Source organism: Knoellia subterranea KCTC 19937 (assembly GCF_000768685.1).
Taxonomy (GTDB): domain Bacteria; phylum Actinomycetota; class Actinomycetes; order Actinomycetales; family Dermatophilaceae; genus Knoellia; species Knoellia subterranea.
Map to the genome: position 1 here is coordinate 1 of NZ_AVPK01000013.1, position 55,488 is coordinate 55,488.

A 55,488-nucleotide genomic window follows, 5' to 3' on the forward strand; every position below is an offset into this window, starting at 1 on the left:
CCGGCTTCGTCCGCTGGGACGAGAAGGACCGCTCCGGTGGTTCGGCTGGTTCGGGTGGAGCCGCGAAGCTCGTCGCCATTCCCGAGGGCAAGTTCGGCAAGGGTTCGGCTGACCCGGCCGAGGATGGTTCGGGCCCCGATGGCTGGACCATCAAGGGCAACGAGGACTCGAACCTCTACCACACCGAAGAGAGCCCCTACTACGGCCGGACCAAGGCGGAGATCTGGTTCGACACCGAGGAGTCCGCTCGCGGTGCCGGCTTCGTTCGTTGGGACGAGAAGGACCGCTCCGGTGGTTCGGCTGCCTCCGGTGGCGGAGCCGCGAAGCTCGTCGCCATTCCCGAGGGCAAGTTCGGCAAGGGTTCGGCTGACCCGGCCGAGGATGGTTCGGGCCCCGATGGCTGGACCATCAAGGGCAACGAGGACTCGAACCTCTACCACACCGAAGAGAGCCCCTACTACGGCCGGACCAAGGCGGAGATCTGGTTCGACACCGAGGAGTCGGCGCGTGGTGCCGGGTTCGTCCGCTGGGACGAGCGCGATCGGTCGGGCGGCTCCGGCGGTCCGGCGAAGCTCGTCGAGATTCCGGACGGCCGCTTCGGCAAGGGGTCGGCGGACCCCGGTGAGGATGGCTCGGGCCCCGACGGCTGGGCGATCAAGGGCAACGAGAACTCGATGCTCTTCCACACGGAGGACAGCCCGGCCTATGAGCGCACGAAGGCCGAGGTCTGGTTCCAGGACGAGGAGACCGCGCGCAAGGCGGGCTTCACGAAGTGGAACGAGCGCAACCGCTGACCCGAGAAGTCAGTACCTGACAGTGCCCGCGCCCCGTGAGGGACGCGGGCACTGTCACATGTGGGCGGAGCCAGCTTGACCCGACATGGGGGCGCTCGACCCGACTTGCCAGGTCGGGTCGAGCGGGCCTGTATCGGGTGACCCGATAATGGGGCGGCGGGTCAGAGGACGGTGATCTGGGGGGCGAACATCTCCATCGCACCCAGGGCCCGTTCGTGGGCCTCGGGGCTCGAGCCCGCACAGGCCTCCGCGACCACGCGTATGTTCGCACCCGCGTCACCGGCCGGCAGCGCCGTCGCGATGACGCAACAGTCGGTCGCGACACCGGCCAACGCCAGACGCGGCTGGTCGCCGATGACCGAACGCAGTTGCTGGCCCCACTTGCCGAAGGTCGGTTCGGTGACCATGTGGTCGGCGAGGTGGGCGAGTTCCGGCACCACGGCATACAGGGGGTCCTCGTCGGGGACGAGCGCGAAGCCCCATTCGTCGTAATAGCTGGCCCACGAACCACCGAGTCCCGGGTCCGCGACGAAGCGCGTCACGACAACCCGACCCGGGTATGCCGTTGCGAGACGTGCGATGCGCGGCACCGTCTCTGCCCACATCGGTGACCCCCACTGGCTCGTCGTGGGGTCGGCGAAGATCGCCTGCGGGTCGATGATGACGAGCCACTCGTCGTCGAGCGGCTCCACCGCCGAGACGTCGAGGCGGCTCACGCCCCGGCCTCCTGCCGGGCCACCTTGCCCCGTCGGCCGAAGTAGGTGACGACGAATGACAGGAGGAGAGCGAGCAACACACCGAGGTTGGCGTAGGCGAAGGTCCCCTCCCAGTAGGAGCCCGCCGGGTCCTTGACGAACGTGCCCAGGCCGAGCGGGTCGAGGAGGAAGCCCTGCCAGTTGTTCCACGCCGCGTCGTCGGCGTAGCTGTTGACGACGAGGCCCCACCCGAGGACCGACGTGACGACCATCGTGCCGATTGAGAGCCAGTCGAAGGCTCCGTAGCGGCCGGAGGCATCGAAGAGGGCGTCCTCGTCGTAGTCGCGCTTGCGCAGCGCGATGTCGGCGATCATGATGCCCGCCCACGAGGCGAGCGGCACGCCGAGCGTGATGAGGAACGACTGGAACGGCCCCAGGAAGTCCTCGGCGACGAAGACCACGAAGAACGTGCCGAGGGTGAGGATGACGCCGTCGACGAGGGCGGCAACTGGTCGGGGGAGGCGCACGCCCAGCGACAGCAGCGTGAGACCGGAGGAGTAGATACCGAGGACGGCGCCGGAGACGAGCGACAGGATCGCGGCGATGAGGAACGGCACGAGCACCCACGTCGGCAGCAGACCGGCGAGGGTGCCGATCGGGTCCCCACCGATGCCATCGAGGACGTCCTTGTCGGACCCGGCGAGGGCCAGGCCGTAGCAGACGAGCAGCGCCGGGGCGAGGGCCCCGCCGAAGGTGTTCCAGCCGACGATGGCGGCTCCGCTGGCATCGCGACGCTGATAGCGGGACCAGTCGGCGGCGATGTTGATCCAGCCGAGCCCGAAGCCGGTCATGACCATGACGAGCGCGCCGATGGTGGCGCCGATGCCACCGGACGGGAGGGACGAGATCGCCGACCAGTCGAGGTGGGTGAACGTCATGATGATGTAGAGGATCGTGATGGCGCCGGTGATCCAGGTGAGGACCGACTGCATCCGCATGATGATGTGGTAGCCGGCGACGGCCGCGAGCACGATCATGGCCGCGACGACGATGGCTGCCACGATCTTGGTGCCGGTGCCTCCGCCCCACCCGAGGCGCTCGAAGATCGTCGAGGTCGCGAGGACGGCGAGGATCGCCAGGGCCGTCTCCCAGCCGATGGACACGAGCCACGAGATGACGCCCGGGACCTTCTGGCCCTTGACGCCGAACGCGGCACGCGACAGCACCATCGTGGGTGCCGAACCGCGCTTGCCCGCAATGGCGATGACACCGCAGAGAGCGAAGGACACGACCACGCCGATGACGGTCACGACGACGGCCTGCCAGAAGGAGATGCCGAAGCCGAGGACGAACGCGGCATACGAGATGCCGAAGACGGACACGTTGGCGGCGAACCACGGCCAGAACAGGTCGCGCGGGGCCGCAGTTCGGTCCGCCTCGTCGATGATCTCGATACCGGTGGTCTCGACGCCGAGTCGCTTGGCAGCGTCGGCTGTGCGCACGTCAGTCATGCTCGTGAGCATGTCAGATCACGGGCGGCATACGGTGCATGCCGCACGAGGAACGTCAGTGTGGATCAGGCGTCAACGACGCCCGGAGGCCCACTTGTCATAGTCGTCATCCTCGTCGCCGTAGTCGGAGGAGCTCCGAGTCTGCGTTGACGTGGGTGAACTTCCGTGGAGTTCTCGCTCAAGCGCGCTCAAGTCGGTGTCGGGGCTGAAGTACTTCAGCTCGCGTGCCACCTTGGTCTGCTTGGCTTTTGCCCGGCCGCGCCCCATGGCGTGACCCCCTCGTGCGTCAGCGGGACGGCATACCGGAAGGGACGGCCCCGAAGGGGTCATCCCAAGTCAGCTGCGGTCCCGGGAATCGTGTGTATGTCGTGGGGTCAACGCTACATCAGGCCGAGGTGTTTCCGCTCCACCGGTCGGACTTCTGGACGCTCCGTCGCAGAAACAACGAGGCAGGATGCAACCGTGGAGGGAGGCTGGGCGTAGATGCTCCGACAGCAGGGCACGACGCGACTGGAGGGGGAGACATGCAGGCAGGAGACTTCGATCGGCTGTATCACGCGGCTGCACCACGGCTGATCAGTCAGGTCTACGCCATGTGCGGCAACCGGGCCGAGGCGGAGGACGTTGTCCAGGAGGCCTTCGAACGGGCCTGGCAACACCGCGAACGGATCGATGCCGACCGGCACCCGGAGGCCTGGGTGCGCACGACGGCGATGCGGCTCGCGGTGAGTCGCTGGCGCCGGCGGCTCAGCGCGAAGCCATCGTCCTGCACCACCTCGCCGATCTGTCGGTCGCCCAGATCGCGGCGGAACTCGGCGTTCCGGACGGGACCATCAAGGCACGTCTCTCCCGCGGTCGCACCGCTCTCGCCTCTCTTCTCGCACCCACCTCGGAGGGCTCCCATGTCTGACCACTTCACCAACCCGCAGGGCGGCGAGGACCCGATCGCCGATCGACTCCGTGCCTTCGGTGCCGGGGCCTCTCGGACGACCGTCCTTCCGCCGATCGAGGAGATCCACCGCGGCGGCGACCGGCGTCGGCGGACCCAGCGCGTGGCCGTCGGGGCTGCGACCCTCGCGGTGGGCGCGCTCATCGGCGGGGCTGTCTTCGCCAGCCAGTTGGGCCAGCGGGGCGACGAGACGCTGCTTCCCGGGACGCACACGCCCACCCCGACGGCCACGAGTCCCGAGGTGACGCCGACGGTGACGTCGTCCACTTCGCCGACGGTCACCACGACACCCACGGCGTCCGCAACCACCACCGGTGGGTCCACGCCGAGCTCGACCCCGTCGGGCACACCCAGCCGCGGCTCGAGTCCGTCCACGCCGTCGTCGAACGGGTCACCGGCTCCCCACGAGGGCACGGAGACCGCAGTCATTCCCGAGAGCACGTACGTCGTGGTGCCAGCGGCCTGGAAGTCCTCCGCCCGCGACACCAACCTCGAATACATGGGCCACCCGGAAGCGACGGTTCACCGGTTGTGCCTGACCGACACCTCACCCAACCCCGCGGACTTCGCCTGCGACCTCCAGATCGACGTCGGGTCGGTCCTCCCCGGCGCCGAGGGCAACAAGGTGTGGCAGCCGGGCCAAGTGGCTGGCTGGTCGGACAGGAGCGGGGTCACCCTCTGCCCCGGCGCCTCGGCCTCGGACGAGAACTACGTCGACACGAGAGCGGTTCCGAGCAAGTCGTTCACGCCGATCGGGGTCAAGACGGCGGAGAAGTACACCTATCGGCTCACCTGCACGTCGGGCACGAAGTTCACGGTGGTGCAGTACTGGCTGCCCAACTCCCACATTCGGGTGACGGACTACACCGCGAGTTCTCGAGTGGACGACATCCTGGGTTCGTTCTTCTACCTGGGTTCCTGACACTTCACAGGACGCGTATGCCGGCCGCTCACCTCGCGAGGTGAGCGGCCGGCATACGTTGTGCTGATCGAAAGGCGAGGGTCAGCGCGTGGGGAGCCAGATCGTCGGCGAGCCAGCGGCCATGCGCTGCTCGGCGATGTGGTCCGCGGCGGCGGCAGGGCTCGTGCCGTGCTCATCGGCCGTGCGCAGCACCTCGAGGGTGTGCTCGAAGATCGCCGTCGCGCCCGTCTTGGCGCGGTCGAAGTCGAAGCCGAGAAGCTCGTCGCTCACCTGGATGACGCCGCCGGCGTTGACGAGGAAGTCGGGGCAGTAGGTGATGCCGCGCGCGACGAGACGGTCGGCGGTGCCGCCATCGCCTTCGACGACGAGCTGGTTGTTCGCGCCGCCGCAGACGATGCGGGCGGTGAGGGCCTCGACGGTGTCGTTGTCGAGCGCGCCACCGAGAGCGCAGGGGGCGTAGACGTCGATGTCGCCGCGGACGAGCGCCGCGACGTCGGAGACGACCTCGATCTCGGGGTGCGTCTCGCGCAGTGCCTCGACCGCGGCTGCGTTGACGTCGGTGACGACGACGGTTGCACCGTCCTCGATGAGGTGGCCGGTGAGGATGCGCCCGACCTTGCCGACGCCGGCGATGCCGACCTTGCGGCCGCGCAGGGTGGGCTCACCCCAGACGTGCTGGGCTGCGGCGCGCATGCCCTGGAAGACACCGAAGGCGGTGAGGACGGAGGAGTCGCCGGCGCCACCGTTCTCGGGGGAGCGGCCCGTCGCGAACCGGGTCGTCTCGGCGACGACGTCCATGTCCTGCACGTAGGTGCCCACGTCGCACGCCGTGACGTAGCGGCCGCCGAGGCTCTCGACGAAGCGACCGAAGGCGCGGAGCAGCTCGGGAGACTTGATGGAGTTCGGGTCGCCGATGATCACGGCCTTGCCGCCACCGTGGGGGATGCCGGCCACGGCGTTCTTGTAGGACATGCCCCGCGAGAGGCGCAGGACGTCGGCGAGGGCGTCGTCGTGCGTCTCGTACGGGTAGAAGCGCGTGCCGCCGAGCGCCGGGCCGAGGGCCGTGTTGTGCAGGGCGATGATGGCGCGCAGGCCGGACTTCGGGTCGGAGCAGAAGACGACCTGCTCGTGGCCGGAGGTGTCGGTGCGGTCGAGCGGGGCTGCCGGCTCGATCGAGGTGGTCGGCTGGGCCGGCGTGGTGACGGGCGACGCGGTCACGGTGGTGACTCCTTTGTCAGGGTGGGGCGCGCGGTGGCGCGACAACAGGCCGTGGGTCTCACGCTCCCCTCAGGCTAGACCCGCGCGCTCACCATCCCGAAAAGCCGCACGCGGCAGTCATGGGAGAGGATGGCGGCATGCGCATCGGCTACAAGGCTTCGGCCGAACAGTTCGCCCCCGCCGAGCTCGCGGGCTACGCGGTCCTCGCCGAGGAGCTGGGGCTGGACTCGGTGACGATCTCGGACCACTTCCAGCCGTGGCGGCTCGAGGGCGGCCACGCGCCGAACTCCATCGCCTGGCTGTCGTGGGTCGCGGCGCGGACCGAGCGGGTGCTGCTCGGAACGTCGGTCATGACGCCGACGTTCCGCTACAACCCGGCGGTCGTGGCGCAGACGTTCGCGACCCTGGGCTGCCTCGCGCCGGGGCGCATCATGCTCGGCGTCGGGTCCGGCGAGGCGCTCAACGAGGTGGCCGTGGGCTCAGTCCCCGAGAGCGGCTGGCCCGAGTTCAAGGAGCGCTTCGGTCGCCTGCGCGAGTCGGTGCGGCTCATGCGCGAGCTGTGGACCAAAGACTCGGTCACGTTCGAGGGCGAGTACTACCGCACCGAGGACGCGAAGATCTTCGATCGTCCGGACGTGCCGATTCCCGTGTACGTCGCCGCCGGTGGTCCGCTCGTCGCCCGGTATGCCGGCCGGTCCGGTGACGGTTTCATCTGCACTTCCGGCAAGGGTCGCGAGCTCTATGCCGACCAGCTGATCCCGGCCGTGGCCGAGGGACGCGCGAAGGCTGGCCGGACCGAGGCCGATCCGTTTGACCGCATGATCGAGATCAAGGTGTCGTGGGACCCCGATGCCGACGCCGCTCTCGAGAACACCCGCTTCTGGGCGCCTCTCTCGCTCACGGCCGAGCAGAAGCACTCGATCCACAGCCCGGCCGAGATGGAGAAGGCCGCCGACGAGCTGCCCATCGAGCAGGTCGCCAAGCGCTGGATCGTCGCGTCTCGCCCGGAGGAGGTCGTGGAGTCCGTGCGCGAGTACACCGACCTCGGCTTCGACCACCTCGTCTTCCACGGGCCCGGGCACGACCAGGAGCGCTTCCTCCGTACCTTCACCGAACAGGTCGTCCCCGGCCTGCGCGAACTCACCCCCGCCTCCCTCCCGACCGCACCCTCACCCACGCCCTCGAAGGACTCCGCCTGATGGATGCCACTGCGATCAGCTCGACCGAGCTCGACATCGCCTCCCTCGTCCTGCGCCTCGCTCTCGGGCCGATGCTCATCGCGCACGGACTCAACAAGGTGCGCGGCGGTCTGTCCGGCACGGCGGGGTGGTTCGAGTCGCTCGGCCTCAAGCCGGGGTGGCTGCACGCGCGGGTGGCCGCTGCGACCGAGATCGGAGCCGGGGTCCTCGTGACGCTCGGCCTGCTCAACGGTCTGGGCGCGATGGCGTTCGTCGGACTCATGACCGTGGCTGCGCTCACCGACCACAGGGGCAAGGGCTACTTCATCTTCAAGGGCGGGAACGAATACGTCATCCTCGTCGCGATCGTCGCCGTCGCGCTGGCCGTTGTCGGGCCGGGCCGGTGGTCGCTCGACGAGGCGTTCGGGCTGGACCTTGCCGGAGTCGGCTGGGGCGTCATCGCCCTCGTCGGCGGTGTCCTCGCGGCCGCCGGCCTGCTCGTGACGTCCTACCGCCCCGAGAAGAAGGAGGCCGCAGCATGAGCGAGACCACCGCCTCTGTCGTCGTCACCCGTGACGGTGCAGTCGGCCGCGTCCACCTCAATGCGCCTGACCGGCTCAACGCCTTGGACGCTGCCATGGGTGAAGCCGTCGTCCGTGCCATGACCGAGTTCGCTGCAGATCCATCGATCCGGGTGGTCGTGCTCAGTGGTGAAGGGCGCGCCTTCTCCGCCGGGGCAGACCTCGCGGGCTACGAAAAGGTCGGTGACCTCGACGACCTCCTCGCCGGGGCCGGACCGCTCATCCGGTCGATCTCCGGTTCGCGCACGCCCGTCCTGTCCCTCGTCACCGGGGTCGCCGCCGGAGTCGGGCTCTCCATGGCACTGGCCGCCCACTACTCCCTCGTGGCCGACGACGCGAAGCTCACCCTCGCCTTCGGTGGGATCGGGCTCATGCCCGACGGTGGGGCGACCGCTCTCGTCGCGGCCTCGATCGGCCGGGCACGCGCCATGCGAATGGCTCTCACCGGGGAACGCGTCTCCGGCGCCCAGGCCGCGGACTGGGGTCTCGTGTCCGAATCCGTTGCGGCAGAGGACTTCTCGGCCCGGGCCGATGCTGTCGCGGCACAGCTGGCGGCCCTCGCTCCCGAGGCGGTGGCCCGCACCACCGCAGCCATCACGGCTGCCAGCCTCGACCTCGACCGGGCCCTCGACCGCGAGGAGTCGGGGCAGCACGCACTCCTGCGCACCGCCGACTTCGCCGAGGGCGTGAGTGCCTTCCGGGAGAAGCGCCCGCCGACGTTCGGGGCGTGACCACGGGCATGGGCGAGGTGACAGCGGCGGGTGACGGGCCGGCATACCGGGCCTCTGACTGGACGCTCGAGGCGCTCCTCAGCGCCAAGGGTGACCAGCGGATCTCCATCGTCATCCCTGCCAAGAACGAGGAAGCCACCGTCGGCGAGGTTGCCGCACGCATCATTGCGGACCTGGGCGGGCTCGTCGACGAGGTCGTCGTCATCGACTCCGACTCGACCGACGCAACGGCGGAGGTCGCCCGGTCCGCGGGCGCAAAGGTGTTCTCCGCCAGGGAGATTCGCGCCGACCTAGGTTCGGTGCCGGGCAAGGGCGAGGCGCTGTGGAAGTCGCAGTTCGTCACGACGGGCGACGTCTTGGTCTTCGTCGATGCGGACCTCATCGACTGGGGGACGCACTTCGTCACTGGGCTCCTCGGACCGCTCCTCACGCGCGATGAGGTGCGACTGGTCAAAGCCATCTATGACCGGCCGATGATCGACGCGACCGGGCGTGAGGAGGAGTCGGGCGGTCGGGTCACCGAGCTCGTTGCCCGCCCGTGGCTCGCGCTGCACCGGCCCGAGCTTGCAGGTCTCGTCCAGCCGCTCTCGGGTGAGTGGGCGATCCGCCGTTCGACGTTCGCGAGCTTCGAGGTGCCGGTGGGCTACGGGGTGGAGATTGCAGCCGTGCTCGACACCGCTGACCGGTTCGGGGTCGACGCCATCGCGCAGGTCGACCTGGGGCTGCGCACCCACCGTCACCACCGGCATGACACGCTCGGCCTCATGGCAGTCCAGGTCCTTGCCGCGGCTGAGCGCCGTCGAGCCGCGGCGCCCGGGGGCGGTTCGCAGGACGCCTCGGTCACGTTGCGGCAGTATGCGCGCGGGCCGGAGGGCTTCGAGCCCCGGGTGAGCGAGGTCGGCGTGGGGGAGCGGCCTGCGGGCGTGACGGTCGGTATGCCGGCCCACGCAGAGCGTGGGACCCGCGCGGAGTCCCGATGAGCGACCTCACCTTCCGCCTCGGCTCGCGCTCGTTCGATGCGCGCTCCCGACTCGTCATGGCCATCGTCAACCGAACCCCGGACTCGTTCTACGACAAGGGCGCGACGTGGCGTGAGGACGCCGCGTTCGAGCGAGTGCGCACCGTCGTCGCTCAGGGCGCGGACATCGTCGACATCGGTGGGATCAAGGCGGCGCCCGGAGTCGAGATCGGGCCGGAGGAGGAGAAGGAACGCGTCGTCGACTTCGTCGCCGCCGTGCGTGCCGAGCACCCCGAGCTGTTGATCTCCGTCGACACCTGGCGCGCGTCGGTGGGGCGGGCCGTGCTCGAGGCCGGGGCGGACATCCTCAACGACGCCTGGGGTGGGGCGGATCCGGAGCTCGTCGAGGTGGCTGCCGAGTTCGATGCCGCCGTCGTCTGCACCCACACCGGCGGTGTGACGCCCCGGACGCGTCCGCACCGGATCGAGTACGACGACGTCGTCGCGTCGGTTGTCGATTCCCTTGTGGCACAGGCGGATCGGGCGGTCTCGGTTGGAGTCGCGCGGGATCGGGTCGTCATCGACCCGGCGCACGACTTCGGCAAGAACTCGTGGCACTCCCTCGAGGTGACGCGGCGGCTGGACGAGCTCACCGCACTGGGGTGGCCGCTGTTGGTGTCCTTGTCGAACAAGGACTTCGTCGGCGAGGCCCTCGACCTGCCGGTGGGGGAGCGCCTCACGGGCACCCTGGCGGCAACGGCGATCTCGGCGTGGCACGGCGCCCACATCTATCGCGTCCACGAGGTCGTCGAGACCCGACAGGTGCTCGACATGGTGTCCGTCATCGCCGGGGACTTGCCTCCTGCTCGAACCGCGAGGGGGCTCGCGTGATCACCGATGTCGTCGTCGTCCCGGGAGCGCTGTTGTTGCTGCCGGAGTATCAGGGGCGTGTCGCCGCTGCTCCGGGGTTGCTCGAGTCGTGTGTTGGTGCGGTGCGCGACGCGGTCGCATCGGCGCACCACGTCGTCGTCGTGCACGGCACCGACCGTGAGCCGCGCAGCGCCCGCCCGGCAGCAGGTCTGCGGGTGGCCGACCACCTGCTCGGAGCCACCCACGAGAACTTCGACGTCGAGCATGTCGGCGTGGCGTGGGACGCGTCCGTTGCCGACTGCATCGCGCTCGGCCGAGCTGTCGCCGACCGTGAGGATGAGCGCTCGGGCAACCGGGCAACGACGCTTCTGGTGGTGGCCGACGGCTCGGCTCGTCGCACGGAGAAGGCGCCGGGGCACTTCGACGAGCGGGCCGCTGCTGTTGATGACTCCATCGTCGGCGCCGTCCGGGACGCGGCCGACGGAGGGCTCGACCGGCTCCTCGACCTCGACCCGACGCTCTGCGCTGACCTGCTCGTGACCGGCCGTGCACCCCTTCAGGTCCTCGCTGCCGCAACCGGCGAAGCACTCGGCGGAGGGCACGAAGGTGAGCGGACGGCATACGAGGTCGTGTCGTGCGAGGTGAGCGACCCGTTCGGGGTGCTCTACGTCGTCGCCCACCTGCGCGCCCGCGCCTGAAACTTTCGCCGCGCGTGTCGAAAGTCGCGACGCGCGGTCGGCGCACAGGGTGACGGACCACCCGACGCACCGACCAAGGAGTCACCATGTCGTTCCAGGCCTACCTCGACGCAGCCGAGAAGAAGACCGGCCGCACCCCGCAGGAACTTGTCGACGCCGCCCACGCCCGCGGCTTCGGCCCCGAGACGAAGGCCGGTGAGATCCTCGCCTGGCTGGCCGACGACCACGGGCTCGGCCGCGGACACGGCATGGCGCTCGTCCACGTCATCAAGAACGGGCCGACCATTCCGGGCACGCACGTCGGGTCGGCCGGACCGCACCGCGACGACTCGACGGTGCTGCGCCTCGACGGGCTCGCCGCCCGCTGACCGGCCCGTCGATTCAGTCCAGGCCGAGTCCTTCCTCGCGCGCACGCACGATGGCGGCGGCACGGTCGCGCACCGCGAGCTTCGTGAGGATGTTGGACACGACGTTGCGCACGGTCTTGGGCGAGAGCGTGAGACGGCGCGCGATGGTGAGGTTGTCGTGCTCGATGACCCGGACTGGCTCGGGCAGCTCAAAGCCTGGTCGCAGGCCCTGCCCAAGCCGCGGGCGGTCGTCATCATCTCCGCCCACTGGGAGAACGCGCCCGTCGCCATCTCCGGCGCGGCTGCGGGGACGCCGCTCGTCTATGACTTCGGTGGCTTCCACCCGCACTACTACACGCTCCAGTACGCGACGCCCGACGCGAGTGACCTCGCCCGGCGCCTCGCCGGAGTCCTCGGTGGCATCACGCCGATCCACCACCACGTCGACCGCGGACTCGACCACGGCGCGTTCATCCCGATGATGGCGATGTATCCCGCCGCCGACGTCCCCGTCGTCCAGCTGAGCATGCCGAGCCTCGACCCCGTCGCACTGCACCGCCTCGGCGTCAAGCTCCGGGCGCTGCGCGACGAGGGCGTCCTCGTCATCGGCTCCGGCTTCATGACCCACTCCTTCGCGGTCATGCGCAACCCCGCGCTCGCCGGTCACACGGAGGCGTTCGACGAGTGGGCGGCGGACGCGCTCGACCGTGGTGACGTGGATGCGCTCACGGACTACGTCGCCAAGGGTCCCGGTGCGGCGGTGTCGCACCCGACGGCCGACCACTTCGTCCCGCTGCTCCTCACCCTGGGTGCCGCGTCCGACGTCGGCCGCCCGCAGGTGAAGCACATCATCGACGACACGAAGTTCCTCAACTCGATCCGCTCGATCCAGGTCGCCTAACAGACCCCGGACGGGGCTGGCAGGGCTGCATACTGCGGGGATGCCGGCGTCGCCACGTACCTTGCCCTCCGCTCGGCTCACCCGGGCTCAAACGGCGGGGTATGCCGCGGGGTCGGTCGGGACGGGCGGCTTCGGCACCCTGCCGGGTCTGGTCCTCGCGTACTACCTCACCGACACTCTCGGGGTTGCTGCCGCGCTCGCGGCCGTCGTCGTCCTCCTGCCGAAGGTCTGGGACGTCGTCATCGACCCGGCGATCGGTGCCCGGAGCGACGCCGAGGTGTCGGCGCACGGCTCGCGGCACCGGCTCATGACTCTCGGCGCGCTGACCCTGCCCGTGGGTTTCATCGCGATGTTCGCGGTGCCCTCAGGAATGGACGGGGCCGCAGCCGCGGTCTGGGTGGCCGTCGCGTTCGTCCTCGCGACGACGTCGTTCAGCCTCTTCCAGGTGCCCTACATCGCCGCACCTGCTGACCTCACCGACGACTACGCCGAACGCACCCGGATGATGGCGTGGCGCGTCGGCGTCCTCGCGCTGGCGATCCTCGCATTCGGGGCGGGGGCACCGGGCATCCGGGACGCCCTCGGGGGAGGTCGCACCGGCTATCTCGTCATGGCGATCGTCAGCGCACTGGCCCTCATCGGCGGCATGCTCGCAACGGCACGCAGCCTGCGCGGCCACGAGAGCCGCCCCAACGCGACGGCCGAATCCCCCTCTCTCCGTGCGGGACTCGCGGCTCTGCGGGAGCTACCGAGGTTCCGCGCACTCCTCATCGTCTTCGTCCTGCAGGCCCTCGCCACAGGCATCGTGCTCGCGGCCGCGCAGTACGTCGCGACCTATCTCCTGGGCTCACAGTCGTGGGTCAGCGTCCTCTTCGCCGCCGTCGTCGCGCCCTCCCTCTTCGTCATGCCGCTGTGGAAGCGGCACGCGGCCGCACGAGGCAAGCGGACGGCATACGCGACGTCTTCCTGGCTCTTCGTTGCCGCCTGCCTGCTGCAGGTTCCGGCGCTCGCCCTCGGCTGGGTGTGGCTGTCGATCCTCGCGCTCGCGCTCGGCGGTGTCGCGTATGCCGGGATGCAGCTCTTCCCGCTCGCGATGCTTCCCGACGTGGTCCAGGAGGCCGGGCGTGAGCGTGGGGGCGCGATGAGTGGGGTGTGGACGGCACTGGAGACCGCCGGGCTGGCGCTCGGGCCCGGCGTCGTCCTGCTCATGCTCGCGGCGGGAGGGTTCGTGTCGAGCGCCGGTGATCCGGTGGCGCAGCCGAGGGCGGCCGAAGTCGCGATCGCGCTGGCGTTCACCATCGTGCCCGCCGTCCTGGCGCTGGTGTCGCTCGTCGGGTTGCGTCGCTACGAGGAGCCGGAGGTTGCCGCTGATGTCCGCTGATGAGGTGCTGGGACGGCTGCGTGCCTATCGCGAGCACGACGCTCCGACGCACGGCGGGCGGGTCCTCTCGTACGTCTACGACCACGGCCTCCCCGAGCTCGATGACGTTGCGGCACAGGCGATTCGGCTCCTCCAGCCGGTCAACGGCCTCGACCCGACGACGTTCCCTTCGGTGGCGCTCATGGAGTCGGACATCGTGGCGTTCGGGCGCGCGATGCTGCACGGACCGGATGCCACGGGGTCGGTCACGTCCGGTGGCACGGAGAGCTGCCTGCTCGCGGTCAAGGCCGCGCGCGACCTGTGGGTGGCACGCGGAGGGGTCGGCCGGCCGCGGCTCGTCCTCTCGACGTCGGCGCACGCAGCGTTCCACAAGGCGGCGCACTACTTCGGGCTCGACGTGACGGTGGTGCCGGTGGACATGGAGACAGGGCGGGCGGACAGCGCCGACGTCGTCGCGGCGCTCGGCCCCGACGTCGCCCTCGTCGTCGTGTCCGCGCCGTCCTATCCGCACGGCGTCATCGACGACGTCGCCGTCATCGCTGGTGCTGCAGCCGATCGCGACATCCCGTGCCACGTCGACGCGTGCGTCGGCGGTTGGGTCCTCCCGTTCTGGGAGGAAGCGGGCGGAGAACCGTTGCCGCAGTGGGACTTTCGCGTACGCGGCGTGAGCAGCATCAGCGCCGACATCCACAAGTACGGCTACGCGCCCAAGGGCTCGTCCCTCCTCCTCTTCGCCGACAGCGAGCTCGACCTCGCCCGCTACTTCGCCATCACGGACTGGCTCGGCTACCCCGTCGTCAACCCGACGATGCTCGGCACCCGGTCGGCCACGTCGCTCGCCGCCGCGTGGGCGGTGGTCCAGACCCTCGGAACCGACGGGTATGCCGGCCTCACCCGTCGCGTCGTCGCCGCCACCTCCGGGGTGGTCACCGCGGTCGAGGGCATCGAAGGGTTGCGGGTGAAGGGGGAGCGGAGTGGTCCCCTGGTGGCCGTCGCGACGGATGACAGTGTCGACGAGTCGCGGAGGGTGGACCCGCTCCTGTGGACGGCGGCCGTCGCCGAGCGGGGCTTCGTCCTCCAGGGACAACCGGCTCTCACTCAGGCGGACGGCACGTGCATCCCGCACACGGCTCACCTCACCATCACGCCGGTGACGGAGGGGCTGCTCGACGAGCTTGTCCCCACGCTGGTCGAGGCTGCCGACGTGGCCCGGGGACACGCCCTGCCGAGCCCAGAAGCGTTGTCCCACACCGGCATACCGGATCCTGTCGCTCTTGCGGATGGTGCCCGAGCGGGCGGCGACCTCGACCTCACGACCGTTCTGTCGCTCATCGAGGCGCTGTCCCGTGAGGACTCCGCCCGACTGCTGTCGGCCTTCCTCCAGCGGTTCACCGCCCCGCGCTGAGCGATCCGCGTCGCTCACCCGGGGTCCGACGGACGGGTGCACCCCGAGAACCGGACGTGGGCACTTCCGGGGGCGGACGGCATACGCCAAGGTGGAAGGACGACTCGCGAAGGGAACGTCCATGCAGAGCGTCATGATCGACCTCATCATCTCCCTCGACGGCTACGCGGCGGCCGATGGTTGGCCGGGGCTGTGGGGGGTGGAGAGCCCTGAATATCTCGATTGGCTGGGGGCGCAGGACACCGACTACACCGTGCTGTTGGGTGCGAAGACCTATCGGCTCATGTCGGACTTCGCGGCACAGATGCCGGACGATCCGGGCTTCGTGCAGATGGCGGAGATGCCCAAGGTCGTCTTCTCGTCGACGCTGGACGAACCCTTGTCGTGGGCGAATTCCGTTCTCGTGAGGGAGGATCCGGTCGCCTGGGTGCGTGAGCAGAAGGAGTCCGGGCCGCGGCCCATGCGGACCCTGGGCAGTCTTTCGGTATGCCGGTCGCTCCTTGTCGCCGGGCTCGTCGACCGTTTCCGTGTGGTCGTCTTTCCCTTCATCACGGGCGCGAGGGGGCAGGAGCGGATCTTCGACGGCTATCCCGACATCGGGCTCGAGCTCGTGGAGAGCAAGACGTTCGACAAGGGGATGCAGCTGCTTGAGTACGTCCCGACGGTGCTCGACGGACCGCCCGCCGGTGGGCTTGGCTCGATGCCGGAGTCGCAGCCCGACGGTGGCCGATGAGGCCGGCTTTTGCTCGGTGGTCCGCGCTGATACCTCGGTCTGTGCGTTGTCGGGGGAGAGGCGTAGCGTGACGCCGGACCGACCGTCGGGGCCGGCCTTGATGCATGTCCGGCGAGGAGACCGCGATGTCGGTGAACGACCAGGTGAGCACGCGCCAAGACGGTGGTGACGCCGCATCGGCGCCGGGGCCCAGTCCGTGGCCAGCGCTGTGGGCGATGGTGCTCGGCTTCTTCATGATCCTCGTCGACACGACGATCGTCTCGGTCGCGACGCCGGCGATCATGGAGGGCCTGGACACCGACGTCAACGGTGTCGTATGGGTGACGAGCGCCTACCTGCTGGCCTATGCCGTGCCGCTGCTCATCACCGGTCGGCTCGGTGACCGGTTCGGTCCCAAGAACCTGTATCTCATCGGGCTCGCCGTCTTCACGGCCGCGTCGCTGTGGTGCGGGCTCACCGACTCCATCGGGGGCCTCATCGCGGCCCGCATCGTTCAGGGTCTCGGCGCCTCGATGCTCACGCCGCAGACGATGGCCGTCATCACACGCACCTTCCCGGCCGCCTCGCGCGGACAGGCGATGGCCCTCTGGGGTGCAACGGCCGGTGTCGCCGTCCTCGTGGGCCCCATCCTCGGTGGCGTCCTCGTGGATGGCCCCGGCTGGGAGTGGATCTTCTTCGTCAACGTGCCCGTCGGCCTCTTCGGAATCGCGCTCGCGGCGCGGCTCGTGCCGAAACTCGAGACGCACGCGCACACCTTCGACTGGCTCGGTGTCGTCCTGTCCGCGGTCGGCATGTTCCTGCTCGTGTTCGGGGTGCAAGAGGGCGAGACCTACGACTGGGGCACGATCAACGGGTTCGTCTCGGTGCCGCTCCTCATCGGCGCCGGGCTCGTCGTCATCGCGGCCTTCCTGTGGTGGCAGCGACGCAACACGAGCGAGCCGCTGTTGCCCCTCGGCCTGTTCGGCGACCGCAACTTCTCCTTGGCCAACGTCGCGATCACGTCGATCGGGTTCTCCATCACCGCGATGGGCTTCCCGCTCATGCTCTTCGCCCAGGTCGTCCTCGGGCTGTCGCCGACGCGAGCGGCGCTCCTGCTCGTCCCGATGGCCGTCGTCTCGATCCTGCTCGCTCCGGTCGTCGGCAAGCTCACCGACCGTATGCACCCGCGCCAGCTCGTCACGTTCGGCATCGCCTGCACCGCTGCGAGCCTGTTCTGGCTGAGCCGCATCATGACGCCGGACGTGCCGACCTGGCAGCTGCTGCTGCCGATGACGCTCATGGGTGTGGGCAGCGCCTCCATGTGGGCGCCGCTCGGCGCGACGGCCACTCGGAACCTGCCCATCCGCCTGGCGGGCGCCGGGGCGGGCGTCTACAACACGACCCGTCAGGTCGGGGCGGTCCTCGGCAGTGCGGCCATCGCCGCCCTCATGGAGAACCGCCTCACGGTGCACCTGCTCGGAATGTCCTCCGACGGTGGCGCGCTCCAGCGGGCCACGGGGGCGATGCCGCCCGAGGTCGCGGACGGCTTCGCGCAGGCGATGGCCCAAGCGCTGGTGCTGCCGGCTGCCGTCCTCGTCGTGGGTGTGATCGCCGCCCTGATGTTCGAGCGCCCCGGCCACCAGGTCTGAGGCCGCGCCTCGCCCCACCGGTACTCGGACCCGTGGCCCTGCGAGGTCCCGGCCTGCGACGGTGCGGACCACCGCCCGGAAACGGCGAAACCGCAGGTGCGCGGACGGCATACCTGCGGTTTCGTGGAGTTTCGAACTCTGGTGGCCAGGGACGGGGTCGAACCGTCGACCTTCCGATTTTCAGTCGGACGCTCGTACCAACTGAGCTACCTGGCCGGGTCACACAACACGTCAGGTCTCCCTGACGCGACGGCAACTATAACTCATGGGGCGGGGCACCCCGAAACCGTCGGGGAACGCACGCGACGCTCGCTCTCACGGCCGGTCCTGCGTGCTGCGAGACCTGTTCCACCGTGCCAGTGCGGCGATCGGCAGGAAGAGCCAGAACCCGGACAGTGGGGTCATGAGGATGCCCCACACGCCGGTGACGGCCATGAGGGCGGCGAACCCGGCAGGCGGGCGACCGGTGCGTCGCTCCTCCGCGAGGACCATGAGGCCGACGAGCCCCAGGAGGAGGCCGGCCGTGACGTACCAGAAGGCGGCGCCGCGCACCGTGGTCAGCGCGGGATCCGCATCGACCGCGAAGAGGATGCCGCTGTCCACGATGCTGCGGACCGAGTCGCCGTAGAAGAGCGTCGTGGCCGCAACGTGGACCACTGCGAGCGCGGTGGTCCACGCCCCCGACGACTGCCATACCTTCATCGCAAACCTCCCCCTCGCCCTCCCCTCAGGAGCGCAGGATCTTCTCCATGGGCCGGCCCTTGGCGAGCTCGTCGACGAGCTTGTCGAGGTCCTTGACGCCACAGACGGACCCGGTGATGAGCTCGGCGTTCGGGTTGAGGTGCGCCGCCGCGAAGAAGTCCGCGAAGGTCGTCTCGTCCTTGAGGTGCTTCTCCAGCGCCTTCTCGTCGAAGCCCGTGAGCCACTCGATGACCTCGTGCAGCTCGTCGGTGGTGCGCCCCTTCTTCTCGACCTTCGTCACGTAGTGCGGATAGACCGACGCGACCGGGATGCGGAAGACCCTGTGGCTCATGCCTGCGAGCGTAGTCCGCCGACATGACAGCCCGTATGCCGTCCGCCCCGGAATGCGACCGCGTCACCGTGGCGTTGTGCCGGGCATGCAAGCCATCACGTACAGCGAGTACGGCACCCCTGACACCCTCACTCTTTCCGAGCTCCCCGACCCCAAGGTGGGCCCCGGCGAGGTGCTCATCCGTGTCCGCAGCGCCTCGGTCAACCCGGTCGACTGGAAGCTCATGGCCGGCTACCTCGACGGCCTCATGCAGGTCGACTTTCCCGTCATCCCGGGCTGGGACGTCGCCGGTGTCGTTGAGGCCGTCGGTCTGGACACCCCGGAGTACGCCGTCGGTGGCGAGGTCATCTCCTACGCCCGCAAGGACTGGGTCCAGCAGGGCACGTTCGCCGAGCTCGTCTCGGCCCCCGTGCGCACGGTCGCACGCAAGCCCAAGAGCCTCGACTGGCACCAGGCCGCAGGTCTTCCGCTCACCGGCCTCACGGCATACCAGCTCCTGAACCGGCTCGGCACGAAGGCGGGCGACACCGTCCTCATCCACGCTGCCGCAGGCGGCGTTGGCATCCTCGGTGTGCAGATCGCGCGCGCACTCGGTGCGCGCGTCATCGGCACCGCGTCCGAGGGCAACCACGAGTTCCTGCGCGAGCTTGGCGTCGAGCCGGTCGTCTATGGCGACGGTCTGGCCGAGCGGGTGCGTGAGCTCGCGCCCGAGGGCGTGGATGTCGTCGCGGACTTCGTCGGTGGCGTCCTCGACGTCACCCAGTCGGTCCTCAAGGAGGGCGGCCGCCACGGTTCGATTGCCGACGGCGCGGTCGAGGGTGCGGGCGGCATCGCGGCGTGGGTGCGTCCCGACGCCGCTGACCTCCAGGCGCTCGCGGACCTCGCCGACGCCGGGAAGCTCACCGTGCCGGTGGCCGAGGTCTTCGACCTTGCTGACGCGGCGGCGGCCTATCGACTGAGCCAGACCGGCCACGTGCGCGGCAAGATCGCGATCCGCGTGAGCGACTAAGTCCCTTGGCAAGACGAGAGCCCCACACCTTGTCGGTGTGGGGCTCTCGTCGCTGTGCGACCCCGACGGGACTCGAACCCGCGACCTCCGCCGTGACAGGGCGGCGCGCTAACCAACTGCGCTACGGGGCCTTGCTGGTGCAAGACCTGTACTGCGTATCCCCAACGGGATTCGAACCCGTGCTACCGCCGTGAAAGGGCGGGGTCCTGGGCCGCTAGACGATGGGGACCCTATCTTTCGATCGAATCCTCCACACGTCGCGCAGCGCGCGGGCGCTCGGATCCGTCGTGGACTCGGAAAGCATAAGGGACGATCGCGCAGGTTCCAAAACGAGGGTTCTCGAGGCGGATCCGCGGCGGATTCATGGGGCCAAACGCGCGCTCTGCCGCGCCCTTGGCCCCATGAGGAAGGACCCTGTATGCCGTCCGCTCACCTCACGCGCGCGCCTCCCGCAGCGCTGCGCGCACGAGGTCGATGGCTGCGGAGTCGGTGAGTCCGGCGCGGGCGGCCGACTGGGCGTAGGTGACGGCGTGCCGGTGCAGGGCGGCGTCGGTGGCATGACCGCCGGGGGCGACGGTGGTGCCGGCGCGACGGCCCGTGGTCACGAGCCCTTCGGCCTCGAGCTCCTTGTAGGCCCGGGCCACGGTGTTGACGGCGATGCCGAGGTCGGCGGCCAGGGCCCGGACGGTGGGGAGACGGTCGCCCTCGGCCAGTGCGCCGCTGCTGATGAGACCGGCGAGCTGCGCCCGCACCTGCTCGTATGGCGGCTCCGCCGCGGAGTCGTCAACGCTGAGGGCGAGTTGGGTCATGACTCGTGAGGATGCTGCGGTGGGCGGACGTGAGTCAAGGACCCGGCTCGCGAGCCGGGTGCCCATTCCCGAGCCTGATCGATCCGGCTCGGGAGAGGGTCGGCGGCTCGCGAGCCGGATCCGAACGGGTCAGCTCGTGGGATCGGCCCAGGCGTGGAGCCGGTCGGCGTCCCACGTCGTGATGATGCGGTCCCACGGCACACCGAGCAGTTCGGCCCGCTCGCATCCGTAGGCCTTCATGTCGAGCTGCCCGGGCGCATGTGCATCCGAGTCGATGGAGAAGACGCACCCGATCTCCAGGGCCAGCTCGATGAGTTCGTCCGGAGGGTCCTGCCGCTCGGGGCGGCTGTTGATCTCGACCGCCGTGTTGCCCTCGAGGCAGGCCTCGAACACGGCGCGCGCGTCAAAGTCCGACTGTGGCCTCGTGCCGCGCGACCCTTCGACCAGACGTCCGGTGCAGTGCCCGAGCACGTTGACGCGCGGGTTGAGGACGGCGTTGACCATGCGCTTCGTCATCGGCGCGGAGTTCATCTTCAGCTTGCTGTGGACCGAGGCGGTCACGAGGTCGAGCTGGCCGAGCATGACGTCGGTCTGGTCGAGTGAGCCGTCGTCGAGGATGTCGACCTCGATTCCCTTGAAGAGCCGAAATGTCTGTCCCACACCGCGATTGATCGCGTCAACGATGGCGATCTGCTTCGTCAGGCGCTCGGCGGTGAGGCCATTGGCGACACGAAGCTGGGGCGAGTGATCGGTCAGCACCATCCACTCATGGCCGAGTTCGATGCCGGTGAGCACCATCTCGTCGATGGGCGACCCGCCGTCACTCCAGTCGGAGTGGAGGTGGCAGTCACCGCGCAACGCGGCATACAGGTCCTCGCCGCCGTCGGCCAGTGGGCCACCGCTGTTGTCCTGCAACGATTCCAGGTATGCCGGCAGCTCACCTCGCGCTGCCTCCTCGACGACCGATGCGGTCGTCTTCCCGATGCCGGGGACCTGTTGGATCGTGCCGGCTTCAACGTGAGCCGCGACCTCGTCGTCGCCGATCTCCTTGAGGGCCTTGACGGCCTTGCGGAACGCCTCGACCCGGTAGGTCCCGGCGCGGTTGCGTTCGAGGAGGAAGGCGATGCGGCGCAGGGCGTCGGTGGGATCGACGGGAGCCTCGAGGGGTGGGAGCAGGGCGACCATGTCCTCCATCTTGCCTGTCGGGGGCGGCGGGCAGGATGGGCGCCATGAGTCTTCCGACGACCTTCCGCTCCCTGCACGACTCCGACTTCTTCGTCCTGCCCAACGCGTTCGACGCCGGGTCGGCGAAGCGGCTTGCGGAGGCCGGCTTCGCGGCCATCGCCACGACCAGCCACGGGCACGCGGCCACCCTCGGCAAGTCCGACCTGGAGGTGACGCGCGACGAGATGGTCGAGCACGTCGCCCTGCTCGCGAGCGTCGTCGACGTCCCGATCAACGTCGACTCGGCCGACTGCTACCCGCACGATGACGGTGGCGTCGCGCGCACGGTAGAGCTGCTCGCCGTGGCCGGTGCGTCAGGTCTGTCGATCGAGGACTACGACCCGCAGGCCAGGGCAATGGTCCCGCTCGACGAAGCCGTTGCCCGCGTGGCTGCCGTGGTCGAGGAGGCTGGACAGCACGGCATCGTCGTGACGGCTCGGTGCGAGAGCGTGCTCTACGGGTTCGATGACGACCCGGTGGCTCGGCTGGCCGCCTACCGCGACGCCGGTGCCGACGTCCTCTACGCGCCCCTCGTCAACGACGAGGAGCGACTCGCAGCCATCGTCGCGCTGGGGCGCCCCGTCAATGTGTTGGCCGCCGGAGACCACCCGGCGCCGGACCGACTGCGCGAGCTCGGCGTTCGTCGCTTCAGCACCGGCGGCGCGTTGACCCAGGTCGCGTACGACGCCGCCGTGTCCTACGCGAAGTCCCTCACCTGACATACCCCCGGCGACTTCTTGCCCTCGTGGGACACATGGAACGCGCCCTTCGGGCGCGCGTCGTGTCCCACGCGGGCAAGAAGTCGTTAGCGTTTGGCCATGACGGAGCAGTCAGCACCCGGACCGGGGCGCGAGCGGCAGAGCACGATCTATCGACGCGGCACGCTGGGGCAGCGGCCCACCGTGCCGACCGACCCCGACGCACTCGAGGCAGCAGCGGTGGACGTCCTGTCGGAACGGGCCCGGGCCTACGTCGTGGGAGGCGCCGGGTCAGGAGCGACGATGCGGGCCAACCGGGAGGCCTTCGACCGGTGGCAGGTCGTGCCACGGATGCTGCACGGGAACACGGCACGCGACCTGAGCACCGAGGTCCTCGGAACGAACCTGACGGCTCCGGTGATGGTGGCCCCCGTGGGTGCCGCCGACCTCGTCGCTCCCGGGTCCGACGTCGCCATCGCCCGCGGCGCGGCGGCAGCAGGAACTCCCTACATCTTCTCGACCCAAGGGTGCTGCCCCATGGAGGAGACGGCCCGGGCGATGGGGGACGTGCCGTGGTGGTACCAGCTCTACTGGTCCGTCGACGAGCCCCTCGTCGACTCCCTCATCGGTCGTGCCGAGGCGGCGGGAGCCAAGGCCCTCGTCGTCACCCTCGACACGACGATGCTCGGGTGGCGAACCCAGGATCTCGACCTCGGATCCCTGCCCTTCACGCAGGGGATGGGCGTCGCCCAATACACCTCGGACCCGCGCTTCATGGAGATCGTGCGGGAGCGCATCTCCGCCGCAGGGGATGAGCCGTCGCCGCTGGCGGGCACGCGCGGCGTCGGGAGGGTCGTTGCCGCGGCATCGGGCGCGCGCACCCTGCTCAGCCAGGCGCGGCGTCACCCGGGAGGGACACGCGACAACCTGCGATCGGCCGAGCCCCAGGCGGCCGTCGAGACCTTCCTCGACATCTACAGCAACCCCGGGCTCTCGTGGGCCCATATCGAGACCCTCCGGGATCGCACGCGAATTCCGCTGCTGCTCAAGGGAATCCTGCATCCTGACGATGCGCAGCGAGCCTTCGACCTCGGAGTGGACGGCATCATCGTGTCCAACCACGGAGGTCGTCAGGTCGACCGGTCCGTCGCGTCACTGGACGCGCTCGTCGCCATCCGCGAGCGGATCGGGCGTGAGCCAACCGTCCTCCTCGACAGCGGGGTGCGGTCGGGTGCAGACGTGTTCGTTGCCCTCGCGCTCGGTGCCGATGCCTGCCTCATCGGCCGGCCGCACATCTACGGCCTGGCCCTCGACGGGTCCAACGGCGTGCGCGACGTCCTCGACAACGTCATCGCCGAACTCGACCTCACGATGGGGCTCGCCGGTGCGGCGACGATCGACGACATCACGCGCGAGGCCTTCCTCATCACCACGCGCTGACGTATCCGGGACGGAACGCGCAAGAAGGCGGCGCTCTGGGATGGAATGCGCAAGAAGTCAGGCAAGCTCGGTGAGCGCCTCGAGCAGCCGGTCGATGTCCGTGTCGTCCGTGTAGGGCGCAAGCCCGACGCGCACGCCCCCATCGTCCCCCAGCCCGAGGTGACGTGACGCCTCGAGTGCATAGAAGTGTCCGGCCGGTGCATTGACGCCCTTCTCGGCGAGGGCGCGCCGCACGTCCTGCGCGGGCATTCCGTCGACCGTGAAGAGGAGGGTCGGGGTGCGCTTGCAGGCGCGCGACCAGAGGGTGACGCGATCCATCGCCCCGAGGCCGGCCTCGAGGCGGGCCAGGAGCCGGTGCTCGTGATCGTCCAAGGCCTCAAAACTCGCCAGCACGCGGTCGCGCCGGGAGCCGGTCGCCGACGGGTCGAGCCCGGCCAGGACCTCGACGGCTGCGGTCGTGCCCGCGAGCAGTTCATAGGGGAGGGTGCCGAGTTCGAAGCGTTCGGGCACAGCGTCGCTCGACGGCAGGAGCTTGTCCATGCGCAGCGTCTCGAGCAGCTCGGGTGAGGCGGCGACCACACCGAGGTGCGGTCCGAGGAACTTGTAGGGCGAGCACGTCCAGAAGTCCACGCCGAGGGTGTCGAGGTCGACCGACGCGTGGGCGGTCGCGTGCACTCCATCGACCCAGTGCAGGGCGCCGACCTCGTGGACGGCGCGGGCGATCTTGCAAACGGGCGGCTTGGTGCCGATGAGATTGGAGGCGGCGCTCGTCGCCACGAGTCGGGTCCGCTCGGTGATCAACGATGTCACCGCGTCCGAATGCAGCTCACCCGTGTCCGGCTCGAAGTCGGCCCACTTCACCACGGCACCGACGGACTCGGCGGCCTGCACCCACGGTCGGATGTTCGAGTCGTGGTCGAGGCGAGTCACGATGACCTCGTCGCCCGGCGCCCACGTGCGCGCCAGGGCGCGGGACAGGTCATAGGTCAGGGCGGTGGCGCTGCGCCCGAACACGACACCGCGCGGATCGGCGCCCAGCAGGTCAGCTATGGCCGAGCGCGCCTGCGCCACAACGGATTCGGCGCGTCGCTCGCTCACGGTCACGTCGCCGCGGTTCGAGATCGCGGACACGAGGGTGTCGTGGACGGCGCGCGCGACAGGTGTCGGGGTCTGTGACCCGCCCGGGCCATCGAAGTGAGCGGCTCCCTCACCCAGCGCAGGGAAGAGGGCTCGAACGGCAACGACGTCATAGGTCACGACCTCAACGTATCCCTCGGTGGTGCGCGGCCTCAGCCGATGGGGCGATCAGGCGCAGGCAGGTGCCTGGGCCACGGCAGCAGCCGCCTTGGCATGGGCCGGGATGCTCTTCTGGGCGTCGCTCACGGCCTTGAGCCAGGTCTGGTGGTACTGCCCACCGTCGGTGTGTGCCTTGTTGGCCATCATCCGCATGTGGGCCGACCACTCGTTCTGCACCTTCGTGCCGGTGGTGCGGACCGCGTCGAGTGCCTTGAGGCGGGCGGTGCACGCCGTGACACCGGCGTCGGCGGGCACGACCTTGGCGGCGTCGCCGCAGGCGGCCCCCGTGGCCGTGAACGCCTTGGTCGTCGCGGCGACGGCCTTCTCGTCGGCGAGGCCGAACGCCTTCGAGTCGGCGTAGATCTTCTTCGTCTGCTCGAGCGTGATGCGACCGCTCGTCTTGGCCAGGTAGGCGTCCGTGTGCTGCTTCCAGTGCGTGGCCGAGCCGGCCACCGCTGTCGCGACGGCCTCGGCGGCGCGAACCTGGGCCGTGCACGAGGCGCGGGCCCGCTCGGCAGCGGCCTCGTCGGCCGAGGGCGAGGCGCTGGCCGGAGCGCTGGGGGAGGCAGTGGTCGAGTCCGACGCGGTCGACGACGCAGTCGGCGTCGTGCTCGACGCAGTGGTGTCGCCCTGCGACGTGCCATCGCCGTCGTCGCCGAGGATCGACCCGGCGGCCCACGCACCGCCGCCAGCAACAAGGATCACTCCCGCGATGACCGCGGCAGTGATGCGACCGGCATGACCTCCAGAATGGCGCCCCACGAGTGGCCATGCTTCCAGCCCGGGCACGCTCTCGTGGCGGATTGGCGGGATTGGCCGGATTGGTTCACGCGAAACACGGCCCAAATGGTTCATTCGGGGGACGGGCACCCCGCCCATGGCCTTGGATGAGGGCATGACCCTCGCCTCTGGCCCGACCGTCGAGGGCGTTTCACCACGCCCCTGGGCCTCGGCCATGCGGCACGTCCAAAGGCGGTGGCACGCCCTCGTCACGATCCTGTGGATGCTCGTGCTCGCGCTGTCGCCGGTGCTGCGGCTGGACGGGGTCGGGCACGATGTCGCGCTGGCCGCTCACCTGCTCGGCATGGTGGTCGGCTTCGGGGCCGTCCTGCTCGTCGACTGGCACGGCCTGGTGTGGCTCTCCGGGCTGCGTACCTTCCGCGACTCACTCCGCGTCGGCGAGGCAGCGCACCCGCTCGTGTGGATGGGCCTGCTCCTCATCCTCGTGTCCGGAGCCTTCCTCGGCCCCGACCTCGGTCAGCCGACGACGTGGATCAAGCAGGTGGCCGTCCTCGCACTCGTCAACAACGGCGTCGCCGTGCGTCGACTGGGCGCCCGCCTCAGCCTGCTGAAGCCGCGAATCCACAGCCTGGCGGAGCTCCCGGAGCGTCACCGCGTCGCGATGATCGTCAGCCTCACGGTGTCCCAGATCGGCTGGTGGACGGCGGCCATCGTCGGTTACCTCGAGACGCTCAGCCGCCGCTGACCCACGCGTAGCGCCGCACGACGTCCCCTTCGAGCACCGTGAGTCCGTCGTCGTCGATGCGCAGCGTGCGCAGTGGGTCGTCTCCGACGACCTGTCCGGTATGCCGTCCGCCCACCTCGAGCGTTGCCCTCCCGTTCCCGAAGGGCCACCACCACGGCTGGGAACGGCGGGCGAGGGTCGTCGTGTCGTGGCTGGCTCCATCCAGCTGGGCGCAGGTGCCGGTCGTGGTGGCGGACGTCGGCGTGTCGAGCGTGGGATAGGTGGTGCGGTGGCACCCCGTACCGCTCGACACGTCGAGGACCAGCGCTCCGTTGCGGCCCACAGAGGCCGTTGCCCTCTCTCGGAGGACGATTCGGCTCGTGGCCGGATCGATGAGCAGGAGACTTCCGTCCTCGGTGGGGAGCGCGCCGACGGTGGGGAGGTCGCCGTTCCCGCCGACGACGGGGGCCGCCGTGCCAGCGCCCGTCGGCTGTGGCGTCGTCCAGGACTGTGCGCCGTTGCCGCCGATCCCGACCAGACGACAGGCGAGGGGCGTGCCCCCGCATGCCTGGACCACTGTCGCCTCCGGGCTGGCCGCGACGAGCGTCAGTCGGTGCGCTGGCGGTCCCTGCCACGTCCAGCGTGAGCGGCCGTCCAGGCCGGCGCCGTCGAGAGTGCCGTCGCGCAGGACGAGCATCCGCCCGCCGCCGATCGCCTTCGTCCCACCCGTCACCGACCCCAGGGTGATGCGGGTGCCGGTGACGAGGTCGATGGCGACGTTGGAGTCGGTCGCGACGAGCGCCCGATCACCGACGACCTCGCCGGCGACGGCCTCGGCCTCCCACTGGCCATCGAGGCCACCGGTCCTCGGGCCCGTCGCCCAGCCGACCACGATGGCGAGCCCGAGCACGAGAGCCGCGAGGACGGCATACGCGATCGTGCGACGGGACCTCATGCGGCAGGTGAACCGGTCACCAGGACTGGTGCAGCGGGCGTCCCTCGGCGAAGCCGGCGGTGCTCTGGATGCCGACGGTCGCGCGCTCGTGGAATTCGGCGAGCGTGCGTGCGCCGGCATAGGTGCAGCTGCTCCGCAGGCCGGCGATGATCTCGTCGATGACGTCCTCGACCGAAGGTCGGGCCGGGTCGACGAACATCCGGGCCGAACTGATGCCTTCCTCGAACATCGCCTTGCGGGCGCGCTCGTAGGAGGAGTCCGCCGCGGTCCGGTTGCGCACGGCCCGCGAGGACGCCATGCCGAAGGACTCCTTGTATTGACGGCCCTTCTCGTCGGTGAAGAGGTCTCCGGGCGACTCGAGCGTGCCGGCGAACCACGAGCCGATCATGACGTTGGACGCGCCGGCCGCGAGGGCAAGCGCCACGTCGCGCGGGTGGCGGACACCACCGTCGGCCCAGACGTGCTTGCCGAGTTCCCTTGCGGCAGTGGCACATTCGAGGACGGCGGAGAACTGCGGGCGACCCACGGCCGTCATCATGCGGGTCGTGCACATGGCGCCGGGCCCGACGCCGACCTTGACGATGTCGGCACCGGCCTCGATGAGGTCGCGCGTGCCTGCGGCGCTGACGACGTTGCCGGCCACGATCGGGACCTGCGGGTCGAGGTCGCGGACGGCCTTGAGCGCCTCGAACATCTTGGCCTGGTGGCCGTGCGCCGTGTCGATGACGAGGACGTCGGCGCCGGCCTCGAGGAGTTGGGCGGCCTTGGCGGCGACGTCGCCGTTGATGCCGACAGCCGCGCCGATGCGCAGGGCACCGTTGGCGTCGACGGCGGGGGAGTAGAGGTTGGCGCGCAGTGCGCCCTGTCGAGTGAGGACACCGACGAGACTGCCGTCGGCGGCGACGACCGGGGCGAGGCGGCGGCGGTTCTCGGAGAGCGTGTCGAACGCGCCGACCACATCGACGTCATCGCGGACGGTGACGAGCTCGCGCGACATGACGTCGTGGACCTGGACGAACCGGTCGACACCGGTGAGGTCCTTCTCGGTGACGACGCCGACCGGCTTGTCGCCCTCGACGACGACGGCCGCGCCGTGGGCGCGCTTGCCGAGCAGGACCTGGGCCTCGCCGACCGTCGTGTGCGGGTCGAGCGTGATCGCCGTGTCGAAGGTGAGGTGGCGCTGCTTGGTCCAGCCGATGACCTCACTGACGACGTCGACCGGGATGTCCTGCGGGATGATCGTCAGCGCGCCACGACGGGCCGTCGTCTCGGCCATGCGGCGCCCGGCGATCGCGGTCATGTTGGCGACGACGAGCGGAATCGTCGTGCCCGTGCCGTCCTCGGTGCTGAGGTCGACGTCGAGGCGACTCGTGACCTCGGAACGGTTCGGCACCATGAAGACGTCGTCGTACGTGAGGTCGAACTGCGGCTGAAGATCGTTGAGGAAATGCACGGCACCACTCTAAGAGGCGCCGTGTAGCAGGATCGTCCCCGTGAGTCTGCTTGCCCCGTCCCCCGCCGATGAGGCCCGCCGGTCCGGTCTGCGCCGGATGCGGGCGGTCGCCCTCGGCCTGCTCGTGCTCGCCGCCATCGTGTATGCCGTGACGTTGCGTCACGAGACCGGCTGGCTCGGCTTCGTCAACGCCGGAGCCGAGGCGGCCATGGTGGGTGCGCTCGCGGACTGGTTCGCCGTGACGGCGCTGTTCCGCCACCCGCTCGGGCTTCCGGTGCCGCACACGGCGATCATCCCGAAGCGCAAGAACGAGATCGGCCGCAACCTCCAGGAGTTCGTCACCGAGAACTTCCTCACCGAGGAGATCGCGCGCGAGCGGCTCGAGGCCGCGCACGTCGGCGAGCGAGTCGGCGTCTGGCTCGGGGAACCGGCGCACCGACAGCGGGTCATGACCGAGGTGGTGCGCGTGACGCGCGCCGGCCTCGGCCGGCTGTCCGACGACGACGTTCGCGAGGTGATCACGGACTTCGTCCTGCCGCGTCTCGCAACCGAACCGATCAGTCCCATCGCCGGGTCACTCCTCGATGGTGTCGTCTCCGAGCGGACCCACCACGGCTTGGTCGACCTCGGGCTCGAGCAGTTGCACGACTGGCTCGTCGAGAACCCCGGGACGTTCTCGTCGGTCGTCGGCGAGCGGGCACCGTGGTGGTCGCCGCCGTGGGTCGACGACAAGGTCATCGGCTGGAGCTATCAGCAGGTGTTGTCGTGGCTGCGCGACATCCGGCAGTCCCCCTTACACCCGGCGCGCGTGGCGCTCGACGACCTGTTGGCGCGGCTCGCGCAGGACCTGCAGCACGATCCCGAGGTCATCGCGCGGGCCGAGTCCCTCAAGGAGCGGCTGCTGTCGCACCCTCAGGTGCCCGAGACCGCCGTGGGCCTGTGGCGGTCCTTCGCCGCAGCCCTCGAGAAGGCGATGGACGACCCGGGGTCGTACTTCCACGTTCGTGGCGAGGAACTCCTTGAGCACCTGGGGGCGCACCTCGTCGAGGACGTCGCGTGGCGCTCGCGGCTCGAGGGGCATCTCGGTGAGGCGGTGTCGTTCTTCGTCAACACGTACGGCTCCGAGCTCGCCGAGGTCATCTCGGTGACGGTCGAGCAGTGGGACGGCAAGGAGGCGGCCGAGCGGATCGAGTTGCACGTCGGCCGTGACCTGCAGTTCATCCGGATCAACGGCACCATCGTCGGTGCCCTGGCCGGAATCACCATCCACGCCCTGAGCGCCCTTCTCTGACTGACGCTCCCCGCCCGACTCCGACGGCCCTGACCCGGCAGTCCCCTGCTGGTCCGGCCTGCAGGTCGCGACGGTCCATGTCGTTCCCGACCGTCCACGCCCCCAGAGCGCCATGGACCGTCGCGAACGCCATGGCCCGAGGGCCTGACCCAGCCCTGGACCGCGCGGCATGCGAAAAAAAGGTCGAGGCCGATGTCGATCGGGGGGTCCGCCGATCGTGGAGGGGGTGCATCGGGCGGTGGCACCAGGCCCCGCCCCACACTCCAGGAGACGATCATGACCACGCACAACAGCGCTCAGACCACAGCCCCGCACACCTGTGACGACGGCTGGACCCCCGCCCACGTCACGCGTTCCTACCTCGGCTGGGGGGTCGTCGCAGGTCCGCTCTACGTCGTCACCTCCATGGTGCAGGGCCTCACCCGGGACGGCTTCGACTTCACCAGGCACCAGTGGAGCCTGCTCGAGAACGGCGACCTCGGTTGGATCCAGGTCACCAACTTCGTTCTCACCGGGCTGGCGCTCATGGCTTTCGCCGTCGGGCTTCACCGGGCACTTGCAGGTGGGCGCGGTCGGCGAGCCGCCTGGCTCGCGGGCACCTTCGGGGCCAGCATGGTCGGCGCCGCGATCTTCCGCGCCGACCCGGCACTCGGTTTCCCCGTGGGTACGCCCGAGGGCGTCGGTGTCATCACGACGAGCGGGATCCTGCACTTCGCCTGCGCCGGAGTCGGGTTCACCGCGATCGCCGTGGCGTGCTTCGTCGTGGCCCGTCGCCTTGCCGACGAGGGCGCGCGCGTCATGGCGTGGTTCTCCCGGATCACTGGCGTCGCCTTCCTCGGCGGGTTCGCGTGCGTCGCCTCCAGCGGCGGCAACGTCATCGCGAACCTCGCCTTCACGGCCGCCGTCATCCTCGTCTTCACGTGGATCGCCGTTGTCGCCGTCAACCGCTACCGGGCTCTCGCCTGACAGCATGTGAATCAATCGCAGAGACAGGAGAATTCGATGCGCTACATCATCATCCTGAAGGGCACCCAGCCTGCCGGACCACCGCCCGAGGGCCTCATGGAGGCGATCATGGGGCTCGGCGCCGAGGCCACGGCATCCGGTTCCATGATCGAGAACGCCGGCCTCGCACCCAGCGCCACCGGTGCGCAGGTGACCGTCGCCGCCGGTGAGCTCTCGGTCATGGACGGTCCGTTCGCGGAGGCCAAGGAGTACATCAGCTACGCGATCTACGACGTCCGCTCCAAGGAGGAGGCCGTCGAATGGGCGTCCCGCTTCATGCAGCTCCACGTCGACCGCTGGCCCGGGTGGGAGGGCACGTCCGACGTGGTCAAGATCTTCGGTCCCGAGGACTTTGCGCCGCCACAGTGACCGACGGTTCGGGTATGCCGGTGGGCTGGCTCGGGCGTGCGCGCCCGGCGTCGTTGACCCTCCTCGAGTGATCGGGGAGGGTCAACTCATGTCGACGACCGACTCAGCACCCGGTGCGCAGCCACGGGTCGATGCTGCAGACACCTCCGGTGCGACCCATCGTGCCGTGGAGGCGATCTGGCGTATCGAGTCCGGGCGACTCATCGCCGGACTGGCGCGGGTGACCGGAGACGTCGGGATCGCGGAGGACATGGCCCAGGAGGCTCTCGTCGCCGCGCTTGAGCAGTGGCCCCGGACCGGAGTGCCGCCCAACCCGGCGGGCTGGCTCATGACGACTGCCAAACGTCGAGCGATCGACGCCCACCGCCGAGAATCGAACTTCGGGCGCAAGGCCGCGGTCCTCGGCGAGGAGGCTGTGAGCGGCGTCGATTCCGATGCGGTCATCGACGCGATGGACGACCACGTCCACGACGATGTCCTGCGCCTGCTGTTGACCGCCTGCCACCCCGTGCTGTCGCTCGAGTCGCGGGTTGCCCTGACGCTCCGCTGCCTTGCGGGGCTGTCGACGGACGAGATCGCCCGGGCGTTCCTCGTCCCCGAGGCGACGGCGGCTCAACGCATCGTGCGGGCGAAGAACACCTTGGCGGACAGAGGTGTTCAGTTCGAGCTCCCGGGGCCGGAGGAGCTGTCGGAGCGCATGTCCTCGGTGCTCGAGGTGGTCTATCTCGTCTTCAATGAGGGCTACTCGGCGACGAGCGGCAGTGACTGGACGCGCCCCGACCTGTGCAACGAGGCGATCCGGCTCGGGCGCCTGCTCGCCGGGCTCGTGCCTGAGGAGCCGGAGGTCCATGGGCTGCTCGCTCTCATGGAGTTCCAGGCGTCGAGGCTGCCCGCGCGTGTCGGGCCCAGCGGAGAGGCCGTGCTTCTGCCCGACCAGGACCGGCGGCTCTGGGACCGGCTGTTGGTGCGCCGGGGGCTCGAGGGACTGACTCGTGCCGAGAGCCTCGGGAAGCCGCTCGGGCCGTATTCGCTCCAGGCAGGTATCGCCGCCTGCCATGCCCGAGCACTGCGTGCCGATGACACGGACTGGGCGCGAATCGTGTCCCTCTACGATGTGCTGGTCCGGGTGTGGCCCTCGCCTGTGGTGGCTCTGAATCGGGCTGTGGCAGTGAGTTTTTTGCAAGGTCCCGAGGCTGGACTGAAGGAGTTGGAGACGGTGGCCGCATCCGGTCGGCTGGACCTCTATCCGCATCTGCACGCTGCTCGAGGCGACCTGCATGCCCGTTCCGGCAGGCTGGAAGAGGCAGCCGAGGCCTTCGCCCGCGCGGCCGAACTCAGCCGCAACGAGGCCGACCGCGCCACCTTCACCCGTCGAGCAACCGAACTCAGGGGCACTCCGGGCTGAGCGTCGGATCAGTGGCGGGGCGGGCGGGGGAGGAACATCGACGTGCGCTGCATGTATTCGGGATAGCCGGGTCGCTTGGCCATCTCGGACTCGAGGAGCCTGGCACCGGTGGCGAAGGCGAGGAAGTACGTCATGACGATCGGCGAGAAGACAGTGAGCACCGCCGGCCACACCTCGGCGCAGATGATCCACAGCCCCCACCAGACGGCCGAGTCGCCGAAGTAGTTCGGGTGCCGCGTCCACGCCCACAACCCGCGGTCCATGATCTTGCCCTTGTTGGCGGGATCGGCCTTGAACCGCGCCAATTGCGCGTCACCGATCGCCTCGAAGCCGACACCGACGACGAAGACGACGACGCCGAGCGCCGCCACCCAGCCCAGCGGCTTCGACCCTGCGGCGGCCGCGACCTGGAGTGGCATCGAGACGATGTATGCCGCGAGGGCCTGGACGGCGAAAACCTTGCGGACGGCATACATGAATCGACGCTCAGGGGGCGCCGCTGACAGGAGTTTCTCGTAGCGCGGATCCTCACCACCCCCGCGCGCACGGCGTTCGATGTGCCATGCGAGCCGTCCTCCCCAGATCGTGACGAGCACGGCGAGCAGCACCGACCGCGAGCTCGGCCCGAGCGCCACACATACCCACGCGATCGCGACGAACACCAAGCCCCACGCCACGTCGACGACGCTCACCCGCCCGACCCGGCGCGCGACGAGTGCCGTGACACCCATCACGAGCAGCGCCACCAGGAGCGAGCACAGCGTGACGACGACGAAGCGGCCCATCACCGCACCGTCTCATGTGCGATGGCCGGACCACCGGGTCGCCGCGCCAGGATCTGGTCCACGCCCATCCGTCCGTCGCGGAAGGCCTGCCGCCCACCGACGAGATAGAGCCGCCACACCCGCGCCATCTCCTCGCCGACGAGGTCGACGACGGCAGCCCAGTTCTTCTCGAACGTCTCGAGCCAGGCATCGACCGTCCACACGTAGTGCTCGCGCATCGCGTGGACGTCCCGCACCTCGAGCCCGCCCGACTCGATGAGTTCGACCGTCCCACCGACGGGCCGCATGTGCATGTCAGGGGCGATGAACGACTCGATGAACGGCCCGCCTCCGGGGTGGCGCCCGCGCCGCGACATCTGCTGCACGAGGACCGCGCCGCCCGGCTTCACCGCTTCGCGGAGAACAGCGACGTATGCCGGGTAGTTGCCTTCGCCGACGTGCTCGCCCATCTCGATCGACGCCACTGCGTCGTAGGGGCCGTCGTCGACCTCTCGGTAATCCTGCAACCGGATCTCGACCCGTCCCTCGAGCCCACGCTCGCGAATCCGCGCGTCGATGAAGGCCTTCTGCTCGGCCGCAATGGTCACTCCGGTGACGTGGGCACCGAAGTGCTCCGCGGCATACAGAGACAACGAACCCCAGCCACAGCCGACGTCGAGGAAGCGCGCTCCCTCGCTCAGGCCGATCTTGCGGCAGACGAGGTCGAGCTTCGCGGCCTGGGCCGACTCGAGCGACTGCCCGGTGCTCGCCGGGTCGCCCGACCACCATGCCGAGGAGTAGGCGAGGCGCGGGTCGAGGAGCAGCTCGTAGAAGGCGTTGGACAGGTCGTAGTGATGGCTGATCGCCGAGCGGTCCCGACCGAGCGAGTGGAGGCGACCGCGCAGGCGGGCCTGGCTGCGCGGCGGGGCAGGGGGAGTGCCGAGGGCGCCGATCTCCCGGGCGAGCGCCACGAGCCGCGGGGCCGTGCGGGCCAGTGCCGCGGGGCGCAGGCCGCTCACGCCGCGCGCCGTCAGGGTCTCGCGGGCGAGGTCGAGTGCCTCACCGACGTCACCCTCGATGTCGAGCTCGCCCGTGACGTAGGCCTGGGAGGCGCCGAGCTCGCCGGGACTCCACAGCAGTCGACGCAAGGCATCGGGGGACCGCAGGACGACGACCGGACCCTCCACCGGTCCCGTCCGAGAGCCGTCCCAGACGCGTAGCCCGACCGGGAGCGGGCCACGCAGGACCGGCCCCAGGGCAGCAGAGATTCGTGGGGCAAGGGGCGCGCGCTCGGTGCTCACGGAGGTCCTTCGGTGCCGCCGCGCCCGCGGATGGGTCAGCGCACCTGTCGGCACGCATCCGCACCCATCCGGACGCCTCCCCGCGCCGAACACCCGGCATGACTGCCACGCGCGACGTCCGCGACCACCGACCGCGCACCGCCGTCGTGGGGTCCGGCGTGTCCGGACTCACGGCCGCCCACGTGCTCTCCCGCCAGCACGCTGTCACCCTCTTCGAGGCCGAGGCACGACTCGGCGGGCACGCCCACACGCACACGGTCGTGCACCCCGAGGGGGGCGAAGTCCGCGTCGACTCGGGATTCATCGTCCACAACGACCGGACCTACCCACATCTGGGCCGCCTCTTCGCCGAGCTCGGGATCGCTGTGCGCGACACCGAGATGTCGATGTCGATCTCGGATGAGGCCACGGGAATCGAGTACGCCGGCGGTCGGGGTCTGAGCGGCTTCCTGGCCCGGCCGAGCCAGCTGGCTTCGCGGGACTACCTCACGATGCTGCGCTCGGTCCGCCGCTTCCACCGTGAGGCAGCAGCCTTCCTTGCGGAGACCGGCGCCGACGACGCGACGACGTATGGGGAGTTCATCGCGTCGCGCGCCTTCCCGACGAGTTTCATCGAGTTGTATGCCGTCCCGCTCGTGTCGTGCGTCTGGTCCAGTGGGCGTGGGGACGCCCTGGAGTACCCGGCGCGCTACCTCTTCGAGTTCCTCGACCACCACGGGATGCTCGGCATCACCGGCTCCCCGCAGTGGCGGACCGTCGTCGGAGGATCGGCGACCTACGTCGAGGCGCTCGCGGCCCGGCTGCCCGACGTGCGGCGGGGCGTGGCCGTCAGGGGCATCGAGCGCGACGCGGGCGGGGTGCACGTCACGTCCGCCAGGGGCACCGAGCGCTTCGACCACGTCGTCGTCGCGACGCACGCGGACGATGCTCTCCACCTCCTCATCGACGCGACGCCCGCCGAGAAGGAGGTCCTCGGGGCGTTCCGCTACTCCCGCAACGAGACCGTGCTCCACCGCGATGCATCGCTGTTGCCCGGGTCGACCCGGGCCCGGGCCTCCTGGAACTACCGCACCCAGGCTGGGGGAGGCCGGCCCGTCGTCACCTATGACATGACACGACTCATGGGGCTGTCGGCCAGCGACCCGCTCTTCGTGACGCTCAACGCGACCCAGCTCATCGACCCGGACTCGGTCATCGCGGTCATGGACTACGCCCACCCGATCCACGACCTCGACGCGGTGCGTGCGCAGCGACGACGCGACGAGATCACCACGGGGACAACGGTTTTCGCCGGCGCCCACTGGGGCTGGGGCTTCCACGAGGACGGCTGCCGTTCCGGCGTCGAGGCGGCGCACGCCCTGGGAGTGTCGTGGACCTGACGGCCGACCGGGTGAGCACCGAGGGCCTGAGGATCGAACTCCCGTCGCTCCCGGCGCTCGTCGTCGGCCGGGTCCACCACACCCGACCCGGTCCGGTCAGGCACTCGTTCACGCACCGCCACTACCAGTGGTTGATCGACCTCGACGAGCCGCTGCACCTGCCGCGATGGCTCAAACCAGTCGCGTCGTTCCGTCCGGAGGACCACCTCGCGGGCGAGGAGAGTCTCCCCGCACTCAAGGCGAACGTCCTGCGCTGTCTCGAGCGCGCCGGCATACCGGCAGATGGGGTGACGCGCGTCGTCGCCCTGACGCACGCCCGCGTCCTCGGTCACGTCTTCGACCCCATGACCGCCTACTGGTGCCTCGACGAAGCTGGATTGCTGCGTGGTGTCGTCATCGAGGTCCACAACACCTACGGCGGACGGCATGCGTATGCCGTGCAGCCGGATCGCGATGGCCTCGCCTCCGTGGACAAGGACTTCTACGTCTCGCCGTTCAACGACACGTCGGGGGAGTACGCGGTGCAGGTCCGACTCACCGAAGAGCGCGTCCGGGTGGGCATCCGCCTGCGCCGTGACGGTGAGCTGCTCATGACGGCCGTCGTCGACGGTGCGGTGGTGCCGGCCACGTCGCGCTCGGTGATCGCAACCGTGCTCCGACATCCGTTCATGCCCCAGCGGGTGAGCGCCCTGATCCGCTTCCACGGCATCCGCCTGTGGGCGCGACGCCTGCCCGTCCAGCCACGACCAGCCCCCTCGAAGGAGAGTGTCCGATGACCTCCGACGTCCTCCAAGGACTCGAACTGCCCACTGTGAGAACAGGATTCACGCGGGGGGTGGTGGCGAGGTCGCTCGTGCGACGCATCGTTGCGGCCATGCCCGTGCAGCTGCGACAACCTGACGGGACAACCTTTGGTGCCGGCTCCGATGGCGACCCCGTCCTCGAGGTCGTCCGCCCCGGTGCTCTGTGGCGACGTCTCGAGCAGCACCCCAAGATCGGCCTCGGCGAGGCCTACATGGCGGGGGACTGGCGGGCGGCGCACGGGACGGACCTCGCCGAGGCCCTTTTGCCGTTCGCGTCCCGCCTCGGCCGACTGCTGCCGCGCCCGATCCTCAGGATGCGCGGGCTCGTGGACCGGGCCCTGCCCACCGGCACCCGCAACACGCTCACCGGCAGCCGGTCGAACATCGAGGCGCACTACGACCTGTCCAATGACCTCTTCGCGGCGTTCCTCGACCCGACCATGTCCTATTCATCGGCGCTGTTCGACCCGTCACGGCCGCGGGCCGGCCAGTCACTCCTCGAGGCCCAGCACCGCAAGATCGACGCCATCCTCGACCGGGCCGGGGTCGGTGCCGGCACGCGGCTGCTCGAGATCGGTTCGGGCTGGGGCGAACTCGCTCTCCGAGCAGCCGCGCGCGGGGCCGACGTCCTCACCATCACCCTGTCGAGCGAGCAGCAGGCGCTCGCTCGCGACCGGATCGCGGCTGCCGGGCTCTCGGACCGCGTCGAGGTGCGCCTCCAGGACTACCGGGAGGTCTCGCGGGAGCTCGACGGGCCCTTCGAAGCCGTCGTGTCGGTGGAGATGATCGAGGCCGTGGGGGAGGAGTTCTGGCCGACCTACTTCTCGGCCATCGACCGGCTCCTCGCTCCCGGTGGTGTCGCTGTCATCCAGGCGATCCTCATGGAACACGACCGGCTCCTGGCGACCCGCACCTCCTACGGCTGGATCCAGAAATACATCTTCCCCGGAGGCCTCATCCCGTCACTGGACGCGATCCGGGAGGTGAGCGGACGGCATACGGGATTGCAGGTCACCCAGGTGCACGCCTTCGGCGCGGACTACGCCGAGACGTTGCGGCGCTGGCGGATGCGATTCCTGGAGGAGTGGCCGCGGCTCGAGGGCGGCGCGTTCGACGAGACATTCCGGCGGATGTGGGAGTTCTACCTGGCCTACTGCGAGGCGGGATTCGCGTCCGGCTATCTCGACGTCGCCCAGGTGGTGCTCAACCGGCCCAGTCGGGATCGGCTGCGGTGAGGCGCGCCGGGTCGACCGTCCCCGGCTCGGGCAGCCGGCGCCCGCTCTCGTCGACGAGGGCGGCCCGCACCGACTCGGCGTAGCGAAGGTGGCCGCCCGGTGGTGGCTCGATGAGGTCATCGATGTCGCTCTCGCGTCGCACAACCTCGTGAATGAGACTGCCCACCAACGGTTTGGCGATGCCCGATGGCACCGGCGTGACAAGGCCGACCCAGTGCGACGCCAGGCCCGGTGTGAGGACCGGGACGGAGCGGATGGGTCGCGACCTCAGCCCGGCGACCCGCGCGAATCCGTGGATCATCTCGCGATACGTGAGGACGTCGGGGCCGCCGATGTCGAAGGTGCGGTTCGGCGTGCCCGGCATCGTCGCGGCACCCACGAGGTAGTGCAGGACATCACGGATGGCGATCGGCTGGATGCGGTTGTCGACCCACTTCGGCGTGAGCATGATGGGCAGTCGGTTCGTGAGGTGGCGGAGCATCTCGAACGATGCGGACCCGGCACCGATGATCACGGCTGCCTGGAGGACCACCGTCGGCACACCGGACGCCATGAGGAGGTCGCCGACCTCGACCCGCGAGGCGAGGTGCGACGAAAGGTGGCCGCCGTCCGGGTGCAGCCCGGAGAGATAGACGATCCGCTGCACCTGCGCCGCCTGCGCCGCGAGCCCGAACAGGCGCGCCAGCTCGCGGTCGCGTTCCTCGAAGTCGGGGGAGCCGTCCATCGAGTGCAGCAGGTAGTAGGCGACGTCGATGCCCTCGAGTGCCCGGTCGAGGTCCTGGCGCACCCCGGCGTCGCCCTCGACGATCTCCACGGCGTCGTGCCAGTGCCGCGCGTCGAGGCGCCCGGCCGACCGCGTGAGCACGCGGACGTCATGGCCGACCGCGAGCAGGGCAGGCACGAGCCGCGACCCGATGTAGCCGGTCGCCCCCGTCACGAGCACGCGAACGCGCTGGTCAGAAGTCATCTGTGGCATCGTCTCATCGTCATGGAGCGCGCACTGGCAGAACTGCGGCGGTTCTTCCGCGCGGCCCTCGTCGTGCCCGTTCCCCGGGACCACACCGAGACCGATGCGGCGTTCCGCCGTCGCCGGATCGTGGCCGTCGCGACGCTGGCCGTCGGGGTCGTCGTCAACGCGTGGGCCCTACGGATTCCGCCCGGGGACCGGCTGTTCTACGTCGGCACGGTGGTGCTGGCCCTCGTGTGGACCGTGGGAGCGTTCCTGTCCGGGCCGTTGCACCTCGGGCGGGCCCACACCCGGGGCGGAGCGGCGCCGAGCCGGGCCGTCGTGCAGTCGCTTGTCCTCGGTCTCATGCTGCTGGCGGTCTTCCTCGTCGGCGCGCTCGTGGTCGCACGAATTCCGTTGCTGCGAGGGCCTGTTGACGGTTTGCTCGATCACGCCCGTTTCGGCTCACTCGCCGTCGTCGCCGTCATCACCGCCCTCAACGGATTGGCGGAAGAGCTCTTCTATCGCGGTGCGCTCTTTGCGGCCGTCGGCCGGCGGCACGCTGTTCTCGTCACGACGATCGTGTATGCCGTCGTGTCAGCTGCCGCTGGCGTCCCCCTTCTCGTCCTCGCGGCTGCGATCCTCGGCGCGGTCGTCGGCCTGCAGCGTCGGGTCACCGGCGGGATCCTCGGGCCGACGATCACCCACCTCGTGTGGTCTCTCGGGATGTTGTTCCTGCTTCCGCAGGTCCTCGCCGCTGCTGGGTGAAGCTCGCCCCGGTCGGCGGGGACGATCGCGCGGGCCCGGACGTTGGGAGGGTCATGAGCACCCTCACCTGCCCCAAGTGCGGATCCGAGATGCGCAACTACGAGCGCAACCAGGTCCACGTCGACCAGTGCACCGGCTGCGGTGGCCTCTTCCTCGACAGGGGTGAGCTCGAGGCCCTCGTCAACGCCGAGACCGCCTGGTACCAGCCACCGGCCCAGGGTCAGCAGGGCCAGCAGAGCCAGCCCCAGCAGCAGGCGCCGCCGGCAGCGGCACCGCAGCAACCGGCATACCGGCAGGGTCAGTACGAACAGCCCTACGGGCAGCCGGCAGCGCAGGGTTATGGGCAGGCGCCCCGCTACTCCTCGTCCCCCGGCAAGTACGGCTACGGCCAGCCCGGCTACCGCCGCAAGAAGTCGTTCCTCTCCGAGCTCTTCGACTGACGCGAGCCCCTTCCTCGCAAGCCCTCGTTGACATCTGGTCAGCGGGGGTTTGTCGTGCCATATTTCGTCCATGACGGTTGGGGTAGGGGGCGACGTCGCGCAGGCCGCGACACCGGAGCAGCACCGCGAGGCGCAGGGGTGGCATGAGCGGTTCATCACCGCGTTCGGGGGTGCCGTCGTGGCGGTGTGCCTCGTGCTGCTCGGCTTCGCGTGGAACGACGGGCTGCGAGGGTCCAGCTTCGCGGAGCTGCGGTCCGACATCGCGTCCGGAACGGTGCAGGAGTGGTACGTCGCTGGCTCCCTGCACCAGGGTCGCCTCGACCTCCTGGAGGCGGAGCGCTCGCTGCTCCACGACGAGACCGTAGACGTGAACGGCGAGGTGGTCGGTACCTCGACGACGTCCTATGGCGTTGTTGGTGAGCCGACCGGCGGGATTCTCGTGTGGCGCTCGTTCGGTTCGCCCGGCTGGCAGGTCGCCGTGGCCGACAACGACCCGGGTTCCTTCGGCGAGATGAGTGTGGACTCCAACGAGGCATCGGCGGCCCTCGTGCGTCAGTTGCGCGACGCCGGCGTCGCGATGCGCCCCTTCTCGTTCGGCGACGGGACGACTATGGGGAACCTCGCTGCGTTGGGTGGGTTGATCGTCCTCGGCGGGCTCGTCATGGGCGCCGCGCCTCGCGTCGGGACGCGGTGGTTCTGGTTCTGGATGTTGGTCAACGGCCCGCTCCTGCTCGGCTTCATCGCGTATGCCGTGGTGGAGCTCATCGGGTTCCGTCGCCGTCCGGAGCGGCCCCTCGACAGACGGTTCAACGGGTGGGTCGGCTTCTTCGGCGCCTTCGCGCTGGGCCTCGGGGTGGCGATGGTGGGGGAACTGCTGCGCAACCGGGGCGTGCCTCTCCCGCTCTGAGATGACCTCAGTCGGCGTCGCCGGTCTGGCCTGCGTCCAGCACGCTCGAGGTCTCTGCCACCTGGGGGAGCGTCGGGCGACTTTGAGGCCGAGTTGGAAGCGGGCGGACGAACCCACGCCGGGAACCCACATCCTGATGCTCGTCCAAGACCTCCACGTCCGCATCATCGACGCCGCCACCGGCGAACTCCTACGCGAACTCGTCCTCGACCCCCACCGCACCTACCACGGCACAGGCCGCCCACCAGGACCCCACAAAAAGAAGGACCGGACCCACAATTCGTAGGTCCGGTCCATTCCGATGTCTTGCGACATCACAAGGTGGGCCCCGTGGGACTCGAACCCACAACCTACGGATTAAAAGTTCTCAGGGCTGAGTGTCAGACGGACTCATGCGATCGCTAGTCGTGCTCAAACAGGTGAAGCCTAAGCATATGCGCCTTGGGGCAGAAGCCAGCAACTGCACCACAATTGCACCGGCCTATCTTCCCGGCTCCGACGACTGCGCAGATGCTCATCGCCACCCTGGGCCGTTCGCTGACCCTGCATCGTGAGCTGCTCATGCGGGTCGGTGGGGTGTTCATCATCCTCATGGGCCTGGTCTTCCTCGGAAGTGGTGCGGGAGCTGGCTCACAACGTCAGTTCGCCCCGTCATGGGCCCCCAAACCGGACTCCTGGGGGCACCCCTGGTCGGGGCCATCCTTCGGACTCGGCTGGGCTCCGTGCACCGGCCCCACCCTCGCCGCCGTCATGACCCTCTCGGCCTCGACCACGAACCCCAGCACGGGTCGCGCGGTCACCCTCGCCACGGCATACGCCCTCGGGTTGGGTTGCCATTCATCCTCGCGGCCGCCTGGATCGAACGCTTCGGGCGAGTCTCCAGCTGGGTCCGTGACCACCACCGCCTCATTCAGACCCTCGGTGGAGGGATGCTCATCACCGTCGGGCTGCTGCTCCTCACCGGGGTCCGGGAAGGCCTCACCCGTTGGCTGCAAGCTGAGCTTGTGTCCGGCTTCCAAGTGCCGATCTGACGTGCCTGATCGCCATGGGCGGTCTTCGTTTGTGTCACTTCTCGGATACGCCGGCTGCCTCGCGAGTGTGTGGAGCTACCCGATCACAGCCGGGCTCAGCTCCACCACGCGGTGGATCGGCGCGGGATCTCTGGCCCACTCGGTGGCGCAGTCATCCTGTACGGCTATGCCCCCGGTTGGCCTGCGCCGACGCTTTAGCCGGAGTGTGGCTGGCAGCCAGCGTGCTCAGTTGCCCGGTCTTCCCTAACCGGAAACTGAGCAGTTCTGCCGATGGCCGCCAGCCACACGATTCCGCCGGCTTCAGCGCAGGGGCGCGAACGTGGACCCGCTGTCCACCGAGCGGACGATCGCAGTGGGTGTCACGACCAGGATCTCCATGCGCCCGTCGACGATGCTGGCCCCGAGGGCTTGGGGTGGCCCTAGAGGCTTGCCTGAAGCAGGCTTCCAGGTCCGACCGGCGTCGCTGCTCACGAACACCGCACCCGATGGGTCGATGCCGACGACCTGACGGGCATCGGCCCAGTCCAGGAGAACCAGTGCCGGCGCCTCGGCCACGGGCGTCCAGGTGTCGCCGTAGGTGTTTGAGGCCTGGACGCCTGCACTGGTCGCGGCCAGCACGTTTGCACCGTCGGGCGATGCGCCCAATGAGGTCACTTCGGCGGACATGGGCTGGTTCCGCCAGGTGCGGCCGTCCTCGCTGACCCGCAGGGTGCCGTCATATCCGAGTAGGCCTCGGCTGGACGATGTCAGTGCGTGGAAGTCGGACTGCCCGCCGCGGGATCGAACTGTCCAGGTCTTCCCGTTGTCGCCCGATTCGATGACGCCCACGGGTTGTGGGAGGTCGGTGCCGACACCGGGATGCCCTGATGAGAGCAGGTCGCCCGACTCGGTCATCGTGAAGCCCATGAGGTCGACGGTCGGACCGTCGACCCGTGAAGGACCGGAGGCCGTGATCACGAACAGTCCGTCGTGGGTGGCGACGTAGACATCACCGCTGGTGGGGCGTCGGGCGATCCCGTGCGCGTGCCCGGCGATCAGCGGATTGGGGCTCTGCCCGACAGCGACAGCGGGCTCTCGCTGGGCTGGGTCATCGGGACCAAACAGTCCGACACTGGCAACGATCAGTGCCGCGAACACGACCGCCGCGAGGAGCGGCAGCAAGATGCGTGATCTCATGGCTCAGTCGCCAGTGAGCAGCGACGTCATGGTGGCGATCTCGTGGCTCTGTCCCTCGATGATCGCTTGGGCCAACTTCTTGGCGTCAGCGTCGGAGCCAGCCGTCAGTTCTGTGCGCGCCATCGCGATCGCACCCTGGTGGTGCTCGATCATCATCTGCAGCCACATCTTGTCGAACGCGGCGCCCGCGGCGGTCTCGAGCTGACCCATCTCCTCCATGCTCATCATGCCGTCGCCGTGCTGCATGCCCGTCGCCGCCGGGACGGGTTCACCCCACGCCTGCAGCCAGCCCGACATCTGCTTGATCTCGGGATCCTGTGCGGCCTGGATCTGCGATGCGAGGTCTTTGACCTCTTGGCTGCTGGAGCGGGTGGGCACCATCGCGGCCATCGTCACCGCCTGAGCGTGGTGCGGGATCATGTCGGTCGCGAACGTCACGTCGGCGTCGTTGTGCGCTCCCGGGGCGGACGTTCCCGAGGCGGGCGTCGTGGCCGCGCCGGGACTGGTGTTGGTCATATTGCTCACGTCATGCCCGCCGTTATCGGTGCAGGCGGACAGGGTCGCGGCCGCGAGGGCGGACACGACAAAGACACGGGTGATGCGCTTCATGGGTCAATCTCCGTTTCGAGGGGTCTGGCTGGGCGTGCAGGAAGGAGTCGGACGCGGGCACTGCCCGCGTACAGCTCACGTCCGCAGCACACAAACCTCGATCGGTGACAGCGCCATCCGGCGCAACGGTGAGCGCACAGCCACACCCGCATGCGACCACGAGAGGAGCATCAGGGCAACGCGCCCGCGCAACAGGTGCCGCAGAGCCACCAGCAACGCCAACGCGAGCAAACTCGACACCACCGCCAAGCACATGGCAGCCAAGGCATCCCCACCCGGCGCCAAGCACCCAAAGCACGTCGCGGTGATGACCTCAGAGTTCAACGCCTTTGTGACAGTGGCGCCGTCGGGATCCGCAACGCTGTGGTGGGAGCCCGAACCCGTCGTAGGCGAGGCCGTGGGCGCCCCGATCGTGCCCGCCGCCAGCATCTGGTGAGACTCGCTACCAGCCGACCCCGCCGCGCCGTGGTGTCCAGCGCCCATGGAATGCATCCCCACCACGGCCAACACCAGCACGAAGACGGCCACGAGCCGCCATCCGCGCCGTGCCGCCGCAACTGAGGTCAACATGCGGCCCATTCTCTCACCCGCCAACGCGTCGATCCCAGAGCGTCCTCTCCCCTGAACCGAACCACTGGACTCAGATACCCCCCTGGGGTATCGTCTCCAGTGTTGCCCGCCCCGCGCAAGGCGCTGGACCACCATCGAGAGGCCCCACCCATGAACACCACCACAGTCACCGTCCAAGGCATGACCTGCGGCGGCTGCGCCACCAAGGTGAGCGCCGCTGTCGAAGCCCTCGCGGGCATCTCGAGCGCCGAGGTCGACTTGGGCGCTGGGACCCTGACCGCCACCGGACAGGACGTCGACGAGGCCGCTGTGCGCGCCGCCATCGCCTCCGCCGGCTACCAGACCGCCTGAGCCCACCCAGGCGGACAAAGGAGATGAGCGTTGTGAACGACGACACCGAACACGCCAATGCTGTGACCACGGTGAAGGATCCTGTCTGCGGGATGGACGTCGATCCCGCTGTCCGTGCGCACCGGTCTGAGCATGACGGCCGCACGTTCCACTTCTGTTCTGCGCGCTGCAAGGCCACGTTCGATGACGATCCTGCGGCGTACTCTTCGGCGAGCACCGACGGTCCCGACCGCGGCGCGCATGACCATCACAGCCAAGGGTCTGGCGGGGACGGCGCAGCAACGACACCGGTGTCTGGAGAAGTCGCGGAGTGGACCTGCCCGATGCACCCGGAAATCCGGCGACCCGGTCCGGGTTCGTGCCCGATCTGCGGGATGGCCCTCGAACCCGTGATGGTGACCGCGGCCAGCGGGCCCAGCCCTGAGCTGGCTGACATGACCCGTCGCTTCTGGACCGGTGTCGCCCTCTCAGTCCCCGTGGTCATCCTGGGCATGGGTGGCGACCTGATCCCGGCGATCCACGACGCGATCTCACCGCGAGTGTCCGCGTGGTTGCAACTGGTCTTCGCCACCCCCGTGGTGTTGTGGGCGGGGTGGCCGTTCTTCCAGCGGGGCTGGACCTCGGTGCGCACCCTCAAACTGAACATGTTCACCCTCATTGCCATGGGCACCGGCGTCGCCTGGCTGTTCAGCGTCGTGGCCACCCTCACACCGGGGATCTTCCCTGAGGCCTTCCGGATGGATGGTGCGGTCGATGTCTACTTCGAAGCCGCCTCGGTCATCACCACGCTTGTCCTGCTCGGGCAGGTCCTCGAGCTGCGGGCCCGCGAGCAGACGTCCGGCGCCATTCGGGCCCTACTCGACCTCACACCTGACACCGCGCGTCGGATCAATCCGGACGGCACAGAACATGAGGTGACCCTGGACCAGGTGAACGTGGGTGACCGGTTCCGGGTCCGGCCGGGCGAGAAGATCCCCGTCGACGGGCTTGTCGAGGAGGGGCGTTCCACCCTTGACGAGTCCTTGGTGACCGGTGAGTCGATGCCGGTGACCAAGGCCGTTGACGACACGGTCATCGGCGGGACTATCAACCAAAGCGGGTCGTTGATCGTGCGGGCCGAGAAGGTCGGTCGCGACACCATGCTGGCTCGGATCGTGCAGATGGTCGCCGACGCGCAGCGCTCCCGCGCACCGATCCAGCGGGTCGCGGACCAGGTGGCGGCATGGTTCGTGCCCGCCGTCATCGTCATCGCGATCGTCGCGTTCGCGGTGTGGGCCGCGGTCGGTCCCGACCCGCGGCTGGCCCACGCGCTCGTCGTGGCCGTGTCCGTCCTCATCATCGCGTGCCCCTGTGCCCTGGGCCTGGCGACACCGATGTCGATCATGGTCGGTGTCGGGCGAGGGGCCGGGCTCGGTGTCCTGATCAAGAATGCCGAAGCGCTCGAGCGAATGGAGAAGGTCGACACCCTCGTCGTGGACAAGACCGGGACCCTCACCGAGGGCAACCCATCCGTGACGCAGGTCGTCACCACTGCGGAGTTTGAGCAGGACGACCTGCTGCGCCTCGTGGCCGGGGTCGAACGAGCCTCCGAACACCCCCTGGCAACAGCCATCGTCAACGCCGCCACCCAGGCTGGCCTGACCATCCCGGACGTGGCCGACTTCGATGCACCTGTGGGCAAGGGTGTGATCGGAACGGTGGAACAGCGCCAGGTCCGGGTCGGCAGCGCATCCTTCCTGACCGATGAAGGAATCGACCCGAGCGCACTGTCGACACAGGCCGACCAGCTGCGCGCCGACGGAGCAACGGTGATCTTCGCAGGCGTGGACGCCCGGGTCGCGGGGATCATCGCGATCGCCGACCCGGTCAAGGAGACGACGCCGGCGGCCGTGGAAGCGCTGCGCGCGGAAGGTGTCGAGGTCGTCATGCTCACGGGTGACAACCGGGTCACCGCGCAAGCCGTCGCACGCCGGCTCGGCATCGACCAGGTCGAGGCTGAGGTCATGCCCGACCACAAGGCCGACGTCGTCATGCGGCTGCGCAGCCAAGGACGCGTCGTGGCCATGGCAGGCGACGGCGTCAACGACGCGCCCGCCCTCGCGGCCGCCGACGTGGGCCTGGCAATGGGATCAGGAACCGACGTGGCCATTGAGAGCGCCGGCATCACCCTTCTCAAGGGCGAAATGACCGGCATCGTGCGAGCACGCAAACTGTCTGAAGCGACCATGTCGAACATCCGTCAGAACCTCGTGTTCGCATTCATGTACAACGTCGCCGGCATCCCCATCGCAGCCGGAGTCCTCTACCCCACCTTCGGGCTCCTGCTCTCCCCGATGATCGCCGCAGCAGCGATGGCCCTCTCCTCGGTCAGCGTCATCGCAAACGCCCTACGTCTGCGCGCACAACGCCTGTAAACGCCAAGCAAGCAGCGCCACCCAGGTGTCACTCGACGTCACCCAGGTGGCGCTAGGGGTACGTGACCGACACTCTCGGCCCGGCGGGTCAACGCTGCTCGAGCCAGCGATTTTGCGGACGAACGGTGAATGGTCCGAATCTCAGTAGTGATCGTTCGCGCACGCACACCTGGCGGGCGTGCGCCGGTAGCGCGGTGGGTTTCCCGGGATGCTGCGGTACGTGCTCTCTGGCGAAATCCGGCGGACGGTGTAGTGCGTAGGGCGTCTTGGTGAAAGGCTGTGCGGCAAGTGAGGAGCCGCCATGCGCGTCAGCACCACCGGAAAAGTGGCCGAACCCGTTCGGGCGTGTGGCTGTTGCGGCCGTGAGCGCCGTCGGCTTGCCGAACTTGGGTCCACGCCGGGGGTGTACATCTGCCGGCTGTGCGCGCTGTGGGCGGTGCGGCGGGCGTCCCGCCGGTGACGATCAGCTGCTCGGGATGATGTGGCAGATGCCGTCCTCGTGGCAGGCCGCCGGGTCCAGGGTGGCGGCGCGGTTCCGGAGCCGGCGGACCTCCGCCCGGGTCGCCTCGAGTTCAGCGATGCGCTCGTCGAGCGCGGTCGCGTGCCGATCGAGCAGCGCCGTGACATGAAAGCACGGTGGGCCCTGGTCCTCGCGGACCGCCATGACGGTGCGGATCTCCGCGAGGGTGAGACCGGCCGCTTGCGCGGCCCGCACGAAAGCGAGTCGGGCCGGCGCAGTCTCGTCGTAGTCCCGGTATCCCGCCGCTGTCCGTGCTGGTGGGGGCAGGACCCCGGCCTCCTCGTAAAACCTCAGCGCCTTGGTCGTCAGACCGGCGCGCTCGGCCAGCTCTCCGATTTGCACATCCTCAGCCTACGACCTTGACCTTCCCGTGCGCTGGAACCTTTACGGTCTGCTGATGGACAACGAGGACACCTGGGACCTGGTCGTGATCGGCACGGGTGGCGCAGCGATGGCCGCGGGGATCGAGGCCAGATCACGCGGCAAGTCCGTCCTGCTGGTCGAGCACGGCGTCCTCGGTGGGACGTGCCTCAACGTCGGCTGCATCCCAAGCAAGAACCTGCTCGCGGCAGCCGGGCGTCGCCACCAGGCGCTGGTCAACCCCTTCCCGAGCGTCCCGACTGGTGCCGCAGACGTGGACCTGCCGGCACTGATGGTGCAGAAGCAGGACCTGATCGACCAGCTCCGGCAGGCCAAATACACCGTCGTAGCCGACGCGCACGGTTTCCAGGTCCAGTACGGCCACGCCAGCTTTGTCGACCAGGAGACGTTGCAGGTCGACGGCAAGCGGGTCGCCGCACGTGCCTTCGTCGTTGCAACAGGCTCAGTAGTGCACATTCCGGACGTGCCGGGCGTGGACACGGTCGACCCGCTGACCAGCACGACCGCGATGGAGCAGCAGGACCTTCCCGGGTCGGTGGTGATCGTCGGCGGCGGCTATGTCGGCCTGGAGCAGGCTCAACTGTGGGCCCACTTGGGTGTGCGCGTCACTGTCGTCGGCCGGTTGGCGCCGCACGCTGAGCCGGAGGTCGCCGACGTGCTCCGCGGGGTGTTCGCCGACGAGGGCATCACCGTCGTCGAGGAGCGCGCCGCCACTGTGGAGCGCACCGAAAACGGCGACGCTCTGGTCCGGACCGAACTCGGCCATGAAGTGACTGGACAACGACTGCTGATAGCGACCGGTCGACGTGCGAACACCGACGGGCTCGGGTTGGACTCTGCCCGGGTCGGCACCGACGACCGCGGATACATCACGGTCGACCGGTTTCAGCGCACCAGCAACCCGCGGATCTACGCCGCCGGCGACGTCTCCGGCGCCGCGCAGCACGTCTACGTGGCGGCGCGCACCGGGCACGCGGCGGCTGCAGGAGCCCTCGGTGAGCCCACCACGGTTGACTACCGGGGGCTGCCGGCGGTGACGTTCACGACCCCGCAACTGGCCAGCGCAGGGCTCACGGAAGAGCAAGCGCTGGCCGCCGGGTACGACTGCGACTGCCGGGTCCTGGGCGCGCAGGACATCCCACGGGCCCTGGTCAACCGCGACACCCGCGGTGTCCTCAAGCTCGTCGTGGACGCGGGCACCGGCAAAGTTCTGGGCGTCCACGCCGCGCTCGACGGCGCCGGGGACGTGATGCTCGCGGCGACCTACGCGATCAAATACGGCCTAACCGTTGATCAGCTCGCCGACACCTGGGCGCCCTACCTCACGATGAGCGAGGCGCTGCGCATCTGCGCCGGCCTATTCCGCAGCGACAAACCGACCAGTTGCTGCGCGTGACCGGCCAGCATCCGCGACCTCATCCGCGGCGTGGATCAGGACACCCCCCATGCCGGGACTTGGGCGTGCCCGTGCTCGTTGATGTCTGCGCTCCAGCCGGTGTAGGACTACGACCGCGTGCCGCGTCGTCCATCATCGACCGATATCGACCACGGCGTCGGTGGACGGAACCCGTCGCCCGCGAAAGGCCGGCGTGCCCATCAGGAACTCGGCGAGGTCGGGTCGTCAGCACGCGGATCTCATCGCGGATGATGAGGCCCGTGAAAGGGCAACGTCTCGTGGGGCAACCACGCGCCGTGGACGTACCTTCCTGCGTGCGGACGTTGAGACGCTGGGTCAGAGGCCGAACGCTCCGCCCTCGATCAGGATGACGAGGCCGAGCACGATGAGGACGAGCGGGAACAAGATGTGCTCCCAACGCTCCAGCACCTCTGCGATCGGTTTGCGGGTGGCCACGAACTTGGCGGCAAGGACGAGAACGACTACCAGGGCCAAGAACACGACGCAATAGGCCACGAGGGCGCCGGTGCCGACGGTGAGGAAGACCGGCACGTAGACCCCGATGTTGTCTCCACCGTTGGCGAAGGTGACTGCGGCCACGGTGAGGGCGCTGATCGGCCTGTCCGCGACGCTGTCGTCGTCGTCCCCGTTGCGCCACACCTGCCAGGCGGCGTAGCCCCCAAGCAGCAGTGGGATGAGGCCGAAGTACGGGATGGCGTCGTCGGGAAGGAACAGCCCCGCTCCGAAGGTCACCGCGAGTGAGGCGAGGAGGATGCCACCGAAACCGAGGTACTGCCCGACGACGATTTTGGTGGTGGTACCTCGTTGCCCGGCTCCGCGCGCGAAGAACAGGGACAGAACGATGATGTCGTCGATGTTGGTGACCAAGAACAGGCCAATCGCCTGCAACGCGGAGATGATCAAGTCCCTGTCTCCTTCGTTTCTTCGGTGTCGACGCTCTTCTTAGTTTCGCCTCGAGAGGACTGCCCGTGCTCGATGGCTGCGACGGCTGAGCTCCGATCGCCGGCGAACGGCAGGTTGGTCGTCATGGAGTGCCTGTCATGACTCGTGTGGGTGGCCGGGTGGTCCTCCATCGGCTCCGGTTTATTCGTCGTACGTTCGGGGCGGGTGTGCAGCAGGGCGATCACGATGAAGCCGGTGATGAGGAAGGTGTCGGCGAGGTTGAAGGTGGGCCACCAGCCGGTATGCAGGTAGTCGGTCACCACGCCGTCGCGGGCGCGGTCGACGACGTTGGCGACGGCCCCGCCGATCACGGCGCCGCCGGCGGCCCTTTCGACCCACCCCGCCTGGGGCGCCCTGTGCCAGGCATACCCCATAAGCGCTACCGCGATGGCCGCAGTGACGGTCACGATTACTGCTGCGGGCAGCGCGTTGCCCATGCTGAAGGCCACGCCGGAGTTGTAGGCCAGCTGCAGCTGCAGCAGTCCGAGGTCAACCGAGGAGTCGGCGAGCCGGACCTCTGATGCTGCCTTGGCGGCCAAGTCGATCGCGGCAACCGTCACCGCCGCGAGCAGGACCGTCGTGCGTCCGGAGCGGGCTCGCGTCATGGCCCTGCCGGACCCACCGCTGACCTCGCCGTGGCTTCCGCCGTCACCGCGGCCGCCGTGGGCGTGGCCGCGGGTGCCGGAGGAAGCGGGCGGACGCGGCCGGCGCGTACCCCGTTGCCGATCACAAAGATCTCGGCGATCTCATGGACCAGTACCACGGCGGCGAGGCCGAGCACGCCGAGGGCGGCGAGCGGGATCAGGATGGCGATCAAGCCCAGGGAGAGGCCGACGTTCTGCAGCATGATCGACCTGGCGCGGCGGGCGTGGGTCAGGGTGTGCGGCAGGTGGCGCAGGTCCTCACCCATGAGGGCCACGTCGGCGGTCTCGATGGCGACGTCGCTGCCCATGGCGCCCATGGCGATTCCGACGTCGGCGGTTGCCAAGGCGGGGGCGTCGTTGACTCCGTCGCCGACCATCGCGGTCGGGGTGCTCTCACGGAGCCGGCGGATGATGGCCGACTTGTCCTCGGGGCGGAGGTCTGCGTGGACATCAGTGATGCCGGCCTGGGCGGCCAGGGCGGCGGCGGTGCGTTCGTTGTCGCCGGTGAGCATCGCGACCTGGTAGCCGCTGGCACGGAGCCGGGCGACGACCTCGGCTGCCTCGGGGCGCAGGTCATCGCGGACCGCGACGGCCCCGATCACGGCCCCGTCGTACTCGACCAGCACTGCAGTGGCGCCCGCTTCCTGCATGGCAGTGACGGGCCCGGCGAGCTCACCGGCGGGGATCCAGTCGGGTCGGCCCAAACGGGCCGGCCGGCCGTCGATGGTGCCGGTGAGACCGGCGCCGGTGACGGCCTCGACGTCCTGGGCGTCACGGTGGTCGGTGACGGCGGCCAGGATCGCGCGGGCCAGGGGATGCTCACTGCGGGACTCCAGGGCGGCCGCGATGTCGAGGACTTGCTCCCGGGTCTGGCCGGGAATGGTGGCGACCTCGACGACGGCGGGTTCGTTGCGGGTCAAGGTGCCGGTCTTGTCCAGGGCGACGGCACGGATCCGGCCCAGCGCCTCCAGTGCGGCGCCGCCCTTGACCAGGGCGCCGATGCGGCTGGCGGCACCGATGGCGGCGACGACGGTGACCGGCACGGAAATCGCCAGCGCGCACGGGGAGGCGGCGACCAGGACCACCAGGGCGCGTTCGATCCAGGTCGCGGGGTCACCGAGCAGACTTCCGGCGATCGCGATGACGGCGGCCAGGACCATGATGCCGGGCACCAGGGGTTTGGCGATGCGGTCGGCCAGCCGCTGGGCGTCGCCCTTGCGGGACTGCTCGGCCTCGACGATGTTGACGATTCGGGCCAAGGAGTTGTCCTCGGCGGTGGTGGTGACCTCGACCTCAAGGACGCCGGTGCCGTTGATGGAGCCGGCGTACACGGTATCCCCGGCCCCGGCCTCGACCGGTACGGACTCCCCGGTGAGGGCTGAGACGTCCAGGGCGGTGCGGCCGGTGCGGATGACGCCGTCGGTGGCGACGCGCTCGCCGGGCCGGACCAGGAGCAGGTCTCCGATTGCGAGCTCTGCGGGGGCCACGGTGACCTGGGTGCCGTCGCGGAGGATGGTGGCCTCGGCCGGGACCAGGGACAGCAGTGCGCGCAGGCCGCGGCGGGTGCGGGCCACGGCGTACTCCTCCAGGCCCTCGCTGATGGAGTAGAGGAAGGCCAGCATGGCAGCCTCGGCGACCTCGCCGAGGATGACCGCGCCGACCGCAGCGATTGTCATCAGGGTGCCGACGCCGATCTTGCCCTTGGACAGCCGCTTCAGGGTGCTGGGCACGAACGTCCAGGCCCCCAGCGCCAGCGCGATGGCGTTCAGGCCGGTCACCACGCCCCGGGAGGCGTCGTTGAGGTCGGCAATGAATCCCGCGATCAGGAAGAGTCCGGCGAGGGCAGCGAACCGCAGCTCGCTGACCTCCCACAATCGCTCCGGCTCGTGCTCCTCCAGCTCGTCGTCGTCGGTGCGGGGTTCGTCGTGGCCGCAGCCGCAGGCGTCCGTCACGGTGCTACTCCCTCGGTGGCGGTGGGGGTGGTCTCGGGGTGGGTGTCGGCGGGGCCGTAGGTGGGGCAGAGCTCGACGGCCTCGCCGGTCAGGGCGAGCAGCTTCTCGGCCGCGCCGAGCAGGTCCATCAGCTCCGGGTGGGCGATGGAGTAGAACATCTGCCGCCCCTCTGGCCGACCGACGATCAGACCGCAGTCACGTAGGCAGGCCAGATGGCCTGACACGGTGCCTTGGGCCAGATCGAGGGCCTTGGTGAGGTCCACCACCCGCCGCTCCCCGTGGGCGAGCTGCCGAACGATCGCCAACCGGTTGCGATCTGCGAGGCCGTGGAACAGGGCAGCGCCGCGCCGCAGCCCTGGGTCCGCCTGCGCCGTTGTCATTGCCATACGCCGATGATAGCGTCCATCCTATTGATCGTCCAGTTCCGCTGACAGCGGCCACCTTAAAGGGTCCCACGATGGAGAAAGCAGCTGTGAACCTCGAGCGGAGCGGAAAGCGCGAGCTGGAGACGGGGCCGGGGCCGCTCCTGCGGTTGCTGCTCCGTCGCCGCGGACTGGTGCTGTTGGCGGCGCTGGTGCTCATGATCCTGGCCGGGGTGGCCGGGCGGGATGCCGGGGACAAACTGACCTCCGGCGCGTACCTGGACCCCTCAGCACAGTCGCAACGTGCGGCCGCCGTTCTGAGCCAGGACTTCCCCGGCGGGCCGCCGAACCTGGTCCTGATCGCCCAGGCGAACACCGGCACCGTCGACTCCCCGGCAACCGTGGAGGCGGGGTCCAAGCTCGCCACGCAGCTGGCCGAGACACCCGGCGTTGGAGGGGTGCACTCCTACTGGATGACCCCCAACCCCTCGCTGCGCGCGGCCGACGGCCGGTCCGCGCTGATCGCACTTCAGCTCACCGGCGGCGAGCACGCCGCACAGAAGACCGCGGCGAGGATCATCGACGACCTCGAGGAAGACTCAAGCGCGTTGCGGGTAGGTGCCACCGGGCCCGCCGCGGTCGGTCTCGCCGTCGACGAGCAGGCCGAGAGCGATCTAGTCTCCGCGGAGATGGTGACGTTGCCGATCACCCTGCTCGTGCTGCTGCTGGTCTTTGGATCCGCGATCGCGGCTGGCCTGCCACTGTTGGTGGGTGCCGGCGCGGTGGTCGGCACTCTGGCGATGCTCGGCCTGCTCGCAGAGGCCACCACGATGTCGACCTACGCACTGAACCTGACCACCGCGCTCGGGTTCGGGCTGGCGGTGGACTACAGCCTCTTCCTGGTCACACGGTTCCGCGAGGAACGTCGCGCCGGCCGCACCGTCGACTCCGCTGTGGTCATCACGGTGCGCACTGCCGGCCGCACCGTGGTGTTTTCCGCGCTTACGGTGGCGCTCTCGCTCTCGGCGCTCTTGCTGTTCCCGATGCCCTTCCTCCGCTCGCTCGGCTGCGCCGGCATCGCGGTCACCGCGCTGGCCGCCCTGACCGCGGTGGTCCTGATCCCGGCGATGCTGGCCCTGGTCGGGCACCGGCTCGACCGGGCCGACGTGTTCGCCCCGATCCGCCGGCGCATCACCCGTCGCCGCGCCGGTGTCGGGGAGGATCAGCTGGCCTGGCACCGGATCGCAGCCCTGGTGATGCGGCGCCCCCTCCTGATCCTGGTCTCGGTCAGCGCCCTGCTCATCCTACTGGTGCTGCCCTTCGTCGGGGTCCGGTTCGGCCTGCTGGATCACCGGACCCTCCCGGCCGACCACCCCGTCGCCGACACTGCGGAACGGCTGGCCCGGGACTTCCCCGCAGCGGCCGAGGACCCGATCACCGTGGTCCTTCCCGGCCACGACGCCCCCAGCGCCGCCACTGACGAGCAAATGGTCACGTACGCCTCGCGCCTGTCCAACCTGCCAGGCGTGACCGCGGTTGAGACCGCCACCGGCCGCTACATCGACGGCCGAACCGTACCGGCGAGGAGCCCAGAAACCGAGGCACTCGGCAGCCGCTACACCTC

Annotated in this window: 58 protein-coding genes, 3 tRNA genes and 2 pseudogenes (1 of these 63 only partly in view); 36 read left to right on the top strand and 27 right to left on the bottom strand. The window is 69.4% G+C overall.

Translation table 11 applies throughout. The annotated features are described in order from the left end of the window. The coding region (locus N803_RS18630) for a sunset domain-containing protein (protein WP_052112376.1) at window positions 1-794 on the top strand (794 nt) is incomplete at its 5' end. Between the two features lie 161 nt (window positions 795-955). Here the strand turns inward: N803_RS18630 and N803_RS15730 are convergent. From N803_RS15730 to N803_RS15740, 3 genes are all read right to left on the bottom strand, one after another. Continuing rightward, window positions 956-1,510 (bottom strand): cysteine hydrolase family protein, encoded by a 555-nt coding sequence (locus N803_RS15730; protein ID WP_084764611.1) that lies wholly within the window; start codon window positions 1,508-1,510, stop codon window positions 956-958. Then, entirely contained in the window at window positions 1,507-3,000 is a 1,494-nt protein-coding gene (locus tag N803_RS15735) for a purine-cytosine permease family protein (protein ID WP_169743115.1), read from the bottom strand. Before N803_RS15735 ends, N803_RS15730 begins: the two co-directional genes overlap by 4 nt. 72 nt (window positions 3,001-3,072) lie before the next feature. Continuing rightward, window positions 3,073-3,267 (bottom strand): DUF3073 domain-containing protein, encoded by a 195-nt coding sequence (locus N803_RS15740; protein ID WP_035907087.1) that lies wholly within the window; start codon window positions 3,265-3,267, stop codon window positions 3,073-3,075. Between the two features lie 326 nt (window positions 3,268-3,593). Here N803_RS15740 and N803_RS18960 point away from each other — a divergent pair. The 3 genes and pseudogenes from N803_RS18960 to N803_RS17705 all read left to right on the top strand — a co-directional run. Beyond that, window positions 3,594-3,686, top strand: a pseudogene (locus N803_RS18960) (sigma factor); the annotation flags it as partial. 113 nt (window positions 3,687-3,799) lie between these two features. Continuing rightward, window positions 3,800-3,910, top strand: a complete 111-nt coding sequence (locus tag N803_RS18965) for a hypothetical protein (protein WP_245617340.1) — start codon at window positions 3,800-3,802, stop codon at window positions 3,908-3,910. Continuing rightward, window positions 3,903-4,871, top strand: a complete 969-nt coding sequence (locus tag N803_RS17705; RefSeq protein WP_052112377.1) for a hypothetical protein — start codon at window positions 3,903-3,905, stop codon at window positions 4,869-4,871. The genes N803_RS18965 and N803_RS17705 overlap by 8 nt, the downstream gene beginning before the upstream one ends. Window positions 4,872-4,952: 81 nt before the next feature. On the opposite strand, the gene N803_RS15755 is transcribed toward N803_RS17705, so the two are convergent. Then, a complete protein-coding gene (locus tag N803_RS15755; RefSeq protein WP_084764612.1) occupies window positions 4,953-6,089 on the bottom strand; it encodes a Glu/Leu/Phe/Val family dehydrogenase in 1,137 nt (378 codons plus the stop codon). A 137-nt stretch (window positions 6,090-6,226) separates the two neighbouring features. On the opposite strand from N803_RS15755, the gene fgd reads away from it, so the two are divergent. From fgd to N803_RS15790, 7 genes are all read left to right on the top strand, one after another. Beyond that, the gene (gene fgd, locus N803_RS15760) at window positions 6,227-7,288 is read left to right on the top strand and encodes a glucose-6-phosphate dehydrogenase (coenzyme-F420) (RefSeq protein ID WP_245617333.1); all 1,062 of its coding nucleotides are present in this window, start codon (window positions 6,227-6,229) and stop codon (window positions 7,286-7,288) included. After that, a complete protein-coding gene (locus N803_RS15765) occupies window positions 7,288-7,809 on the top strand; it encodes a DoxX family protein (protein ID WP_035907093.1) in 522 nt (173 codons plus the stop codon). Before fgd ends, N803_RS15765 begins: the two co-directional genes overlap by 1 nt. Next, entirely contained in the window at window positions 7,806-8,579 is a 774-nt protein-coding gene (locus tag N803_RS15770; RefSeq protein ID WP_035907094.1) for an enoyl-CoA hydratase-related protein, read from the top strand. Before N803_RS15765 ends, N803_RS15770 begins: the two co-directional genes overlap by 4 nt. Further along, window positions 8,576-9,559, top strand: coding sequence for a glucosyl-3-phosphoglycerate synthase (locus N803_RS15775; protein ID WP_084764613.1), 984 nt, complete (start codon window positions 8,576-8,578; stop codon window positions 9,557-9,559). The genes N803_RS15770 and N803_RS15775 overlap by 4 nt, the downstream gene beginning before the upstream one ends. Further along, window positions 9,556-10,428, top strand: a complete 873-nt coding sequence (gene folP, locus N803_RS15780; protein WP_035907095.1) for a dihydropteroate synthase — start codon at window positions 9,556-9,558, stop codon at window positions 10,426-10,428. The genes N803_RS15775 and folP overlap by 4 nt, the downstream gene beginning before the upstream one ends. Next, window positions 10,425-11,105, top strand: coding sequence for a class III extradiol ring-cleavage dioxygenase family protein (locus N803_RS18430; RefSeq protein ID WP_052112378.1), 681 nt, complete (start codon window positions 10,425-10,427; stop codon window positions 11,103-11,105). The genes folP and N803_RS18430 overlap by 4 nt, the downstream gene beginning before the upstream one ends. Window positions 11,106-11,191: 86 nt before the next feature. Continuing rightward, complete coding sequence (locus N803_RS15790; RefSeq protein ID WP_035907096.1) at window positions 11,192-11,473, top strand: DUF4287 domain-containing protein; 282 nt, start codon at window positions 11,192-11,194, stop codon at window positions 11,471-11,473. A 13-nt stretch (window positions 11,474-11,486) separates the two neighbouring features. On the opposite strand, the gene N803_RS19205 is transcribed toward N803_RS15790, so the two are convergent. Next, window positions 11,487-11,585, bottom strand: a complete 99-nt coding sequence (locus N803_RS19205; protein ID WP_245617334.1) for a helix-turn-helix domain-containing protein — start codon at window positions 11,583-11,585, stop codon at window positions 11,487-11,489. A gap of 45 nt (window positions 11,586-11,630) precedes the next feature. On the opposite strand from N803_RS19205, the gene N803_RS18975 reads away from it, so the two are divergent. The 5 genes from N803_RS18975 (at window position 11,631) to N803_RS15815 (ending at window position 17,500) form a co-directional block, all read left to right on the top strand. Then, a complete protein-coding gene (locus N803_RS18975) occupies window positions 11,631-12,353 on the top strand; it encodes a DODA-type extradiol aromatic ring-opening family dioxygenase (RefSeq protein WP_052112379.1) in 723 nt (240 codons plus the stop codon). A gap of 40 nt (window positions 12,354-12,393) precedes the next feature. Beyond that, entirely contained in the window at window positions 12,394-13,734 is a 1,341-nt protein-coding gene (locus tag N803_RS15800; protein ID WP_035907098.1) for an MFS transporter, read from the top strand. Next, a complete protein-coding gene (locus N803_RS15805; RefSeq protein ID WP_035907100.1) occupies window positions 13,724-15,139 on the top strand; it encodes a pyridoxal phosphate-dependent decarboxylase family protein in 1,416 nt (471 codons plus the stop codon). Before N803_RS15800 ends, N803_RS15805 begins: the two co-directional genes overlap by 11 nt. A 121-nt stretch (window positions 15,140-15,260) precedes the next feature. Next, entirely contained in the window at window positions 15,261-15,872 is a 612-nt protein-coding gene (locus tag N803_RS15810; RefSeq protein ID WP_035907102.1) for a dihydrofolate reductase family protein, read from the top strand. A gap of 125 nt (window positions 15,873-15,997) precedes the next feature. After that, entirely contained in the window at window positions 15,998-17,500 is a 1,503-nt protein-coding gene (locus N803_RS15815) for a DHA2 family efflux MFS transporter permease subunit (protein WP_035907175.1), read from the top strand. A gap of 139 nt (window positions 17,501-17,639) precedes the next feature. Here the strand turns inward: N803_RS15815 and N803_RS15820 are convergent. The 3 genes from N803_RS15820 to N803_RS15830 all read right to left on the bottom strand — a co-directional run bounded on the left by N803_RS15820 (window position 17,640) and on the right by N803_RS15830 (window position 18,533). Continuing rightward, window positions 17,640-17,716: transfer RNA gene (locus N803_RS15820), tRNA-Phe, on the bottom strand. Window positions 17,717-17,815: 99 nt separating this feature from the next. Further along, the gene (locus N803_RS17710) at window positions 17,816-18,202 is read right to left on the bottom strand and encodes a DUF6463 family protein (RefSeq protein ID WP_052112380.1); all 387 of its coding nucleotides are present in this window, start codon (window positions 18,200-18,202) and stop codon (window positions 17,816-17,818) included. A gap of 25 nt (window positions 18,203-18,227) precedes the next feature. Next, window positions 18,228-18,533 carry a DUF2200 domain-containing protein gene (locus tag N803_RS15830; protein WP_035907103.1) on the bottom strand — a complete coding sequence of 102 codons (306 nt, stop codon included), beginning with the start codon at window positions 18,531-18,533 and terminating at the stop codon, window positions 18,228-18,230. Between the two features lie 85 nt (window positions 18,534-18,618). Between N803_RS15830 and N803_RS15835 the strand changes: the two genes are divergently transcribed. Next, on the top strand, window positions 18,619-19,542 hold the full coding sequence (locus tag N803_RS15835) for an NADP-dependent oxidoreductase (protein ID WP_035907105.1): 924 nt from the start codon (window positions 18,619-18,621) through the stop codon (window positions 19,540-19,542). Between the two features lie 57 nt (window positions 19,543-19,599). On the opposite strand, the gene N803_RS15840 is transcribed toward N803_RS15835, so the two are convergent. The 4 genes from N803_RS15840 to N803_RS15855 all read right to left on the bottom strand — a co-directional run bounded on the left by N803_RS15840 (window position 19,600) and on the right by N803_RS15855 (window position 21,536). Further along, window positions 19,600-19,673 (bottom strand) — tRNA-Asp (locus N803_RS15840). A 25-nt stretch (window positions 19,674-19,698) separates the two neighbouring features. Beyond that, a tRNA-Glu gene (locus N803_RS15845) sits at window positions 19,699-19,771 on the bottom strand. A 205-nt stretch (window positions 19,772-19,976) separates the two neighbouring features. After that, window positions 19,977-20,351: a GntR family transcriptional regulator gene (locus tag N803_RS15850; protein ID WP_035907108.1), complete on the bottom strand. Its 375-nt coding sequence runs from the start codon at window positions 20,349-20,351 to the stop codon at window positions 19,977-19,979. A gap of 129 nt (window positions 20,352-20,480) precedes the next feature. Next, window positions 20,481-21,536, bottom strand: coding sequence for a PHP domain-containing protein (locus N803_RS15855; RefSeq protein ID WP_035907179.1), 1,056 nt, complete (start codon window positions 21,534-21,536; stop codon window positions 20,481-20,483). Window positions 21,537-21,580: 44 nt separating this feature from the next. On the opposite strand from N803_RS15855, the gene N803_RS15860 reads away from it, so the two are divergent. Together N803_RS15860 and N803_RS15865 are read left to right on the top strand one after the other, a co-directional pair. Further along, window positions 21,581-22,294, top strand: a complete 714-nt coding sequence (locus N803_RS15860) for an isocitrate lyase/PEP mutase family protein (protein ID WP_035907111.1) — start codon at window positions 21,581-21,583, stop codon at window positions 22,292-22,294. Between the two features lie 99 nt (window positions 22,295-22,393). After that, window positions 22,394-23,713 (top strand): alpha-hydroxy-acid oxidizing protein, encoded by a 1,320-nt coding sequence (locus tag N803_RS15865; protein WP_035907113.1) that lies wholly within the window; start codon window positions 22,394-22,396, stop codon window positions 23,711-23,713. Window positions 23,714-23,770: 57 nt separating this feature from the next. Here the strand turns inward: N803_RS15865 and N803_RS15870 are convergent, their stop codons facing one another. Beyond that, a complete protein-coding gene (locus tag N803_RS15870; protein WP_035907115.1) occupies window positions 23,771-24,970 on the bottom strand; it encodes a cysteine desulfurase-like protein in 1,200 nt (399 codons plus the stop codon). A gap of 48 nt (window positions 24,971-25,018) precedes the next feature. Next, entirely contained in the window at window positions 25,019-25,771 is a 753-nt protein-coding gene (locus tag N803_RS15875) for a hypothetical protein (RefSeq protein ID WP_035907116.1), read from the bottom strand. Between the two features lie 133 nt (window positions 25,772-25,904). Here N803_RS15875 and N803_RS15880 point away from each other — a divergent pair, with 133 nt between their 5' ends. Then, window positions 25,905-26,495, top strand: a complete 591-nt coding sequence (locus N803_RS15880) for a hypothetical protein (protein WP_156969828.1) — start codon at window positions 25,905-25,907, stop codon at window positions 26,493-26,495. Here the strand turns inward: N803_RS15880 and N803_RS15885 are convergent. Then, complete coding sequence (locus tag N803_RS15885; RefSeq protein ID WP_035907119.1) at window positions 26,482-27,429, bottom strand: hypothetical protein; 948 nt, start codon at window positions 27,427-27,429, stop codon at window positions 26,482-26,484. The two genes, N803_RS15880 and N803_RS15885, sit on opposite strands and share 14 nt — an antisense overlap. 16 nt (window positions 27,430-27,445) lie before the next feature. Further along, window positions 27,446-28,882: a GuaB1 family IMP dehydrogenase-related protein gene (locus tag N803_RS15890; RefSeq protein ID WP_035907120.1), complete on the bottom strand. Its 1,437-nt coding sequence runs from the start codon at window positions 28,880-28,882 to the stop codon at window positions 27,446-27,448. A gap of 40 nt (window positions 28,883-28,922) precedes the next feature. On the opposite strand from N803_RS15890, the gene N803_RS15895 reads away from it, so the two are divergent. The 4 genes from N803_RS15895 (at window position 28,923) to N803_RS15910 (ending at window position 32,952) form a co-directional block, all read left to right on the top strand. Next, on the top strand, window positions 28,923-30,173 hold the full coding sequence (locus tag N803_RS15895; protein WP_035907123.1) for a DUF445 domain-containing protein: 1,251 nt from the start codon (window positions 28,923-28,925) through the stop codon (window positions 30,171-30,173). 276 nt (window positions 30,174-30,449) lie between these two features. Beyond that, on the top strand, window positions 30,450-31,139 hold the full coding sequence (locus N803_RS15900; RefSeq protein ID WP_084764623.1) for a DUF998 domain-containing protein: 690 nt from the start codon (window positions 30,450-30,452) through the stop codon (window positions 31,137-31,139). A 36-nt stretch (window positions 31,140-31,175) separates the two neighbouring features. After that, window positions 31,176-31,547: a YciI family protein gene (locus tag N803_RS15905; protein WP_035907125.1), complete on the top strand. Its 372-nt coding sequence runs from the start codon at window positions 31,176-31,178 to the stop codon at window positions 31,545-31,547. Window positions 31,548-31,635: 88 nt separating this feature from the next. Continuing rightward, complete coding sequence (locus N803_RS15910; protein WP_052112388.1) at window positions 31,636-32,952, top strand: RNA polymerase sigma factor; 1,317 nt, start codon at window positions 31,636-31,638, stop codon at window positions 32,950-32,952. An 8-nt stretch (window positions 32,953-32,960) separates the two neighbouring features. Here the strand turns inward: N803_RS15910 and N803_RS15915 are convergent, their stop codons facing one another. Both N803_RS15915 and N803_RS15920 read right to left on the bottom strand, forming a co-directional pair. Then, complete coding sequence (locus tag N803_RS15915) at window positions 32,961-33,737, bottom strand: DUF1295 domain-containing protein (RefSeq protein ID WP_035907126.1); 777 nt, start codon at window positions 33,735-33,737, stop codon at window positions 32,961-32,963. Further along, on the bottom strand, window positions 33,737-35,017 hold the full coding sequence (locus N803_RS15920; RefSeq protein WP_035907127.1) for a class I SAM-dependent methyltransferase: 1,281 nt from the start codon (window positions 35,015-35,017) through the stop codon (window positions 33,737-33,739). Before N803_RS15920 ends, N803_RS15915 begins: the two co-directional genes overlap by 1 nt. Window positions 35,018-35,115: 98 nt before the next feature. On the opposite strand from N803_RS15920, the gene N803_RS15925 reads away from it, so the two are divergent. The 3 genes from N803_RS15925 to N803_RS15935 are packed head-to-tail and all read left to right on the top strand — an operon-like array spanning window position 35,116 to window position 38,434. Then, window positions 35,116-36,396 carry an NAD(P)/FAD-dependent oxidoreductase gene (locus N803_RS15925; protein ID WP_035907128.1) on the top strand — a complete coding sequence of 427 codons (1,281 nt, stop codon included), beginning with the start codon at window positions 35,116-35,118 and terminating at the stop codon, window positions 36,394-36,396. Further along, window positions 36,387-37,172 (top strand): DUF1365 domain-containing protein, encoded by a 786-nt coding sequence (locus N803_RS15930; protein ID WP_156969829.1) that lies wholly within the window; start codon window positions 36,387-36,389, stop codon window positions 37,170-37,172. The genes N803_RS15925 and N803_RS15930 overlap by 10 nt, the downstream gene beginning before the upstream one ends. Further along, window positions 37,169-38,434, top strand: coding sequence for a class I SAM-dependent methyltransferase (locus tag N803_RS15935; RefSeq protein WP_035907129.1), 1,266 nt, complete (start codon window positions 37,169-37,171; stop codon window positions 38,432-38,434). The genes N803_RS15930 and N803_RS15935 overlap by 4 nt, the downstream gene beginning before the upstream one ends. On the opposite strand, the gene N803_RS15940 is transcribed toward N803_RS15935, so the two are convergent. Next, window positions 38,403-39,401, bottom strand: a complete 999-nt coding sequence (locus tag N803_RS15940) for an NAD(P)H-binding protein (RefSeq protein ID WP_035907130.1) — start codon at window positions 39,399-39,401, stop codon at window positions 38,403-38,405. The two genes, N803_RS15935 and N803_RS15940, sit on opposite strands and share 32 nt — an antisense overlap. A 21-nt stretch (window positions 39,402-39,422) precedes the next feature. Here N803_RS15940 and N803_RS15945 point away from each other — a divergent pair, with 21 nt between their 5' ends. The 5 genes and pseudogenes from N803_RS15945 (at window position 39,423) to N803_RS19230 (ending at window position 42,526) form a co-directional block, all read left to right on the top strand. Continuing rightward, the gene (locus N803_RS15945; protein WP_035907133.1) at window positions 39,423-40,148 is read left to right on the top strand and encodes a CPBP family intramembrane glutamic endopeptidase; all 726 of its coding nucleotides are present in this window, start codon (window positions 39,423-39,425) and stop codon (window positions 40,146-40,148) included. Window positions 40,149-40,201: 53 nt separating this feature from the next. Then, window positions 40,202-40,588, top strand: coding sequence for a TFIIB-type zinc ribbon-containing protein (locus N803_RS15950; protein WP_035907187.1), 387 nt, complete (start codon window positions 40,202-40,204; stop codon window positions 40,586-40,588). 70 nt (window positions 40,589-40,658) lie between these two features. Further along, window positions 40,659-41,495: a hypothetical protein gene (locus N803_RS15955; protein WP_035907134.1), complete on the top strand. Its 837-nt coding sequence runs from the start codon at window positions 40,659-40,661 to the stop codon at window positions 41,493-41,495. A 105-nt stretch (window positions 41,496-41,600) separates the two neighbouring features. Further along, window positions 41,601-41,781: pseudogene (locus N803_RS19210) on the top strand (IS481 family transposase); the annotation flags it as partial. A 436-nt stretch (window positions 41,782-42,217) separates the two neighbouring features. Next, a complete protein-coding gene (locus N803_RS19230; RefSeq protein WP_483790090.1) occupies window positions 42,218-42,526 on the top strand; it encodes a hypothetical protein in 309 nt (102 codons plus the stop codon). A gap of 300 nt (window positions 42,527-42,826) precedes the next feature. Here the strand turns inward: N803_RS19230 and N803_RS15965 are convergent, their stop codons facing one another. From N803_RS15965 to N803_RS15975, 3 genes are all read right to left on the bottom strand, one after another. After that, entirely contained in the window at window positions 42,827-43,702 is an 876-nt protein-coding gene (locus tag N803_RS15965) for a F510_1955 family glycosylhydrolase (protein WP_052112384.1), read from the bottom strand. 3 nt (window positions 43,703-43,705) lie between these two features. Further along, window positions 43,706-44,218 (bottom strand): DUF305 domain-containing protein, encoded by a 513-nt coding sequence (locus N803_RS15970; protein ID WP_245617336.1) that lies wholly within the window; start codon window positions 44,216-44,218, stop codon window positions 43,706-43,708. A 168-nt stretch (window positions 44,219-44,386) separates the two neighbouring features. Further along, on the bottom strand, window positions 44,387-44,881 hold the full coding sequence (locus tag N803_RS15975; protein ID WP_156969830.1) for a hypothetical protein: 495 nt from the start codon (window positions 44,879-44,881) through the stop codon (window positions 44,387-44,389). Window positions 44,882-45,031: 150 nt separating this feature from the next. Here N803_RS15975 and N803_RS15980 point away from each other — a divergent pair, with 150 nt between their 5' ends. Continuing rightward, window positions 45,032-45,232: a heavy-metal-associated domain-containing protein gene (locus tag N803_RS15980; protein ID WP_035907139.1), complete on the top strand. Its 201-nt coding sequence runs from the start codon at window positions 45,032-45,034 to the stop codon at window positions 45,230-45,232. A gap of 23 nt (window positions 45,233-45,255) precedes the next feature. After that, on the top strand, window positions 45,256-47,646 hold the full coding sequence (locus N803_RS15985) for a heavy metal translocating P-type ATPase (RefSeq protein ID WP_052112385.1): 2,391 nt from the start codon (window positions 45,256-45,258) through the stop codon (window positions 47,644-47,646). A 463-nt stretch (window positions 47,647-48,109) separates the two neighbouring features. On the opposite strand, the gene N803_RS15990 is transcribed toward N803_RS15985, so the two are convergent. Next, the gene (locus N803_RS15990) at window positions 48,110-48,508 is read right to left on the bottom strand and encodes a heavy metal-responsive transcriptional regulator (RefSeq protein WP_035907140.1); all 399 of its coding nucleotides are present in this window, start codon (window positions 48,506-48,508) and stop codon (window positions 48,110-48,112) included. Window positions 48,509-48,563: 55 nt separating this feature from the next. Between N803_RS15990 and merA the strand changes: the two genes are divergently transcribed. Continuing rightward, entirely contained in the window at window positions 48,564-49,943 is a 1,380-nt protein-coding gene (gene merA / locus N803_RS15995; RefSeq protein ID WP_035907143.1) for a mercury(II) reductase, read from the top strand. Between the two features lie 336 nt (window positions 49,944-50,279). Here merA and N803_RS16000 read toward each other — a convergent pair whose 3' ends face one another. The 4 genes from N803_RS16000 to N803_RS16015 are packed head-to-tail and all read right to left on the bottom strand — an operon-like array spanning window position 50,280 to window position 53,882. After that, window positions 50,280-50,867: a cadmium resistance transporter gene (locus N803_RS16000; RefSeq protein WP_035907144.1), complete on the bottom strand. Its 588-nt coding sequence runs from the start codon at window positions 50,865-50,867 to the stop codon at window positions 50,280-50,282. Continuing rightward, window positions 50,864-51,511 (bottom strand): signal peptidase II, encoded by a 648-nt coding sequence (locus tag N803_RS16005; RefSeq protein WP_084764618.1) that lies wholly within the window; start codon window positions 51,509-51,511, stop codon window positions 50,864-50,866. The genes N803_RS16000 and N803_RS16005 overlap by 4 nt, the downstream gene beginning before the upstream one ends. Beyond that, window positions 51,508-53,502 carry a heavy metal translocating P-type ATPase gene (locus N803_RS16010; RefSeq protein WP_035907146.1) on the bottom strand — a complete coding sequence of 665 codons (1,995 nt, stop codon included), beginning with the start codon at window positions 53,500-53,502 and terminating at the stop codon, window positions 51,508-51,510. Before N803_RS16010 ends, N803_RS16005 begins: the two co-directional genes overlap by 4 nt. Continuing rightward, window positions 53,499-53,882, bottom strand: coding sequence for an ArsR/SmtB family transcription factor (locus N803_RS16015; protein ID WP_035907195.1), 384 nt, complete (start codon window positions 53,880-53,882; stop codon window positions 53,499-53,501). Before N803_RS16015 ends, N803_RS16010 begins: the two co-directional genes overlap by 4 nt. A gap of 77 nt (window positions 53,883-53,959) precedes the next feature. Here N803_RS16015 and N803_RS16020 point away from each other — a divergent pair, with 77 nt between their 5' ends. Then, window positions 53,960-55,488, top strand: partial view of an MMPL family transporter gene (locus tag N803_RS16020; protein ID WP_084764619.1) — the 5' portion only. Its footprint extends 739 nt past the window's final position; 1,529 of the gene's 2,268 nt are visible here — the first part of the coding sequence; the start codon lies at window positions 53,960-53,962; its stop codon lies off the right edge, out of view.

Coding starts and splice junctions, on each gene's coding strand:
- N803_RS15735 (WP_169743115.1), bottom strand. CDS start 3,000: ATGACTGACGTGCGCACAGCCGACGCTGCCAAGCGACTCGGCGTCGAG.
- N803_RS15740 (WP_035907087.1), bottom strand. CDS start 3,267: ATGGGGCGCGGCCGGGCAAAAGCCAAGCAGACCAAGGTGGCACGCGAG.
- N803_RS17705 (WP_052112377.1), top strand. CDS start 3,903: ATGTCTGACCACTTCACCAACCCGCAGGGCGGCGAGGACCCGATCGCC.
- fgd (WP_245617333.1), top strand. CDS start 6,227: ATGCGCATCGGCTACAAGGCTTCGGCCGAACAGTTCGCCCCCGCCGAG.
- N803_RS15765 (WP_035907093.1), top strand. CDS start 7,288: ATGGATGCCACTGCGATCAGCTCGACCGAGCTCGACATCGCCTCCCTC.
- N803_RS15770 (WP_035907094.1), top strand. CDS start 7,806: ATGAGCGAGACCACCGCCTCTGTCGTCGTCACCCGTGACGGTGCAGTC.
- folP (WP_035907095.1), top strand. CDS start 9,556: ATGAGCGACCTCACCTTCCGCCTCGGCTCGCGCTCGTTCGATGCGCGC.
- N803_RS15790 (WP_035907096.1), top strand. CDS start 11,192: ATGTCGTTCCAGGCCTACCTCGACGCAGCCGAGAAGAAGACCGGCCGC.
- N803_RS15800 (WP_035907098.1), top strand. CDS start 12,394: ATGCCGGCGTCGCCACGTACCTTGCCCTCCGCTCGGCTCACCCGGGCT.
- N803_RS15805 (WP_035907100.1), top strand. CDS start 13,724: ATGTCCGCTGATGAGGTGCTGGGACGGCTGCGTGCCTATCGCGAGCAC.
- N803_RS15810 (WP_035907102.1), top strand. CDS start 15,261: ATGCAGAGCGTCATGATCGACCTCATCATCTCCCTCGACGGCTACGCG.
- N803_RS15815 (WP_035907175.1), top strand. CDS start 15,998: ATGTCGGTGAACGACCAGGTGAGCACGCGCCAAGACGGTGGTGACGCC.
- N803_RS17710 (WP_052112380.1), bottom strand. CDS start 18,202: ATGAAGGTATGGCAGTCGTCGGGGGCGTGGACCACCGCGCTCGCAGTG.
- N803_RS15830 (WP_035907103.1), bottom strand. CDS start 18,533: ATGAGCCACAGGGTCTTCCGCATCCCGGTCGCGTCGGTCTATCCGCAC.
- N803_RS15835 (WP_035907105.1), top strand. CDS start 18,619: ATGCAAGCCATCACGTACAGCGAGTACGGCACCCCTGACACCCTCACT.
- N803_RS15850 (WP_035907108.1), bottom strand. CDS start 20,351: ATGACCCAACTCGCCCTCAGCGTTGACGACTCCGCGGCGGAGCCGCCA.
- N803_RS15855 (WP_035907179.1), bottom strand. CDS start 21,536: ATGGTCGCCCTGCTCCCACCCCTCGAGGCTCCCGTCGATCCCACCGAC.
- N803_RS15860 (WP_035907111.1), top strand. CDS start 21,581: ATGAGTCTTCCGACGACCTTCCGCTCCCTGCACGACTCCGACTTCTTC.
- N803_RS15865 (WP_035907113.1), top strand. CDS start 22,394: ATGACGGAGCAGTCAGCACCCGGACCGGGGCGCGAGCGGCAGAGCACG.
- N803_RS15880 (WP_156969828.1), top strand. CDS start 25,905: ATGACCCTCGCCTCTGGCCCGACCGTCGAGGGCGTTTCACCACGCCCC.
- N803_RS15885 (WP_035907119.1), bottom strand. CDS start 27,429: ATGAGGTCCCGTCGCACGATCGCGTATGCCGTCCTCGCGGCTCTCGTG.
- N803_RS15900 (WP_084764623.1), top strand. CDS start 30,450: ATGACCACGCACAACAGCGCTCAGACCACAGCCCCGCACACCTGTGAC.
- N803_RS15905 (WP_035907125.1), top strand. CDS start 31,176: ATGCGCTACATCATCATCCTGAAGGGCACCCAGCCTGCCGGACCACCG.
- N803_RS15910 (WP_052112388.1), top strand. CDS start 31,636: ATGTCGACGACCGACTCAGCACCCGGTGCGCAGCCACGGGTCGATGCT.
- N803_RS15915 (WP_035907126.1), bottom strand. CDS start 33,737: ATGGGCCGCTTCGTCGTCGTCACGCTGTGCTCGCTCCTGGTGGCGCTG.
- N803_RS15925 (WP_035907128.1), top strand. CDS start 35,116: ATGACTGCCACGCGCGACGTCCGCGACCACCGACCGCGCACCGCCGTC.
- N803_RS15935 (WP_035907129.1), top strand. CDS start 37,169: ATGACCTCCGACGTCCTCCAAGGACTCGAACTGCCCACTGTGAGAACA.
- N803_RS15940 (WP_035907130.1), bottom strand. CDS start 39,401: ATGACTTCTGACCAGCGCGTTCGCGTGCTCGTGACGGGGGCGACCGGC.
- N803_RS15945 (WP_035907133.1), top strand. CDS start 39,423: ATGGAGCGCGCACTGGCAGAACTGCGGCGGTTCTTCCGCGCGGCCCTC.
- N803_RS15950 (WP_035907187.1), top strand. CDS start 40,202: ATGAGCACCCTCACCTGCCCCAAGTGCGGATCCGAGATGCGCAACTAC.
- N803_RS15955 (WP_035907134.1), top strand. CDS start 40,659: ATGACGGTTGGGGTAGGGGGCGACGTCGCGCAGGCCGCGACACCGGAG.
- N803_RS15965 (WP_052112384.1), bottom strand. CDS start 43,702: ATGAGATCACGCATCTTGCTGCCGCTCCTCGCGGCGGTCGTGTTCGCG.
- N803_RS15970 (WP_245617336.1), bottom strand. CDS start 44,218: ATGACCAACACCAGTCCCGGCGCGGCCACGACGCCCGCCTCGGGAACG.
- N803_RS15975 (WP_156969830.1), bottom strand. CDS start 44,881: ATGTTGACCTCAGTTGCGGCGGCACGGCGCGGATGGCGGCTCGTGGCC.
- N803_RS15980 (WP_035907139.1), top strand. CDS start 45,032: ATGAACACCACCACAGTCACCGTCCAAGGCATGACCTGCGGCGGCTGC.
- N803_RS15985 (WP_052112385.1), top strand. CDS start 45,256: ATGAGCGTTGTGAACGACGACACCGAACACGCCAATGCTGTGACCACG.
- merA (WP_035907143.1), top strand. CDS start 48,564: ATGGACAACGAGGACACCTGGGACCTGGTCGTGATCGGCACGGGTGGC.
- N803_RS16005 (WP_084764618.1), bottom strand. CDS start 51,511: ATGACGCGAGCCCGCTCCGGACGCACGACGGTCCTGCTCGCGGCGGTG.
- N803_RS16015 (WP_035907195.1), bottom strand. CDS start 53,882: ATGACAACGGCGCAGGCGGACCCAGGGCTGCGGCGCGGCGCTGCCCTG.